This window comes from Janthinobacterium sp. 78, assembly GCF_003096775.1.
GTDB lineage: Bacteria > Pseudomonadota > Gammaproteobacteria > Burkholderiales > Burkholderiaceae_D > Janthinobacterium > Janthinobacterium tructae.
The window spans coordinates 3619334-3675363 of sequence record NZ_QENT01000001.1 but is presented as its reverse complement, the minus strand read 5'-3'; the positions used below and the strand labels follow the sequence as shown (position 1 = coordinate 3675363).

Genomic DNA, 56030 nt, shown 5'->3' with positions numbered 1-56030 from the left:
CGACGATATCGACGACCTGACGCGCGTGTTCGACAAGCTGCTGCAGATCGCGGCGGCCGAATCGGGCATGCGTCCCGAGAATTTCGACGACATCGACCTGCAGCGGATCGGCACCGACATCGTGGAAATGTACGAGGCCACGGCCGACGAGCAGGGCGTGCTGCTGGTGCAGATGGTTGGCGACAGCGTGCCGGCGCGCGGCGACCGTAACCTGCTGGGCAGCGCGCTGGCCAGCCTGGTCGACAACGCCATCAAATATGCGGGTCCGGGCGCCACGGTGGAAGTGTCGGCCGGCAGCGATGAGCAGGGCAGCTGGCTGGCCGTGCGCGACAACGGCCCGGGCGTGCCCAGGGACGAGCTGCCGAAGCTGACGCAGCGTTTTTACCGGCTCGACAAGAGCCGCCATTTGCCCGGCAATGGCCTGGGCCTGTCCATCGTGGCGGCCATCGCGGCCCTGCATGGCGGCAGCCTGGAGATCGAGGATGCGGCGCCGGGCTTGCGCTTGCGCCTGCGCCTGCTGCGCTAGCGCGGCTAAACTGTACATTACAAACTGGTAAGCCCCTTCGTTGCACCCGACGGCATTTTTTGACCTGCGCGGCTTTTTTGCCGCGCGGCCCGGCGCAAGCGGCGCGATCGGCGTATACTTATCGGCGTTCTCAACCTGAAGCCAGTCACCCCATGCCAGCACACTACCCAACTTCGCGCATGCGCCGCCTGCGCGCGACCCCGCAACTGCGCGAGCTGTTCCGCGAGACCGAGATCAATCCGCGCGACTTGGTCCTGCCGATCTTCGTCGATGAGGGTTCCAGCGATTTCATCGACATCAAGTCCATGCCTGGCGTGCGGCGCATTCCCGAAGCGAAGCTGGCGCAGGAAGTCGAACGCTATGCGCGCGCCGGCCTGCGCTCCGTCATGACCTTCGGCATTTCGCACCACAAGGACAGCCACGGCACGGACACCCTGAACCCGGACGGCCTGGTGGCGCGCATGTCGCGCATCATCAAGGACGCCGTGCCGGAAATGGTGGTCATGTCCGACACCTGCTTCTGCGAATACACGGACCACGGCCATTGCGGCATCCTGCATGGCGACACGGTCGACAACGACAGCACGGTGCTGAACCTGGGCAAGCAAGCCGTCATCGCGGCCCAGGCGGGCGCCGACATCATCGCCCCATCGGCCGCCATGGATGGCCAGGTGGCGGCGATCCGCAGCGCGTTAGATGCGGCCGGCTTTCACGACACGCCCGTGATGGCGTATTCGACCAAGTTCGCCTCCGGCCTGTACGGCCCGTTCCGCGACGCGGCCGGCAGTACCCTGAAGGGTGACCGCAAGACGTACCAGATGGACCCGATGAACCGCCGCGAAGCGATCCGCGAGTCGCTGATCGACGAAGCCGAAGGCGCCGACGCGCTGATGGTGAAACCGGCCGGTGCCTACCTGGACATCATCCGCGACCTGCGCGAAGTGACGCGCCTGCCGATCGGCGCCTACCAGGTCAGCGGCGAATACGCGATGATCAAGTTCGCCGCGCAGGCGGGCGCCATCGACGAGCGCCGCGTGGTGCAGGAAACCCTGGGCGCCATCAAGCGCGCGGGCGCGGACATGATTTTTACTTACTTCGCGATGGATGTGCTGAATAATCCGTATTGAGCCTTGTCTCTGGCGCACCGTTCGCGTTCTTTTTTACCCCAAAAGCAAAGTCTGGGGTCGGACCCTCAGGGTCCGACCCCGGGTTCTATGCGGTTGGGTTTATACAGCTTCCCCATGCCCCTGAAAATCTCCCGCATCCTGCACGCCGGCTATGTCTTCGAATGCGAAGGCACGGCCATTGCCTTCGACCCCATCGTCGAAAATCCGTTCAGCCGCAACTGCCACGCGTTTCCTCCCGTGCGCTTCGACCTCGATGCCGTGCGCCGGCTGCGCTGGGATGCCGTCTTCATCTCGCACTTCCACGACGACCACTGCTCGCTCGACAGCCTCGATGTGCTCGACCGCGCCACGCCCATCTACCTGTACTGCGTCTTCGACGAACTGTTCGCGATGATCCGTGCACTGGGTTTTACGTCCGTCGAGCGGCTGCACGTCGACGTGCCCGTGCGCGTGGGCGCCATCGAGGTGATCCCGCGCCGCGCGCTGGACGAGGATGTCGACTCGCTGTTCCAGGTGCGCGCCGCCGGCCTGAATGTGCTCAACGTCGTCGATTCCTGGATCGGCCCCGAGACCTTGGCGCAGCTGGCCGCTTTTGCGCCCTGGGACCTGGTGCTGTGGCCATTCCAGACCATGCGCGAGATCGCCGTCATCGCGCCGTCGCAGGCAGTGCGGGGGCCAGTCGAGCTTCCCGACGACTGGATTGCCCAGCTGCGCGCGCTGGCGCCCCGTTACCTCGTGCCCAGCTCTTGCCAGTTCGTGCAGGAAGACTGGTCCTGGTACAACCACGCGATGTTCCCGATTACCTACCGCCGCTTTGCCGCTGAAATCGGCGCTGCGCTACCTGAGACGCACATCTTCCGCCTCGATCCTTCCACGGCCGTGCTGCTCGACGCGCACGGCGTGAGCAGCGCCGAACCCTTGCCCTGGGTGATACCCGTGGGGCCGCAGGATGTGGATTTCGACTACCGCCCCGATGCGCCGCCGCCCGCCACGGCGGACATCGCGCGCCGTTTCGCGTCCTTGAGCGACGCCGATGCGGCGCTGGTGTTCGATTTTTGCCAGGACGGCTTGCTCGAACGCTACCGCGACATGGAGCTGCCCGAAGACAGTTACTTCCAAAGCCCGCGCCTGTGGCGCCTGTCGCTGTATGGCCATGACGGCGCGGCCACGGTCCTGCATTACCGCACGCATGGCGATTTGATCGACCTGGTGCCGGACACGGGCGAGGCGCCGGGCTGGACCACCGAGGTGCCGCTGGCGAAATGCCATGCCGCGCTGGCGCTCGGTGAATCGCTGACCTCGATGTACATGCGCATCAACGATGGACCTTTCGATGCGGCCACGCGGGCCGGACTGGAAGAGGCCGACATCGTCGATGACCCCTTGATCCGCTGCCTGTTCAACGACGCCATCGGCGCCTACCAGGCTGCGCAGCTCAAGCGCTTGCTGGCGCGCTGAAGAAAATGCCGTGACAGGGTAAGATAGGGTTCTCAGATCAAGGAATGAACAACATGACACAAGACAAGGAAACCGCGATCCTGGCCGGTGGCTGCTTCTGGGGCGTGCAAGACTTGCTGCGCCGCTATCCGGGCGTGCTCGCCACGCGCGTGGGCTACAGCGGCGGCGACGTGGCCAACGCCACCTACCGCAACCATGGCACGCATGCGGAAGCGATCGAGATCATCTTCGACCCGAACACCATCAGCTACCGCAAGATCCTGGAATTGTTCTTCCAGATCCACGACCCCAGCACACCGGACCGCCAGGGCAATGACCGCGGCACCAGCTACCGCTCGGCCATCTTTTACACCAGCGACGAGCAAAAAAAGGTGGCCGAAGACACCATCCGCGACGTCGACGCCTCCGGCCTGTGGCCAGGCAAGGTGGTGACCGAAGTGGCGCCGGCCGGCCCGTTCTGGGAAGCGGAAGCGGAGCACCAGGATTATCTGCAGCGCTTGCCGCACGGTTATACCTGCCACTACATCCGGCCGGAATGGGTCTTGCCGCAGCGCGGGCAGTAAGGAAGCAGATATGCGTTACTGGCGCGTTGAGCGGCGGCAGGCGGAAGGGCAGCTGGACTTCGGGCGTGCCCTGGAGCTGATGGCCGCCATCGGCCATGCCGACGTGAATGCCGTCGCCGGGGCCATCCTGAAAATGGTCAGCACGGTCGCGCCGATTGCCCAGTGCACGATCTTTGCCTATGAATTCGGCAACCGTCCGCGCACGGTGGCCGTGGCCGACCGGCGCGGCGGGCGTTTCTTGCAAGATATTGCCGACAGCTACGCGCGCCACTATTACGCGCTCGACGGCAACCAGCGCGTGATCGCGCCGGCGCCGGGGCGAAAAATCGATCCCGCCATCGTGCTGCACCAGCAGGCCAGCGATGAGATCGACCATCCCGGCTACCGCGCCGCCTGCTATCAAAAACCGAATGTCTCGGACCGGTTATCGCTGCTGTTGCAGCCGGCCGGCGATATCTGGCTGTCCGTCAATTTCTACCGCGACAGCAGCCAGGGCCAGTTCCAGCCCGGCGAAGTGGCGGGCATCGAAACCCTGTCGCCGCTGTTTGCCCATGCCGTCAAGCATCACTACAGCCTGAACGGCCAGAATACGCAAGGCGTCGCGCCGATGATGCTGGCTCGGTTGCGCCAGCATTGCCCCGCCTTGAGCAAGCGCGAACTGGACGTGCTGCGCTGCGTGCTGGAAGGCCTGACGGCCGTGGAAATTGCCGAGATCATGGGCGTGCAGCCGTCCAGCGTGATCACGTACCAGAAACGCGCCTATAAACGCCTGGGTATTTCCAGCCAGCGCCAGTTGTTCGCCCTGTGCATGGCGCCAGCACCCGTCTAGTCCCTTCGGCGTAGGGATGGCTCCGCCTTCTTGACTGTTTTAGCCGCAAAACGTCCCCAAAATGGGGACAGTCGATGGCATCGCCGTCTGCATACTGTGTTTCAAGCCGGGATCACCCGGCCGCTCTCACCCAATAAAATCAACAAGGGGAGGGCGACACCTTCTGGAGACAAGCATGACCATCGCCACCACTGCGCCCGTTCCCGACGTGGCCGCCCAGCAACTGGAACAGCAGGTGATGCGCAAGGTATCGCGCCATTTGCTGGGATTTCTGTTCCTGCTGTTCGTGTTTTCCTTTCTAGATCGCATCAACATCGGCTTCGCCGGCCTGACCATGATGCAAGACCTGGGCCTGTCCGGCACCCAGTTCGGCTTTGCCACCACGCTGTTTTACATCGCCTACATCGCCTGCAGCATCCCCAGCAACATCGTGCTGGCCCGCATCGGCGCGCGCAAGTGGATCGGCAGCATGATGATCGCCTGGGGACTGGCCTCGACGGCGACCCTGTTCGCCAGCGGCCCGGCCAGCCTGTATGCGCTGCGCTTCCTGGTCGGCGTGACAGAGGCGGGCTTTCTGCCCGGCATGCTGCTGTACCTGACGTACTGGTTTCCCAGCGCCTACCGGGCGCGCGCCAACGCCCTGTTCATGATCGCCATGCCCGTCACGGCCGCCATCGGTTCGGCCCTGTCGGGCCTGATCCTCGGGCTGGACGGCCACTGGGGTCTGAAGGGCTGGCAATGGTTGTTCTTGCTCGAAGGCATGCCATCCGTATTCCTGGGCCTGGCCGTGTACGGTTACCTCGACGACTCGCCCAACAAGGCGAACTGGCTGGGCAAGCTGGAACAGCAGGTGCTGGCGCGCATGCTGGCGGCCGAGCACAAGCCTGCCGTCGTACACCTCGCGCAGCAGCAGAAGACCTCCGTGCTGGCAGAAATGCTGTCGCCCACCGTGCTGAAATTCGGCCTCGCCTATTTTTGCCTGGTCAACACCCTGGCCATGGTGGCCGTGTGGACACCGCTGATCGTGAAAAGTTTTAATAGCAACGCCAGCAACACGCAAATCGGCTTGCTGGCCGCCATTCCGCAAGTATGCACCGTCATCGGCATGATTGCCTGGGGCCGCCGTTCGGACCGCTTGCAGGAGCGCCGCTGGCACATCGTCTGGCCCATGCTGCTGTCGGCCTTTGGTTGGCTGTTCACGGCGTATTCCGCCAATCCTGTGCTGCAACTGCTGGGCGTGTGCATGGCTTCGACGGGCGCCTATACCGCCATGTCCGTCTTCTGGACCACGCCGGACCGGGCCCTGAGCCTGGGGGCGCGCGCCATCGGCATCGCCGTCATCAATGCCACGGGCAATATCGGCTCGGCCCTGAACCCCGTCGTGGTGGGCTGGCTGAAGGATGTCACGCACAGCTTTGCCACGGGCTTGCTGTACGCCAGCGTGCTGCTGGTGGTGGGCGCGGCCATCGTGCTGACCCTGCCCATCGCCCGCGGCGGCAAAGCAATTATTAAAAAGGAAGCATCATGAGCGATACATTCCACCCTTATCCCCATGTGCCGAAGGTGTATCCACCCGGCAAACCTGCCAGTGCCGGCACGCAGCATGTCCCGGTGCTGATCGTCGGCGGCGGCCCCGTGGGCCTGGCCACGGCCCTGGGCCTGGCGCGCCACGGCGTGCGCTCGGTGCTGATCGAAGCGGACGATGGCGTCTGCACGGGCAGCCGCGCCATCTGCATTTCGCGGCGCAGCCTGGAAATCATCGCCCGTCTGGGCGCGCTCGACGGTTTTATCAGCAAAGGCTTGCCGTGGGCGGGCGGCCGCAGCTTTTACCGCGACGAGGAAGTGCTGCACTTCACGATGCCGCAAGACGCGAACCAGAAATTGCCGCCCATGGTCAACCTGGCGCAATACCATATCGAGCAATTCCTGCTCGATGCGGCCGAACGCCAGCCGGAATTGATCGATATCCGCTGGCAAACGCGGGTCACCTGCGTGGAGCAGCGCGCCGACGGCGCCAGCGTGACGGTGACGACGCCTCTTGATACATATCAAATCGATTCGGACTGGCTGGTGGCGGCCGATGGCGGGCGCAGCGCCGTGCGCGAAGCGCTGGGCCTCAAATTGCAAGGCACCAGCTATGAAGGGCGCTATGTGATCGTCGACATCCACCTGAAGAGCGAGCGCCCGACGGAGCGCCTCGCGTATTTCGACCCGCCGTCGAATCCCGGCTCGACCGTGCTGGTGCACAAGCAGCCGGACGATATCTGGCGCATCGATTACCAGTTGCGCGACGACGAGGATGCGCAGGCGGCCGTGCTGCTGGAAAATGTGGCGCCGCGCGTGGACAGCCTGCTGGCCATGATGGGCGAAACGGCGCCATGGCATCCCGTGTGGATCACCATTTACAAGGCCAACGCCTTGACGCTGGACAAGTACCGGCACGGCCCCGTGCTGTTCGCCGGCGATGCGGCCCACCTGGTGCCCATCTTCGGCGTGCGCGGCGCCAATTCCGGCATCGACGACGCGGACAATCTGGCCTGGAAGCTGGCCTACGTGGTCAAGGGCCAGGCGCCGCAGGCCTTGCTGGACAGCTATTCGGACGAGCGTGTGTTCGCCGCCCGTGAAAACCTACGCCACGGCACGAAAAGCACGGAATTCATGGCGCCACCCACCTTCGCCTTCGAGCTGATGCGCACGGCCGTGCTGGGTCTGGCGGGCAAGCATGCGCACGTGCGCTCGCTGATCAACCCGCGCCAGACCAGCGCCATCGCGTATGCGCAGTCGCCGTTGAACGCGCCTGAGGCGGACATGTTCACGGCGGGCCCCGCGCCGGGCACGGTCTTGCCCGAGTGTCCGCTGGCGCTGCCGCACAACGGCGGGCAAGAAGCGGGGTATATTACCGATCTGGTGCGGTGCGCCGCTGGCGCTTTCACGGGCCTGTATTTCAGCGAGGATGGGGCCGTGCCAGCCGCACTGCTGGCGCTGGGCGATACGTTGCCGTTGAGTACCGTGGCGATTGCCCGCAGTGGCGCGCAAGGGGGCGCCTGGGATCACACGGCGCAGGTATTCTCGCTGTTCGACGCGCAGCCCGGCACGTTTTACCTCGTGCGTCCGGACGGCCACGTGCTGGGGCGCTGGCGGCAAGTGCAGGCGGGGCAGGTGGCGGCTGCTTTGAAAGGGCTATTGAGTTGAGTCAAACCCACTGGCAAATTCCGGGGTCGGTCCCTTCGGGAGCGGTACGCGCCCCATTGGGGCGTGCACCCCCTCAGGGTCCGACCCCAGCTGTTCCGCCTTTCGGGTTGAAAGGGGCGAATGTAATACATCAAGATCAGGAGATAATATGACCGACATCGAACTCGATAATCTTTACACCGAGCTGTGCCACACCATGGGCGGCCTGGGCGAACAGCGTTCGCCGCTGTTCCTGGCCCGTTTCGCCTTGCTGGCCATGGGCGCCATCGGCAAGGCTGATGTGGTGCAGGGCTTGCTGCGCGACGCGGCCGACGGCCTGGCGGAGAGCGCATGACAGGCGCCGGCTACCAAAGCGGCTTCGGCAACGAATTTGCCACGGAAGCTGTTCTCGGCGCCTTGCCGCAGGGGCAAAATTCGCCGCAGCAAGCGCCCCTGGGCCTGTATGCGGAACAATTGTCGGGCACGGCCTTCACGGCGCCGCGCGCGCAGAACCGGCGTTCGTGGCTGTACCGCATCCGTCCCGCCAGCCAGCATCCGCCGTTTACCTTGCTGGAAAATGTCCGCATCGTCAGCGATTTCCATGCCATGCCCCCCACGCCGCCGAACCAGCTGCGCTGGGACCCGCTGCCGCTGCCCGACAGCAGCACGCCGGTCGACTTCATCGACGGCTGGCAAACGATGGCCGGCAATGGCAGCGCCGAAGCGATGAGCGGCTGCGCCATCCACGTGTATGCGGCCAACTGTTCCATGCAGCGCTTCTTTTACTCGGCCGACGGCGAATTGCTGGTCGTGCCGCAAGAGGGCAGGCTGGCGATTGCCACGGAACTGGGCTTGATCGAACTGGAACCGCAGGAAATCGCCGTGATTCCCCGTGGCGTGCGCTTCCGCGTGACCCTGCCGGACGGCCAGGCGCGCGGCTATGTGTGCGAAAACTTCGGCACGGCTTTCCGTTTGCCCGACATGGGACCCATCGGTTCGAACGGCCTGGCGAATGCCCGCGATTTCCTCACGCCGCACGCGGCGTATGAAGACATCGATGGCGAATGCGAATTGCTGGCCAAGTTCGGCGGCCATTTGTGGCGCACGACGCTCGACCATTCACCGCTGGACGTGGTGGCCTGGCATGGCAATTACGCACCCTATAAATACGATTTGCGCCGCTTCAACACCATCGGCTCGATCAGCTACGACCATCCGGACCCGTCGATCTTCCTCGTGCTGCAAGCGCCCAGCGAAAATCCGCTGTTGGGCGCCATCGACTTCGCCATCTTCCCGCCACGCTGGCTGGCCGCCGAACACACGTTCAGGCCGCCGTGGTTCCACCGCAACGTGGCCAGCGAATTCATGGGACTGATCCACGGCGTGTACGACGCCAAGGCGGCCGGTTTCGTGCCGGGCGGCGCCAGCTTGCACAACTGCATGTCCGGCCACGGCCCCGATGCGCAAACGTTCGAACGCGCCTCGCACAGCGATACTTCCGCGCCCGCGAAGGTGGGCGATACCATGGCCTTCATGTTCGAGACGCGCACCATCCTCAAACCCACGCCGTTCGCGCTGGACGGCGGCCTGCTGCAAAACGACTATTTCGCGTGCTGGCAAGGCTTGCGCAAGCATTTCGACCCGGACCCGCTGTAAGCGCTTGGCTGCCTGGCAATAATCGTACGGCCCATTTTGCCAGGCGTGCTCTACAATTACGGAACAAGAAACTGTCGGCGCACGTGCGCCGCCTTACTCCGTAGTTGAAGGGAAAAATAAGTCTGTGACTTCCAAGCCGATCAAGATCGCCGCCACCGTCGTCGTGGCACTCGCCGCTGGGGCCGGCATTTATACCTATACGCGGCCCGCCGCTACCGCCACGCCGGGCGCTCCCGCCTCGGGCAGCCCGGCCGCCGCGCCCCAATCCGCCGTCGATACGGCCGCCGTGGCCAGCCAGTTCCGCGACTTGCTGGGCAATTTCCGCAAGATTATCGTGCTGCTGGCCGACGAGCAAAGCTTGCCGGAAGGCGCGCGCGACGAAGCCCGTAAAGTGGGGCAGGCGCTGTTCCATGAAAACCAGGAACGCATCGCCAAGCTCGACCTTGCGCTGGATCAATTGACGGCGCCCACGAATCCGGGCCGCTTCGAAGCACTCGACAGTCTGCTCACGTATATCGAATCGGACCCCGGTCTGTACGACGCGGACCGCCTGGCTTTCCGCGAACTGCTGCAAAGCATGCTGGCCGACGTGGCCAAGGATTCGTCCTTGCCGGCGATCAAGCTGCACAAGCGCATTTCCGAAGACCTCGATGCGCTGGGCGAGATCGAGCGCAATTACGAAAAGGAAATCCGGCAAATCTTCGGCAACCTGGGCCAGCGTTCCATTGAACTCAAGCGCGAACGCTGGGACGATTACGTGGCGCAGCTGAAAAAGCTCTACAGCCGCGAGCAGATTCTGAAGGAAAACGGCATCGTCGTGCCGTATGCGCTACCGCCAGCAGGTTCCGTCCCGGAAGCCAAGCCGGTGCCAAAGAAGGACGAGGCGGAAATCTTCGGCCTGGGCTTGCCGAAGAAAACCATCGTGCTGACCTTCGACGACGGCCCGCACCGCCGCTACACGGAAGAGATCAGCGCCATCCTGAAGCAATATGGCGTGCCGGCCGTGTTTTTCAACGTGGGCCGCAACCTCGGTTCGCTCGACGCGGAAGGTCACGCCAAGCTGGGTGCGGGTGCGGAAGTGAGCCGCAAGCTGATGCAAGAGGGCTATGCCGTGGGCAACCACAGTTTCAGCCACGCACAGCTGTCCAAGCAGACGGGCGACAAGCTGAAAGGCGAAATCCTCGGCACCGACACTTTACTCAAAGCCATCAGCCCGGAGCGGGCCGCACTGTTCCGCTTTCCGTATGGCGCGCGCAACAGCGAAGGCATGGCCGCGCTGGCCGATGCCCATTTGAAATCCGTGATGTGGAATATCGACTCGCTGGACTGGGCCGACCCCGTACCCAGCTCGATCACGAACCGGGTGCTGGCGTCCGTCGACAAGGCGGGGCGCGGCATCGTCCTGTTCCACGACATCCACGAGCGCACGGTGAAAGCCTTGCCGGCCGTGCTCGACAAGCTGATCGCCGAAGGCTATCAATTCGCGGGCTGGGATGGCACCAGCTTCCAGGTGGCGAAAAGCACGGCGCCCGCGCCTGAGAAAGTGGCCGTGACCACCGGCTATGCGAACTCCTGGGCCGTCGTGATCGGCATCGACGATTATGCCAAGTGGCCAAAACTGCAATATGCGGTGCGCGATGCGCAAGGCATCCGCGAAACCCTGATCGAGAAATTCGCGTTTGCGCCCGAACGCGTCGTGACCCTGAAGAATGGCGAAGCGACGCGCAACAACATCCTGGCCGCCTTCCACGACAAGCTGGCGCATGGCGGCGTGCAAAAGAATGACCGCATCTTCGTCTTTTTCGCCGGCCACGGCGCCACGCGCAAGCTCAGTTCGGGACGCGACCTGGGCTATATCGTGCCATTTGACTCCGACCCGGCGCAATTCGCCACGGATGCGATTCCGATGACGGAAATCCAGAATATCGCGGAGTCCTTGACGGCCAAGCACGCGTTCTTCGTCATGGATGCCTGCTACAGCGGCCTGGGCCTGACCCGTGGCGCCGGTTCCAGCTCTTTCCTGCGCGATAACGCCAGGCGCATCGGCCGGCAAATGCTGACGGCCGGCGGCGGTGACCAGCTGGTGGCCGACGGCGGGCCGAACGGCCACTCCGTGTTCACGTGGACCCTGCTGCAAGGTCTGGCGGGCAAGGGCGACCTGAACGGCGACGGCCTGATCACGGCGACGGAACTGGCGGCGTATGTGGCGCCGGCCGTCTCCAGCGTGTCGAACCAGACGCCCGCGTTCGGCAGCTTGCCCGGCTCGGAAGGGGGCGATTTCGTCTTCGAATTGCCGGGCGAAACAGAATTCCTCAGCCCGAACACGACACAGCTGTCGACGGAAGCGATCGCCCTGAACAGCAAGCTCGACGCCAAGCCGCAAGCGGCCAGCGTGACGGTGAAAGATTTGCAGGGCGGGGAACAGAAGATCGTCACGCCGGGTGCCGTGCCCACTTCCGCGCGCCAGCTGGCACAACGGGCCAACGACCGTGGCTTGCAGCTGTACAAGGAGAAACAGTACGCGCAAGCCGAAGCGCAATTTACGGAAGCGCTGAAATTGCGTCCCGACTTCGCGCTGGCGGCCAACAACCTGGGCTTTGTCTTCTACAAGCAGGAAAAGTACCGCGAAGCGGCGCGCTGGTTTGAAAACACGGTCAGGATGGACCCGTCGCGCGCCATCGCCTATTTGAACCTGGGCGATGCGTATGCCAAGGCGGGCGATGCGGCCAAGGCGAAAGCCGCATACAAAACGTATCTGGAACTGGCGCCTGCGGCCTCGACGGCGCCGGCCGTGCGGCAAAAGATGGAGAAACTGTAGTTGGCCCATACTTTGCCCATGGTTCACGTCTTCACCTGCAGCGGCCGCTTCGCCAGCCGGGAAGCGTTGCAGGCCTTTCTGGCGCCCACGTACACGGAAGATGGCGATGAAGTAGCGTCGCCATTCTTCCTGGAAACGGGCCTGACGCAGTACGAGCCCGCCTGCATCGAGAGCGCCATGCTGGCGTCGCCCGCGCCGCTGGCGCAGTTGCTCGACGGCGTGTCATATGGCGACAGCTGGCTGGCGCAGGCCTGCGCCGACGCGCAGAGCGTGCTGGCCGATACGAGCGTGTGCGTGTTTGCGCCAAATCAACTGGCGCACCCGCAGCGCAGTTCGCTGCATTACGTGGGCAGCTATGCCTGCGCCGGTGGCTGAGCGCCATCCCCGCGCGCCTCGTGCAATAGCTTGTTGATTGCCGCCAGCAGGCTGGTGCCCGAGGTGGTGATGAAGCGGGCGCCGGCCGTTTCCGCTTCCGTGCCGTAGCTGGCGACCGTATCTTTGCTGCAATACACGATGATGGGCAGCTCCGGCTGCACCTGCCGCACCTCGCGTACCGTGCGCACGCCCGCATCCTTGATCCTGCGGCCGTTTTCCACCCTGGCCATGTCCGTGATGAACAGCGCATAGTGCTTCTGTTGCAGCATGGCCAGCGCCTGCCTGGTCGACACGGCCTGCTCCACCTTGATGTTTTCCCGCTCCAGTTGCTCCACCAGCAAGGTATTGTTGCGCGGATGGTCGTCCAGCCAGAGCACCAGGCTGGACGGCTTTTGCGCCGTCGGCACGCCGGCCAGGGCCGTGACGGCGGCGCCACCATCGGGCGGATGGGCCAGCAACAGCTGCGTGACGGCTTCCTGCATGTCGTCGAGCGACTTTTGCTGCAAACGGCTCAGTTCCGTCACTTCGATTTCCTTGCCGCTTTCCAGGCGCACGGATTCATTTTTGACGAGGCTGTCGGCACGCTTGATCATGATGGACAGGTAGATGCGCGTGAGCAGGTAGCCGATCAGGAAACCATGCACGGAAAAGAACAGCATGATGCCGCCCACCACCGCCATGGCCGTGGGCGCATCGACGGCCAGGCTGGGCGCGATGAAGGCGGCCATGCTGCGCGCGCTGCCGGGCAGGCTTTTGAGCTCGATCAAACCCACGCCGACGATGATTTTCGTCAGCCAGTCGGACACTTCCACCAGGTTGGAATTGATTTCCATGGGCGTGGGCGTGCCCAAAAACAGGGTATTGCTGGCCACCGCATCGGCCCCCGCAGCCGGTGGCTCGTCCGGAGGGCGGCCCTTGCCATTGGCCCGCTCGTCGGGCGGCGCGGCGTTGACGGTGCCCGATGGCAGGCTGCGCGGGATGCCGAACAAAAAGCCCAGCAGCATGCCGCTGACGCAAAAGCCCAGGCTCCACAGCAGCGCCGGCACGGCGTGGTAGTACGGCGGCAGCAGGGCGCCCGCCAGCACGGCCAGCAAGCCCGCCAGCAAGATGAACAGCAGGATATACGGCAGCACGTCGCGCTTGCGCACGGCCGCCGTGGCGGTTTTGCTCGCCTTGCCGCTGCTGTCGTTCAGGTCCACGCTCGCTCCTTCAAAAAACTGAATCCAGGCAGCCTGCCTGCCGCGTATATATTCCGCAGGAGCCTGTACTGACATCATAAAAAGGGGAGACGCCATGCCATTGATAAAACGCAAACAGCTGGCAGCTTGTGCGCTGGCGCTGCTGTCCGTGCCCACGCCGCAGGCCGCAGCATCAACTGATGAGTCGCACACCGTGCGCGTGACGGGTCACTACGACAATGCCGTCGGCACCTCGGACGCGGCCAGCCAGGGCGTCATCACCAACGAGCTGATCGTCAACCGGCCCGCCTTGCGCACGGGCGAGTTGCTGGAATTCGTGCCGGGGCTGATCGTCACCCAGCACAGCGGCGACGGCAAGGCCAACCAGTATTTCTTGCGCGGCTTTAACCTCGACCACGGCACGGATTTCGCCACTTACGTCGACGGCATGCCCGTCAACATGCGCACGCATGCGCACGGGCAAGGCTATTCCGACCTCAATTTCCTCATTCCCGAACTGGTGCAGCGCATCGACTACAAGAAGGGGCCGTATTTCGCCAGCGAAGGCGATTTCGCCTCGGCCGGTGCTGCGCGCATCCGCCTGGCTGACAGATTGCCGCAAGGGCAGGCCAGCGTGTCCGTTGGTCAGCATGGCTATGTGCGCGGCGTCGTGGCAGATTCGGTTGCTGCGGGGCAAGGTACCTTGCTGTATGGCCTGGAAGTGAACCGCAATAACGGTCCCTGGGACGTGCCGGAAAACGTGCGTAAATACAGCGGCGTGCTGCGCTACAGCCAGGGCACGGCAGACAATGGCTACAGCGTGACGGCCATGGCGTACAAAAATAGCTGGAACGCCACCGACCAGGTACCGCTGCGCGCCGTGGAATCCGGCCAGATCGGCCGTTTTGGTTCGCTGGCGCCCAGCGACGGCGGAGATACGTCGCGCACCAGCCTGTCCTACGCCATGCGCCAGCGTACGCAAAACCGCCTGTTCGAGCTCGATGCATACCTGATCCGCTCGCAGCTGGAACTCAACAGCGATTTCACGTATTTCCTGGCCAAGCCGGCAGCAGGCGACCAGTTCCAGCAAAGCGAGCGGCGCACGGTGGCGGGCGTGAACGCCAGCGAAAGCTGGAACACGCAGTTGTTCGGCCTGCCCCTGCGCAACAAGCTTGGCGTGCAGGCACGTGTCGACCGGCTGTCGCCCGTGGGCCTGTACAGCACGGTGGAGCGGGTGCGGCAAAGCACGGTGCGCGAAGACCGCGTACGCGAGGCCAGCATCGGCGTGTATGGCGAAAACACCGTGCAATGGCTGCCGTGGCTGCGTTCCGTGGCGGGCTTGCGCTATGACGCCTACCGTTTCAAGGTCGACAGCAGCGTGGAGGGCAACAGCGGCGTGGCCCAGGACCATGTGGTGTCGCCGAAGCTGTCATTGATACTCGGGCCGTGGCGCAGGACGGAGTTTTTCGTCAATTATGGCAAGGGATTCCATAGCAACGATGCGCGGGGTACGACGCAGACGCGCTTGCCCGATGGCACATCATCGGCTCCCGTCACGCCTCTGGTGCCGACCAAGGGCATGGAGCTGGGCGCGCGCACGGAATGGCTGCCGGGCCTGCAAAGCTCGCTGGCCCTGTGGCGCCTCGATCTTGCATCCGAACTGCTGTTCGTCGGCGACGCGGGCGAAACGCAGCCCAGCCGCGCCAGCCGCCGCCATGGCATCGAGTGGAACAACCATTACATTGCCGCACCCTGGCTGCAATTCGACCTGGACCTGGCCGCCTCGCGCTCGCGCTATACGCAAAATGATCCGGCTGGCAACTTCATTCCCGGCTCGATTGACAAGGTGGCTTCGTTTGGCGTGACGGTGACGGACCGGGGGCCGTGGTCGGGCGCCTTCCAGCTGCGCTATTTCGGTCCCCGTCCCTTGATCGAGGACAATAGCGTGCGTTCCGCCTCGACGACCCTGGCGTATGCGCGTCTCGCGTACCAGCTCAACCGCAGGACGCGGCTGTCGCTTGACGTGTTCAACTTGTTGAATAAACGCGCCAGCGACATCGATTACTACTATGCCTCGCGCCTGCCCGGCGAGGCGGCGGACGGGGTGAGCGACCGGCATTTCCATCCGGTGGAGCCACGTTCCGCGCGCTTGACCTTGTCATATGCGTTCTGATAACGGTAGACTGCGGCATGACAGATCAGCTAGTAAATACCAGTAAATTTCTTTCCCTCATACTGCGCCACGCGCCAGAAAAAATCGGCCTCGTACTCGATGCCCAGGGCTGGGCCGACATCGGCCAGCTGCTGGCACAGGCGACCCGGCATGGCCGCCGCCTTTCCCGTGAACAATTGGATGACGTGGTGGCGCGCGACAGCAAGACCCGCTACGCCATCAGCGACGACGGCTTGCGCATCCGCGCCAACCAGGGGCACTCGTTGGCCACTGTCGACATCGGCTTGCCGCCCGCCACGCCGCCCGCCATGCTGTACCACGGCACGGCTAGCCGCTTTGTCGAGGCGATCCGCGTTGCCGGCTTGCTGTCGGGATCGCGCAACCATGTGCACCTGTCTGCCAACCACGAAACGGCCGTGGCCGTCGGGGCGCGCCATGGCAAGCCCGTCGTGCTGACGGTGGATGCGGCTGCCATGCAGGCACAGGGCCACATCTTTTATGTGTCCGACAATGGCGTGTGGTTGACGCAGGCCGTGCCAGAAGGATTTATCGGCTTCCCTTGAATCGGCATGCGCTCATGCGCTGATGAGCTTGATATCGGCTAGCCGTTCGACCAGCCACACGCACGCCACCAGGGCAATCGCCAGCGACCCCACGGTCAGCACTTGCCTGTACAGCCAGGTCTTGCGCAGCAGCCAGGCGACGGGTAAAAAGGCGGCGACGATGGCCAGCTGGCCGATTTCAACGCCGACGTTGAAGCCCAGCAGGCTGGCCAGCAATGAACCCTGCGGCAAGCCCAGGTCGCGCAGCACGCTGGCAAAACCGAAACCGTGGATCAGGCCAAAGGCAAAGGCAGCCACGGGGCGCTTGCCGCGGAACAGGGGCAGCAGGTTGTTTAGCGCGGCCAGGATCACGGACGCGGCGATGGCGGACTCCACCCAGCGCGAGGGCAGGGACACCACGGACAGGCTGGCCAGGCTCAGGGTGATGGAATGGGCGAGTGTGAACGCCGTGACGACTTTCAGCACGTCGACAAACGCCGCCTTCAAGCCCTGCTGCTGCTCGCGCAAGCCGGGCAGCAGCACGGCCGGCAGCAGCAGGGACAGCAGAAATAAAATATGGTCGTAGCCGATCCAGATATGCCAGATGCCGTGCTTCACGTAGGCGCCGAACTGCGCCAGGCGGTCCGGCGCGGCCAGCGAAATCGTCTGGCGGGGGCTGTCCGGATCGAAGATGGCCGTTTGCGTGGTGCCGCCGCTATTGATTTTTACTAGGCCCTTGTGCTGCGGGTCGAGGTCGGCGAACAGGGTGTAGCCGATGCTCACACTGGCTGGCGCGCCGCCGCCGGGACAGTCGGCGCGAAAGCGCAGCACGTTGTAGGCGCCGTCCGTGTGGCTGTCGATCAGCTGTTCGACGGCCTTCAAGGGGCAGACGCCCTGGTCGCTGGCGACTTGCAGGCGCTGCAGCGCGTAGGCGGTGATGGCCGCGTGGCGCGCGCGGATTTCATCCCAGGTCAGCGCGCCGTCGCCATTGCCGTCGAGGCCGATGGCGAAATCGAGGTCGCGCAGGGCGATATCCCATTGTCCCTCGATCTGCCGGTCGTGCACCGCCAGGCTCAGATAACTGTCGCTGGGCTTGTGGGCTTGCGCGGGAGCCAGCCAGGCGCACAGCAACAGGATGAACAGGCAGCGCTTCACAGCACACCTGCTTTCTTTGCGGCACTCAGTTTCTGCCCAGCCTGCGGCCCCAGCTGCCTGACGAGCCGCTGCAGGACCACGTCCTCCACGCCGTTGGCCGCGATCCAGGCCAGCACTGGCTGGGCTGCGCCGTCATTGCGCGCGGCCAGGGCCGCTTCGAGCACGATGCGCATGTCGGGCACTTCCTTCTGGATGGCCCAGTTCTGCTGCGCCAGTCGCAGGGCCGCGGGCGCATCCTGTTGCAAGAACAGGGCGAAACGCGCTTGCTCGCGCTGGTGCACGGTGTCGCCACGCTGCATGGCGGCGTGGAAGCGGGCCGCCAGTTCCGCTTTTGCAGCCAGGAACGCTGCCTGCCGGCCGGGCAGCGCTTGCAGGGCCAGCGCGTAACGCAGCAGTAGGGCGTCGATGCGCTGCTGGTCTTTCAATAACTTGACGACGTCCTGCGGGCGCTGCTGGTCGAGCAGGAAGTCCGCGTAGGCGCCCAGCAGATAGCTGTCGCGCGGCTGCTGCGCCAGCGCTTGCTGGTAGCGCGCCTCGGCCAGCCCGAATTCTCCGCGCCGCGTGGCCATTTCCGCCAGCAGGGTCAGGGCCCAGCTATCGAGTTCGGGCGCCGTGCCGGCGCTGCGCCGCAGGGGCAGGTCCAGCAAACGTTCGCTGCTGGCGGCGCGGCCCGTGACGCTGGCAATATTGGCAAGGCAGGTGACGGTGACCAGCTGCGTTGTCAAGGCCGACAGGCGCGCGCAGGCCGCCGTGGCTTGTTTGTAGTCGCCCTGCACGGTCAGGACGGTGGCGCGCGTCAGCCAGGCCTGGGCGTTTTGCGGCTGCTGCGCGATGATGGCGTCGAGATCCTGCAGGGCGAAGCCGAACTGGTGGGTGCTTTGCAGTATGGTGGCGCGCAGCAAACGCACGGGCAAGGGCGGTGCCGTTTGCCGCCACCAGGGCGCCAGCGCCGCTTGCGCATAGCCCAGGTAGCGCGGGTCCGTTTCGCTGCGCGCCAGGGCGATGTAGCGCTGCGCCAGGCTTGCCGCCAGGGCCAGGTCTTGTGGCGTGGCATTCAATTGCTGGCGCAGGCCGCGCAGCTCACTCTGCGTGGCATCGGCGCGACGCGGCAGCTGTTCGATGACGGCGCTGCCATCTTTCGGCGTGTAGGGCGCGGCCAGGGCCAGCAGGGGCAGGCAGGCCCACAGCAGGGAAATCGGTGTTTTCATGGTGGACGCCGTGTACGGTGGAGTGGAACAGCGCGGGCGCCGGGGATAGACTGCCGGCGCCTGCGGAGGCTTACAGCGGCACCGGTTCCGTGTCTTCCGGAGACGTCGCCATGATGGCGTCGATGGCCACGCCATCCTTGTCATCGCTGCTGGTCACAATGACGTTGCTGACGGCCACAAAGAAGGCGTCGAGCAAGACCACGGGGGGCGGCGTGGTGCCGCCGTTGCCGTTATCGTCGCCGTGGCTGCTACCGCCGCCGCAGCCGGCCAGCAAGGCCATGAGCGCCAGGGCGCTGCATGCATAGAGCTTTTTCATCGCGTTCTCCTGGTTACAGCTGTGGCGAACCGGCCACGGGGGTTTTCAGGTAAGGGAAACCCGCCGTGAAGAAGGTTTCATCGAGGAAGGCGCCGTCCGTGAAATGCAGGGCGCCGGCGGGCGCGTCGACCGGGGCGCAGCCGATGTTCAAGGTGCACAGCTTGCCCATGGCCACGCGCAGCACCACGTCGACCACGTCGTCGCCGGGGCGGCGGCCGTTCGGGAAGCCCGCATTATCGCCATCGATCACGCCCAGACGCTTTTGCGACCCCACGGCGGTGGGGACGATCGAGGTATTCAGGCGCAGCATTTCAGAGGCGACGACCGTCACTGGCTGGTTCACGCCCTTGATGCCCGTCAAGAAGGTGGCCACCAGGTCGTTGCGGGGGAAGTTGGTGGGCGCCTTGGCGCCTGCCGAGCCGAACAGCACTTCCACCAGCGCTGGCGCCGTCGGGTTGGTGACGTAGTCGGCAAATTGCGCATCGCCCGACGGCTTGCTGGCGTTGAAGCGGTCCTTGTCCTTCAAGCCGATGACCAGTTCATTTACCAGCGGCATGCCCAGGCGCGACACTTGCACCCACGCGCCGCCTTCCTTCGATGCCGCGCTGGTGCCCGGCGCCGGATTCAGCAGGCGTCCCTGGCGCAGGCTGGCCGTGGTCCAGCCGCCGATGACGGGGTCGCTGCCCGCCGTCAGGCAGGCGGTCGGCACTTCCATCTCGATGGCCGTGACGTTTTTGCGCGCCAGGTCGTCCCTGGCAGCCGACTCCGCATTCGCGGCAAATTCCGTGGCGGGCGCCTTGATGTTGATCAAGTCGAACGTTTCGCCCAGGTTCACGACGAACGGGTCCTTGCGCTGGCCGACGAACAGGCGCGCCGGCGTGGCGCAGCCGGGGATGTTGACCGTGTAGACGTGCTGCGCGGCATACGCGGCATAGTTGGGGATGGACTTGGTGCCGATGTAGTCAACGGGCTTGTCGAACGTCGTGCCGCCGCCCGTGGCGTTGGTGACGCTGCTGCGCGTGCCGCTGCGGCGGTCGCCCCGCACCAGCGTCACGCTGTAGGTTTCGCGCACGTTCAGCCCAGCCGGGTTGACGCTATCGATGGCGCCGCCGTTGATGACCAGCGGAATCGAGACTTTCTTGCCGCCCACGGTGAACTGTCCATCCTTGATGGTGTTGGTAAAGCGGAACTGGAAGGTGAGGTCTTCCTTGCCGTCGCCATTGTTGTCGATATGAATTTCGTACAGGGCGTTGGGGTCCATGGCGAAGTAGTTGGGTCCGCCGTAGGCGTCTTGCAGGGGAATATAGTCGGCCACCAGGGTGGTATAGGCGCCGCGGCCCGCTTCATAGCTGCGGAACAGATAGAAGTCGGTGGCGTCGACTTTGGGGTTTTGCGTGATGAACGGCGCTTCGCGGTGACTGGAAGCGTAGGCCGCTGGCGCGATGGCCAAGGTGAAGAGCAGGTTGCCCAGGAGGGCCGCGCCCAGGGCGGTTTTCGAGTGTGACAAAGACATTTTGATTCTCCCGATTTTTGTTGGCGTTGACAGACAAGTCCAGGAAACTGCAGGCTGCCTGACTTATACGCACGGCGGGAGAAAACGGATTCAGTTCCTTGACAAGGACCGCCCGGGACTTACCAGGCCAGCACTTTGGGGCCAAGGGCCGCGCCGATGGCGGTCGGCACCAGCATGCCCAGCACGTACCAGAAACCGACGAAGCTGGCCGCCAGCTCGGGGCAATGCAGGCAATACACGAGCGCCGCCATGGCGCCGGCGGCAAAGCCGGCAGCGGCGCCCGCCAGGCGCAGGCGCGTGGGCGCTAGTTGGCGCATCAGGCGCAGCACGGCGGCCAGGAGGGGCAGCGAGAGCAGGGCGATCAGCAAGGGGCAGCTGCGCCAGGTGGCGCCCCAGAACAGTTCGGCGCGCTGTTCCGGCGGCGCTTCGTTCAGGATGATGGCGCCCAGCGCCCACATCAACAGCAGGGGCATGGCGATCAGCAGGGGCAGGGCGCGTGTGCTGGCGCCCGGCACGCACAGGCGGCGGCTGACGTGCCAGGCGGCCAGGCACAGGCAGACGACAAAGCCCACCTTGATCCAGAAGTCGGGCAGCAGGGCCAGCTGCTCCAGGTTGGGGCGCACGCCCAGCAGCATGGCCATCAGCGCCAGGCTGGCCAGCAGGCCGGCGCCCACAGTGCCTGCGGCGCGCCAGTGCGTGCCGGGTGGCGCTGCGGCGGCCACGTCGGGGCCGCTGGCCAGCATGGCGATCAAGTCATCGGTTTTCATGGTGCGTTTCCCTCTATCCTTAAATTGGCCGCCAGCGCCTTCAAGCCGCGATGCACGGCTACTTTGACGCTGGCTTCCGAAATGCTCATGGCGGTGGCCGTGTCGCGCACGGACCAGCCGTCGAGCTTGGTATGCACGATGGCGTCGCGCTGCTGCGCCGGCAAGGTGGCCAGCAGCTTGCCTAGGTCGCGGCTGGCTTCGGCCGCCTCGGCATCGGCGCTGGAAAACAGTTCCTGCGCGCTATCTTCTTCGTCATACGGCTGGTGCTGCGCCTCGCGCCGCCCATGCCGGCGCAGCCAGTCGATCAATTTGTAGCGCGCGATCGCATGAATCCACGACGTCAGCGGCACGCCCGTGTCATACGTCAAGCGCTGGTTGTGGATGGCCAGCAAACATTCCTGCACCAGGTCTTCCACCTCGTCCGGCCAGCGCTGCAGGCGGCGCCGGAAAAACGCGCGCAAATGGGCACTACTTGCCTGCAAGAAACTGCGATACGCCGTCGCATCGCCATCGAGTCCACGCAGCATCAAGCCGTGCAGCCGCAATTCCGTGCCATGCAGGTGTTCGCTTACAGGTATTCGTTGCATGCAGGCCTTTGGTGACAGGCGTTGAAAAAAATAAATCTCAAATTATTTGCAGGTGGCTGTAACCAATCCGCATGCTGCGGCGAATTGACAGGCAAGCACGCTTCTTCATTCAACGCTTCTTAATTTAATATACCGGTGAAAGACCATGGACATCAAGCACCGCCTCGCAATACTTCTACTTCCCGTCCTGAGCATGAGCGTGGCAGCGGGCCAGCGCTGCGCCGTGCAAAGCGGGCCGCAGACGGCGGCGCTGGTGGAACTGTATAGCAGCGAAGGCTGCTCCAGCTGCCCGCCCGCCGACCAGCGCCTGAGCGCCTTGCGCAAGGAGGCGGGCGCGGCCAGCCTGATCGTGCCGCTGGCCCTGCACGTCACGTACTGGGACCAGATCGGCTGGACGGACCCGCTGGCGCAGGCGCAATTCGACGCCCGCCAGGCCGAGCTGCTGCGCCACCAGCCGCGCCATGTGGCTTACACGCCCCAGTTTTTCGTCGGCGGCATGGAATTGCGCAGCTGGGATACGCAGCTGCCGGCCGCCATCCGCCGCATCAACGCGACCGCCGCGCCAGTCAACATCAGCCTGTCCGCCACGCCGCTGCAGGGCGGAAAACTAGTGATTGAAGCCGATGCCAGCGCGCCGGACGGGCACACGGGCGGGCAGCTGTATGTGGCCATCAGCGAAAGTGGCATCGTCTCGACCGTGCTGCGCGGCGAAAACCGCGGTGCCACCCTGCATCACGATGCAGCCGTGCGCCTGTGGCTGGGGCCGCTTGCGTTGGCGCAAGGCCGCGCCCGGCTGCGCCGCGAAGTCAAGTTGCCCGCCAGTTGGCGCCCCGAGCAGCTGCAAGTGGTGGCCTTCGTGCAGCGGGCCGACAGCAGCGCCATCCTGCAAGCCGTCAGCACGGCATCCTGCGCGAAGGGAGTGTTGTGATGAACGGACCCACGAGCGTGATCCACCCCGCCTGGCTGCGCCTGACGCACTGGCTCAATGCCGTGGCCGTGGTGCTGCTGGTCACCAGCGGCTGGCGCATCTACAACGCGGCGCCATTTTTCCCCTTCGAGCTGCCGCGCGCGCTGACTCTGGGCGGCTGGCTCGGCGGCGCCCTGCAATGGCATTTTGCCGCCATGTGGTTGCTGGTGGCGAATGGCTTGCTGTATCTCATCATCAATATCGTCTCGGGACGGCTGCGGCGCCAGTTCTTTCCCCTCTCGCCGCGCCTGCTGCTGGCCGATTTCCTTGCCGCGCTGAAGGGCAAGCTGGCCCATGCGGACCCGCGCCGCTACAACATGGTGCAGCGCGCAGCCTATTTGTTCGTCATGTTTGATTGCATCGTGCTGGTGCTGTCCGGCCTGGTGCTGTGGAAGTCCGTGCAGTTCCCCATCTTGCGCGAGCTGATGGGTGGTTACGAGAGCGCGCGCCGCGTGCATTTCATCGCAATGGCGCTGCTGACGGGCTTTGTCGGCGTGCACTTGCTGATGGTGGCGCTGGTGCCGCGCACCCTGGTCGCCATGCTGCGCGGACGTTAAAGGAGACCATCATGAAAAAAACCATCATCGTGCCGGCGCAGGGCCAGGCCATGCTGGCCGACGCCCTGCGCCAGATCCAACAGCCGTCACGCCGCCAGTTCCTGCAGCGCAGTCTGACCCTGGGCGGCTTGTCGCTGCTGACGGGCTGCAACGCCAGCGACCCGTCCAGCATTGAAACGGCGCTCACGGCCGTCTCGCGCATGAATGACCGGGTGCAGGGCTGGCTGTTTGACCCGAATAAACTGGCGCCGACTTATCCCGATTCCATGATCACGCGGCCGTTTCCCTTCAACGCGTATTACGGCGAGGACGAGGTGGAAGAGGTCGATGGTGACGCCTGGCGCCTGGAATTGAGTGGCTTGATCGCCGACAAGAAGCCGTGGACCTTGCCGCAGTTGCGCGCCCTGCCACAGGAAACGCAGGTGACGCGCCACATTTGCGTGGAAGGCTGGAGCGCCATCGGCAAGTGGGGCGGCGTGCCGTTTTCCCACTTCCTCAAGCGCGTGGGCGCCGACACGACGGCCAAATATATTGGTTTCCAGTGCGCCGACGATTATTTCACGAGCATCGACATGGCCACGGCCCTGCATCCGCAAACCATCATGGCCTTGACGTATGACGGCGAGGAATTGCCGCCCAAGTACGGCTATCCGATGAAATTGCGCATGCCGACCAAACTGGGCTACAAGAATCCCAAGCACATCCAGGCCATATTCGTGACGAATACGTATCCGGGAGGGTATTGGGAGAATCAGGGCTACAACTGGTTCGGCGGTTCTTGAACACTTTTAGCAGCACCCGTAGCAAACCCAAGTAGCAGTATTTTGCAGTGCCGGGCACTTGCCCATTTAACCCAGAGACAAGGACTTATCATGAAAACCACGATCACCACCTTCACCGCCATCCTCGCTTCCGCCATCCTCATGTCGGGCGCCGCGTTTGCCCAGGACGCCATGAAGAAAGACGCGATGGCCAAGCCTGCCACGGCCGACGCCATGCACAAGGATGCGATGGACAAGGACGGCATGCACAAGCCGATGGCCAAGAAACACATGAAAAAGGATCACATGGCCAAGGATGGCATGGCAAAAGATGCCATGGCGAAAGACGGCATGAAGAAGGATGAAATGAAAAAGGACGAGATGAAGAAGGATGCGATGGGCAAGTAAGGCGGGAACAGATAGGTGCGTGGTGACTGCCGGTCACCACGCTGCCGGATTGATCACGCCGATGGCCATCAGTGCCGGCTTGCAAAATAGATATCCCTGCATCAAGTCGATGCCCATCTCCCTCAGGCAATCGCGTTCGGCGGCCGTTTCGATGCCCTCGGCCAGGACTTGAATGTTGAGTTCCTTGCAAATGGCGACGATGCCCCTGACGATCGCCTGCCTTGGGACGCTGGCCTCGATGCCGCGCACCAGTCCCATGTCGATCTTGATGATGTGCGGCTGATACTCCGCCAGCAGCGTCAGTCCCGCGTAGCCGGCGCCGAAATCGTCGATGGCCGTCTGGAAACCGAAGCGGCGATACTCATGAAAAATGTTGACGAGGTGGGGCCGGTCGCGCACTTCTTCGCCCTCGGTCACCTCGAAGATAATGCGGCGGATGGGGAAATTGTATTCGCGCGCCGCCGCTAAAGTGGTCTGGATGCACGCTTCGGGGCGGTACACGGCATTCGGCAGGAAATTGATGGACAGATATTCCTCGATGCCCAGCCGGGCCGCGCCCTCGATGGCGCGCACGCGGCAAGCCTGGTCGAACACATAGCGGTTCTCGTCATTGACCTGCGACAAGACCGAGTAAGCCGATTCGCCGTTGGGACCGCGCACCAGCGCTTCATGGCCAAAGATCGAGCGCGTGGACAGGTCGACGATCGGTTGATAGGCAAAGGTGAAATCGAAGCCCAGTGGCCCGGCATCCCGGCACTGGCTGCAGCCTGCCTTTTTCCCGGCCTGGCCCGGGGTCTCGCTGGAGGACGTCATGGTCGCGCTGGCCTCTGATAAAAGGTACAAGGTGTACAGGCATTTATACCACGGCATGGCGCCCGTGGCGCTATATTTATGGCGCGCCAAAACCGGGGGAAGGTTGTGCCAGTAGGAAATGAGACAGAAAACAATACAAATTTCCTCATGGTAATAATTGACTGGCTAATCACCGATAGCCGCTGTACTATTTTGATTAAGCAATTTACCAGTTCCGATGCGTCACGTTGTCAGCGTGACCCGCCCATCGGAACAGCTGACCGCCCGCCGCCCATCCCCCCGCGGTACGTCCCCGCCTACCGGCCCTTGCGCGCAGTCGTACTGGCTTGCTGCACTCCACGATATCGTTTCAGGTGTTTCACCGCTGCTGCCTGCCGCTTGTCGCGAAACGACCGTGCCTTCTCAAGTTGGCCATGATGGCCCGGGATCTGCACGGATATGCACGTCACTCCATTCATGCGCAAGCTGCGCAAAAAGAAACCCATGAAATTGCCTCCATCGACACTGGCGCTGCTCGTCACGCTGGCCTGCACTGCCGCGCAAGTCCATGCGGAAGGCGTGCCCCTGTTTGGCCAGTCGCTAGCCGGTTCTTCCGTGTTTGCGCGCACCTATGCGACCACCGGCGCCAACTCGACCGTCACGGGCGATATCGTCTCGGGCGATGTCGCCACCATGGGTGCCGCGTCGCTGCTCAGCGGCAATTTGCTTTCCCTGGGCGCGTCCACCATCGGCGCCAATGCCAGCGTGAGCGGCAATATGCTCAGTGGCGGCGCCGCCACCGTCGGCGCCAATGCCAGCGTGGCCGGCAAGGTGGCGGCGCTGGGCGCGGTCACCTTGTCCGCCAGCAGCACCACCCATGGTGCAGGCACGCTTTCCGCGCTGCCGGCGAACGTGCAGAGCGATGCGCAGCAGATCGGCGCCGCGCAGGCCGCCTTGAAGAACATGGGACATGGGACCACCCTGGGCACGACCATGACGCTCGATACCACGCTGTATCCGGGCGTGTTTTCGGCGGCCAATCTGTCGACCACGGCCGGCATCACGCTGACCCTGGACGGACAGAACCGCTCGAATCAATCCTGGGTGTTCAATATCGACGACTACCTGGTCACGGGCGCGGCGATGAAAATTGTCTTGATCAATGCCGATGCCAGCAATAGCGTCATCTGGAACAGTGGCGGCTACACGAGCCTGGGCGCCAGCGGGGAGTTCATCGGCACCATCCTGGCAAAGGATTACGTCAGCGTGGGCGCGGGCACCAGCGTGACGGGCGTGGGTAGCGCTTGCGGCGGGCTCTTTTCCGCCACATCGTATGTGTCGACGGGCGACGGCGCGCGCATCGGCGGCAAGGGCTGCAGCGGCATAGGCAGCAGTTTCGATATCGTGGACGGTACCGCTGTTCGCAGCATCGACATACCGGCAGTGCCAGAACCGTCCAGCTACGCCATGCTGGTGGCCGGCCTTGCCCTGCTTGGCCTGATGCGGCAGCGCAAGCTGGCGCGCCTCTGAAGGGGAACATGCGTTGGCACAGATGCCAATGAAATGTGTAGTAAGCTGGCAGCCTCCTGATTTCTTGCATGCACAGTCATGACCGAACCGTCCGCCGCCGCGCGGTCCCACGAAGCACATCCCTCCGATAAATCGATCCGCCGCCGCTCGCTGTTCGCCGCCTGCAGCGCGCATGCCGTGCATGACGGCTTGACGGACGTGATCTATGTGCTGCTGCCCATCTGGCAGGCGCAGTTTGCCATCAGTTACGCCATGGTGGGCCTGCTGCGCGGTTCCTACTCGGGCATGATGGCCGGTTTCCAGCTGCTGGCCAGCCGCATGGCCAGGCGCTGGGGACGCGAACGCATGCTGGTGGGCGGCACGGCCCTGGCCGGCGTGGCTTACCTGATCGCCGGGCAGGCGGGCGGCCTGGCCGTGCTGCTGGTGGCCCTGCTGCTGGGCGGCCTGGGCGCCAGTACCCAGCATCCGCTGGCCTCGTCCATCGTCACCGACACGCACGAGGCAGGCGGCGGCGTGAAGGAAGCACTGTCGCACTACAACTTTGCCGGCGATATCGGCAAGACCCTGATACCCGCTCTGGTGGGCTTGCTATTGCTGGTGTGCAGCTGGCAAGCCAGCGTCTCGCTGCTGGGCTTGCTGGGGCTGGCGGCGGCCGGCTTGCTGTGGTGGCTGCTGCCCAAGCCGGATGACATCCAGGCCAGCCAGAAGGCAGCGGCCAAACCCATCACTGGCAGCGGCTCCAAAGCAAGCTTTCGTGCCTTGCTGGCCACGGGCACGCTGGACAGCGCCGTGCGCATGGGTTTTCTCACCTTCTTGCCATTCTTGCTGAAAAGTAAGGGGGCGGGCACGGCCGGCATCGGCGTGGCCCTGTCTCTGCTGTTCGTGGGCGGCGCCTTCGGCAAGCTGCTGTGCGGCTACCTGGGCGCGCGCATCGGCATGATGAAGACCGTGTGGCTGACGGAATCGATGACGTCCGTGCTGATTGTCGCGGCCCTGTGGCTGCCGCTGGCCGGGATCATGGCCATGTTGCCTCTGCTGGGGCTGGCGCTGAACGGCACTTCGTCCGTGCTGTACGGCGCGGTGCCGGAACTGGCCGAGCCCGGCAAGCGCGAGCATGCTTTCGCTCTGTTCTACACGGGCAGTATCGGCGGCGGTGCGCTGGCGCCCGTGCTGTTCGGCGCGCTGGGCGACCATACCAGCGTGCCCATAGCCTTGCTGGCGCTGGCGGCCGTATTGCTGCTGACCTTGCCGTTGGCGTGGAAGGTGCAGCGGGGCCTGGCGCAGGGCGGCGCCGATGCGGCGTGACTTGCCGGCCAGTACCCCCATCGTCTACACTCGCCGCATGAAAAATTTTGAAAAGCGGCGCGACCGCTATGACTTGTTCCGGGCGTTTGACAATCCTCTCGTCAACATCAATTTCCAGCTCGACGTGCCGGACTTCCGGCCCTGGTGCAAGGAACGGAACCTGCCCGTGTTCCACTTCTTCCTGTTTTGCCTGCTCAATACGGTCAGGGATATCGACAACTTCATGTACCGCATCTACCAGGGCGAAGTGATCCGGATCGACGATTTCCCCGCGTCCTATACCGTCATCAATGGCGACGAGAACCTCAATTACACGCGTTTTACGATGACGGACCAGCTTGACCTGTTCATCGAACGCAGCCTGGAAGCCAAGCGCTTCGCTGAAGCCAGTTCCGCGCTGATCAATACGGGCGAAGGAGAGAGCGAGCGCGAGCAGCGCAACAATATCTTCATCACCTGCCTGCCATGGCTGGAACTGGCGGCCATCGAGCACCCGATTTACCGCCACCGCGATGCCGATATCCCGACCTTTACCTGGGGCAAGTTCGGCCCCGTGCAGCCGGATGGCCGCATGCGGGTACCGTTTTCCGCGCAGGCGCACCATGGCTTTGTCGATGGCTACCATGTGCAGAAACTGGCGCAGGCGCTGTCGCAGCGCATTGCCGCCATCATTGCCTAGTTAGACAGATAGTCGCTGGGCGCCTGTCCCAGCACGCGGCGGAAGGCGGCCGTGAAGGCGCTGGGGCTGGCATAACCGAGGTCCAGCGCGACCCGTGTGACGGCTTGCCCTTCGGCCAGGCGCGTGATGGCCGCCAGCAGGCACGCTTGCTGGCGCCATTGGGCAAAGCCCAGGCCCGTCTGGGTGCGGAACTGGCGCGTAAAGGTGCGCCGGCTCATGCCTGCCTGTGCCGCCATCGCATCGAGGCTGCGGTCCAGGCTGGGTTGCTGCAGCAATTCCATGCACAGCCGCGCCAGCCTGGCGTCCTGGGGCAGGGGCGCGCTCAGGGGCAGTGGCCTGGCAGCGGCAATCTCATCTAGCAGCAAGGCCATCAATCGCCCGGCGCGCGATTCGTCCGCATACAAGGCTTCCACGCTCACGGCCTCGGCCAGCAGCTGGCGCAGCAGGGGCGAGGCGTCCAGCACCTGGCAATCGGATGGCAAGCCCATCCTGGCGATGGCGGCCTCGTCAATGAAGACATTGTGCATGCTCACGGCGCCATGCATGCGCATGCCGTGGGATAGCCGGGCCGGGACCCAGCAAGCGCGTTGCGGCGGCACCAGCCAGTTGCCTTGCGGCGTGTGCACGCTGATGACGCCGCGCGCCGCATAGGCGAATTGCCCGCGCGCATGGCTGTGGCTGGGGAAAATGGCGCCGGGGGCATAGTCGCGCGCAGTGGCGATCAAGGGGCGCGGCACTTCCGTATAAAAATCATCCATGGCCCATACTCTACAGTATTTGACCTGCTATCGAAGGCGGGCCGTTTGCTGGCCGCTTACCATGCACTTTTTGTCGGGAGTGTATATGCACAATAGCTATCATCGCGTGGGCCATGGTCCCCACGCCGTCATCGTCCTGCACGGCTGGTTTGGCGACGCGCACGCATTTGCACCGATGGAAGTGGCCCTCGATGGCGGCGCTTTCAGCTATGTCTTCATGGACAATCGCGGCTATGGCGGCATGCGCGGCGCGGCGGGCGAGTATTCGATGGAAGAGGTCGCCCGCGATGCGCTGGCGCTGGCCGATGCGCTCGGTTTCGCCACCTTCAGCGTGGTCGGTCACTCGATGGGCGGCATGGCGCTGGAACGGCTGGCCTTGCTGGCCCCCTTGCGCCTGCGCAAACTGGTGGCCGTGGCGCCCGTGCCCAGTTGCGGCGTAAGCATGGATGCGGCGGCGCGCGCGCTGTTTCTCGACGCCAGCGGCAGCAAGCAAGCGCGACGCGCCATCATCGGTCGCAGCACGGGCGGGCGCTTGCCTGCAAGCTGGCTGGACTGGAAGGCGCAATACTCGTGGGAAAGTGCGGATCCGGCCGCGTTCGCACGCTACTTCCTCGCGTGGAGCGACACGGATTTCAGCGGGGAGGTGATGCGGGCGGCGCCGAAACTGCCGTTGCTGGCGCTGGTGGGCGAGCACGACCCCCGCTTCGACGTTGCCCTGATGCGCCGCACCTATCTGGCGTGGTACCCGCAAGCCAGGCTGGAAGTGCTGGCCAATGCGGGACACTATCCGATGAATGAAACGCCGCTGGCCCTGGCGGCCAGCATCGAGGCGTTTTTGACGGAAACGGACTAGTTACGCAGTCTTGGCGCGCAAGCGCAGCAGGCTCAGGCCCAGCAGCACGAAGGCGCCGCCCGAGATACGGTTGAACAGCTTGGCGCGGCCCGGCGTGGCCAGCTGTGTTTTCAGCAGGCGTGCCAGGTTGGCGTAGAACAAGTGGGCCAGCATGGCGCAGGCGACAAACGAAGTCGTCAGCACGGTGAACTGGATGGCCACCGGTTCGCCCGGCGTGATGAATTGCGGGAACAGCGCCGAAAAGAACAGGATGGCCTTGGGATTGGTCAGCGCCACCGTCAAGCCCTGGCGGAAGAGTTTCCAGAACGAATTTGGATTCGCCGCGCCAAGCGCCACGGGCGCATCGGCCACGATGCTGGTCTTGCTGCGCCATTGCTTGATGCCCAGGTACACCAGATACAGGGCGCCAGCCAGTTTCAGCAGCATGAAAGCCGTGGCCGAGGTGGCCAGCACGACGCCCATGCCGGCCATGGCCACGCCGGAAATGATGAACAAACCAAAACCATTGCCCATGCTGCTGATCATCGCGCGGCGCGGGCCGACGGCGATGGCATTCGAGATGGCCAGCAAGACGGCCGGGCCGGGAGAAAATGTGACGAGCAGGGCGACGCTGCAGAAAAGCAGCCAGTTCGAGAGATGCATGGGTGTTCCTGGGTGGGGCTGAAGCCGGATTGAGAGTCAAAACACGCTTATTGTACGAAGTTTTTGGCTCCCGCGTCAGCGGCCCCCGCCTGCATCAGGTTCAGCGTCATTCAGGCAAACAGCTTGGCGACCACGTGGTTGATGGCGGCGCCACCGGCGATCAGCCAGCAGAACAGCAGGCCGGCCAGCAGCAGGGGCTTGATGCCGGCGCGGCGGATGGCCGACATATGCGTCGTCAAGCCCAGGGCCGCCATGGCCATGGCCAGCAAGACCGTGTCGAGCTCGGTTATGGTGGCGACGGTGCCCGCTGGCAGCAAGCCCAGCGAATTGAAGGCCACCACGGCAATAAAAATGAAGGCGAACCAGGGAATGGCCAGCTTGGTGGCCTTGTCGTGGCCACCGGCCTTGGCCTTGCCGCGCGCCAGCACCGCCGACAGGATCACGAGAAACGGCGCCAGCATCATCACGCGCACCATCTTGGCGATCACGGCCGCATTCGCCGCTTCCTGCCCGATCGACTTGCCGGCCGCCACCACTTGCGCTACTTCATGCACGGTCGAACCGATGTACACGCCAAACGCCGCGGGCGTGGCGCCCAGCAGCTGCCAGCCTTGATTCAGCTGGTACAGCACGGGGTACAAAAAGATGGCGATGGTGCCGAACACGACGACGGTGGAGACCGCCACGGTGACATCCTCGCTGCGGCCCTTGACGACGGGTTCCGTTGCCATCACGGCCGCCGCGCCACAGATCGAGCTGCCCGCGCCGATCAGAATGGCGCAGTTGCGTTCCAGCTTGAACACTGTGGTGCCGAGGAACATGGCCAGGCCAAACGTGGACGCCAGTACCAGCGCATCGATGGCGATGCCGGCCAGGCCCACTTGCCCGATATCCTGGAAAGTCAGGCGGAAGCCGTAGAGGATGATGCCAAGACGCAATAAGGTCTGCTTGGAAAAGGCCACGCCTGCGCCGCAGGCGGGCGCCAGGCGGCCATACACGCTATTGCCCAGCACAATGCCCAGCATGATGGCCAGGGTCAGGGCGCTCATGCCGTGGCTTTGCATCCATTCCAGCTTGCCCAGCGCAATGGCGCCCCAGGCGATCACGCCGCTCAGCAGCAGGCCCGGCAGAAGGCGGCCGTAGCGGTCGCTGAAACTTGTTGTATTGCTTGTTGAGAGAGAAGACATGCCGTACTCCATGGTTCCTGGTTCGTATGGCATGACTGTACAGTTCATTGATTAAATGGTAAAACGGATTGTTTTTGTATGTTTAACCTATTAAATGGGTAGATTAGATGGCTTTGACCTTGCGGCAACTGCAGATTTTCCTCGCCGTGGCTGACACGGGTAGCACCAGCGCGGCCGGCGAGTTGATTGCGCTGTCGCAATCGGCCACCAGCGCATCTCTGAATGAATTGGAAACCTTGCTCGGTGCGCAACTGTTCGACCGGGTGGGCAAGCGATTACTGCTCAACGACAATGGCCGCCTGCTGTTGCCGCAGGCGCGGCAGATGCGCGACGGGGCCGCCAGCATCGAGCGCCAGTTCGCGGGCGCCGACCCGTCCGTGCCCGTCAGCCTGCAGATCGGCGCCAGCACGACGATAGGCATCTATTTGCTGCCGCAGATCCTGGCCCAGGCGGCGCAGCAGTACGGGCGCAGCATCCCGCAAGTGACGATTGCCAACACGGCCGACATCGCCGCCGCCGTGGCGGAGTTCCGTGTCGATATCGGCCTGATCGAAGGGCCGTGCCATGAAGCGGGCTTGCTGGTGGAGCCGTGGCTGACGGACCAGATGCTGATCGTGGCCGCGCCCACGCATCCGCTGGCGCAGCTGCACCATTTGCTCAGCTTTGCGGAGCTGAACCAGGCGGGCTGGCTGCTGCGCGAAGCGGGCTCGGGCACGCGCGAAGCGGTGGAGCAGGCACTGGTGCCGTATCTGCACTATCTGCGCGCCGCAGGCGAATTCAGCAACTCGGAAGCCATCAAATATGGCGCGGCGGCCGGGCTCGGCATCGCCTGCCTGTCAAGGGTGGTGGTGGCCGATCTGCTGGCCAGCGGGCAACTGGTGGAACTGGAGACCATGCTGCCGCCCCTGGAGCGTAATTTTTACCTGATACGCCAGTCCAAGAAGATCCTCTCGCCCCGCTTGACGGGTTTCCTGGAACTGTGCCGCCACGCTTCTCGCATGGCTTGATTATTTTCCATATGTGGGATAACTTCCCATATATGGAAAACTTGCTAAGCGCAGAGAACGATACGGAACAGCGGCTGGCCGCGCGATTAAAACAGTTGCGCGTGGAGCGGGGCTGGTCGCTGGACCAGCTGGCCAGTGCCAGCCAGGTCAGCCGCGCGACATTATCTCGCCTGGAAAATGGCGAAGTCAGCCCGACGACGGTCGTGCTGGGCAAGCTGTGCGCCGCGTATGGCCTGGCCATGTCGCGCCTGCTGCGCATGGTGGAAGACGATTTTCCACCGCTGCTGCGGCGGGCCGAGCAAAGCGTGTGGACGGACCCGGACACGGGTTTTCGGCGCCGCTGCGTCTCGCCCCCGTCGCGCGCCCTGGCCGGCGAAGCGCTCGAATGCGAACTGGGCGCGGGCGTGACGATCACCTACGCGGCCTCGCCCCGGCCCGGCATGGAACACCATCTGTTGTTGCAGGAAGGCCAGCTGAACGTGATGGTCGACGGCCGCTCGCACGATTTAATGCCTGGCGATTGCCTGCGCTACCAGTTGCAGGGCGCCAGCGCGTTTATCACGCCGCCAGACAGCGGCGCCCGCTATTTTCTCTTTCTTGTCTGAGGCCACCATGTCTGCTTCGCTACGCCATTTTTCGCCCACCGATATTCTCGAAAGCTTGCCGGAACTGGGCACGCTGCTGCAGGCGTGCGTGCACGACGGCGCCAGCATCGGTTTTATTCTGCCCTTCGACGTGGCGGCCAGCCAGGCGTTCTGGACGGATAATGTGCTGCCCCCCGTGACGCGCGGCGTGCGCTTGCTGCTGGTGGCCGAAGTCGATGGTCGGGTGGCCGGCGCCGTGCAGCTGGACTGGGACACCCATCCCAACCAGGCACACCGGGCCGAAGTGCGCAAGCTGCTGGTCGCGCCCGCTTACCGCCGGCAAGGCATCGCCCGCTTGCTGATGCTGGCGCTGGAAGAACAGGCGCGCCTCTTGCCGCGCAGCCTGCTGACCCTGGACACGCGCAGCGGCGACCATGCCGAACCGCTGTACTTGTCGCTCGCTTACGTGGTGGCCGGCAGCATCCCCGCCTATGCGCTGGCGCCGGCCGGCGACCGGCTGGACGCCACCACCATCATGTACAAGCAGCTATAGCCGGGAACTCAGGCGGGGAACTCAGGCTTTCAGGCGCGCTCTAACGGCAGGGGCGCGTGAGCGTGCCAGGGCGGGGGCCGCCTTATCATGCGTTGCGTATTGCGCCGCGACAAGGCTGATGGCCGGCGCCGCGTGCGGGGGCGCCACCTCATTGCCCAAGGTGAAGATGCCCACCGTGCCCGATAGTTGCTCTGCGCGCTGCTGCATGCTGGCCGCCGCCGTTGACGCCTGTTCCACCAGCGCGGCGTTTTGTTGCGTCACATGCTCCATCTGCACGATGGCGGCATTGACTTGCTCGATGCCGGACAATTGTTCGCCGCTGGCCATGCTGATCTCGCCCATGATGTCCGTCACGCGGTGCACGCTGGCCACGATTTCGCGCATGGTGGCGCCCGCCGTATCGACCAGGCGCGCGCCCGCGTCGACCCGCTCGACGGAGTCGCCGATCAGCTGCTTGATTTCCCGCGCCGCGCCGGCCGAACGCTGGGCCAGGGTGCGCACTTCGGCGGCCACGACGGCAAAGCCGCGTCCCTGTTCGCCTGCGCGCGCCGCTTCCACGGCTGCATTCAGGGCCAGAATATTCGTCTGGAAGGCGATGGCGTCAATGACGCCGATGATATCGACGATCTTTTTCGACGAAGCATTGATCGAGCTCATGGTATCGACCACTTCTGCCACCACCTTGCCCCCTTTGCCGGCCACGTCGGCGGCCGATTGCGCCAGCTGGTTGGCTTGCCGTGCATTGTCCGCATTTTGCTTGACGGTGCCAGTCAGCTCTTCCATCGAGGCGGCCGTCTGCTCCAGCGAACTGGCTTGCGCCTGCGTGCGCTGCGACAAATCCAGGTTGCCAGCGGCAATCTCGCCCGAGGCACCCGCGATGTCCTGCGTGCCACCGCGCACGTCGCCCACAATCGTGATCAAGCTGGCATTCATGTCTTTCAGCGCCTGCAGCAACTGGCCCACCTCATCGCCGGATTCGACGCGGATATTGCCGCTCAGATCGCCGCCAGCCACCTTGCGCGCCACCTTGACGGCATGCCGCAGGGGCCGCACGATGCCGCTGCTGATGAACCAGGCCGTGACCAGGCTCAGCACGCCGCCGATCAGGCCCAGCGCGATGATCAGCACGCTGGTATCGTGCGCACGGGCCATGGCCGTCTCGGCCGCCGCGCGCATCTGCGCCGATTGCCTGGCGATCTGCTGGTCGATGTCGCGCAGGGCGGGCTGTTCCTGCGTGCGGTTGCGCGTGGCCTGCAATTGCTCGATGCGCGCATAGCGCTGGTTCACGCTGCTGTCGATTTCCCCGCTTACCGTGGCCAGCTGCCACGTGCTGATGCCGACGACCACGGCCAGCAACAGCGATGCCAGCAAGAAGCCCGTTGTCAGGCGTACACCGATGCGTATGTTTGAAATATTCATGTCCCCTCAGCTGTTGTCTCATGGTGGCCGCACCCCATGCGGGCGGCACGGAGCGGCGCTGTTTCCCCTGATGTTGCTGGGGTGAAATGAGTGTAGCAGTGCAATACTAAGTAATCTATAAATATTTCCATATTGGAATTGGTCACTGCTTGTTTAGCAACAGCGGGCAACTATTGTCGAAATGATTGCCAGATAAAATCACCTGCCTTATTACAGACTCGTCCTACCTCGAACCCCGGCATCGTCCGACTGGCATATACCGGTGTCGCGCCTACACTGGTCTTTGCACAGACCCGGCGGCGGGTCCTATCTTCTTACAGGAGGCTGAGATGGCGAATATCCAGGCAGGATCGGACGGTGCGGCAAACGAGGAAATGACGGTAAAGCGCCTGAACGTGGTCGACTGGATCTCCATGATCCTGCTGATCGTGGGCGGCTTGAACTGGGCGCTGGTGGGCTTGTTCGATATCGACATCGTGGCCCGCATCCTCGGCGCCATGACGACGGCGTCGCGCGGCGTGTATGTGCTGGTGGGGCTGGCGGCGCTGTATTCCATTTACCTGTGCGTGCGCAAGCTGCCAGCCAAGTCCTAGGGGAAGCCTCTGGCGCGTCAGCGCCAGACTTGTCCATCGCTGGCAATTGTCAGGGTTTTGATGGGGCGGTGCCTGCTTGCATGTACAGGCACGTGGGGGCGGGCAGGCATGTGCGTGGTCGCCTTGCCGGACGGCGCAAGCATCGGTGCATGCGTCGGTAGTGCATGCTTTGCTGCCTGTGTAAATTGCAGGTGCTTACTGCGTGCGCAGGTAGGCCAGCAGATCGGCCACTTGCTGCGCATTGCCGATGCCCCAGAAGCGCATGTTGTTTCCAGGAATGAAATCGCTGGGTGCCTTGAGGAAGCCGGCCAGGTTTTGCTCGGTCCAGACGATGTTCGCGCTTTTCATGGCTGCCGAGTATTTATAGTCGGTGGTGGCACCGGCTTTGCGGCCAATCACGCCCGTCAGCTTGGGGCCGAAGCCACCGCGCGCCGATGGCCCTACCTGGTGGCAGGAGGCGCACTTGCGAAACGCGGTCTTGCCCGCTTCGGCGTTGCCGGTGAGGGCGGCGGGAACGGCTGCCTTTGCGGCGGCGACTGGCACCAGCAGCAAGGCTGCAGCGACGAGAGGGGAGGACCAGCGAAAAAGAAATGGGTATGTCATCGGTGAGGCGGAAAGGCACGATATGGCAAGCAATGACGCATTTTACAGGCGGGCATCCAAACCTGCCCGTCTGTTGTGCAGCCATGCCAAGAAACCGTGCCGGATGCCTGACACCGCTAGCGCTTGCCTCCCTGGGCACCCAAGGCCGCCATCGCCGACGCGAACACGATGCAGCCGATGGCAAGCCACTGGGTCAGGCTCAGCAGTTCTCCCAGCACGGCCATGGCGGCCAGCGCGCTGACGGCGGGTGCCGCGCTGCTGAACATGCCGAACACGCCTTGTGGCAAACGGCGCAAGGCAAAGATTTCCAGCGAGTACGGCAGGGCGCTGGACAGCATGGCGATTGCCAGGCCCATCAGCGCAATCGATGGCGCCAGCAGGGCCGTGCCCGAGTACGCGACGCCGATGGGCACCGTCACCATGGCCGCCACCGTCATGCCCCAAGCCACGGCTTGCCCACCCTGCAAGGTCGAGGCGCGCTTGCCGAAGATGATATACAGCGCCCAGCACAGTGCCGCCCCCAGCGCATAGGCTACGCCGACCGGGTCCAGGCTGCCCGGGCTGCCTTGCAGGGGCAGCAGCAGATATAAACCGAAAACGGCGCAAGCGACGGCCAGCAAATCGCGCGGCCGGCGCGATGACAGCATGGCCACGGCCAGCGGCCCCGTCACCTCGATGGCGACGGCAATGCCGATCGGTATCAGCGCAAATGCGCGGTAAATCAGCAAGTTCATCAATCCCAGCACGGAACCGTAGACCAGCAAGTTCAGCACATCCTTGCGCGTCAGGCGGAAACGCCAGGGGCGGAAGATGGCCAGCAGGATCAGCGCCGAAAAACCCACGCGGTACGCCGTAATCCCTTCCACGCCAATGACAGGAAACAGATTTTTCGCAATCGCCGCCCCCAGATTGACGGAAATCTGCCCTCCCAATACGGCCAGGGAAGGGAGCAAAATGCTATCAGGGAGAGGGGAGGTCGAGGCAGGGGAGGTCATGGGGCGGTATTTTAATGGGTTGTAAGCAGGTCATGTCAAACATATGGCCAAATCAAGTCATTGCATATTTTTAACGACTATGTATGAGTCACACACGAACTGCGCATCTCAATAATTGTTCTTTTGGCATTGTATGCTTGCATAGTATTCGAATAGCAAGTAAGATTTATTTTTGGAAATTTTTTTCATGCGTGTACTGCAAGCTAGATAAATCTAACCTTTCGATATTTTAAATAACAATATGGCATCTTATGGCATCTATTGAATATAGTCTTTTTCGTGCTAAATTTATTAAGCCACGACAAAAATCGCTTTTGGATGAAAATTTGACTCCTGGGGAGCTATTTCTTCAAGCACTAGAAGAGCGTCCTTCTGCAGAACTTCGTAAAGGTTATACATGGCATATTGGGAATGTATCTTATTTTTCAAAGAATACTGGCTACTTTGCGGTTGGTAGAACTACAAACTCAACAGTTGAAAAGTTTGATGAAATTTCTGGTAATTTTATCGAGGAAGAGTTGGAGAAAAGTCCTTATACTCATTGTGTTTTTGATGCAAACATCGGGTTTGTTGGCATAGCTAAAAAAACGAGTCTTACTCAAACATCAAAAGGCGTTGCTGCGAGAATTGAAGAACTCTTAGGTACAGCAAATTCCATCAAGAGAAATGGTATAAATGTAGAGATAGTTCCAATTCCAGATCCAGAAGGGTTTTTGAAATTATTAATTAGTGCGTACAGGGTATTTCGTTTTTCTGCTACATTTAGAGGGCCTAATCCATTTGATGCTGATAAGTATTTTCAAAAGCCACTGGCAGTTTATTTATCTGCAGCAGGAGGTGAGAAGGGAAAGGCTGAAATTCAAGGGGATGACTTAAATCGGGAGGTTTTGGAAAGTGTGACAAGAAGTACTGCAGCTACTGGGAATGAGGCATCCGCTAGGATTGTAAGAATAAAAGCACAGAAACCTATTACCATTAATCTAAAAGGGGACCCAGTAAAAAGGCGATATGATGAAGAGAAGCATCATCCAGAGGCGGTTCTTGCAGACTTAACTGAACTTTATCACAAGGTGCGACATGATAGTTGAAATTGAGATAAATTCCATTTCGGATTTATTGGAAAAATTAAATGAACTGCCAAATGGATTTATATATCGAGGTCATGCAAATGCATCTTGGTCGTTGGAATCTTCATTGGAACGTATAGTCGGAGAAAAGTGGTCTTCTGAGGAGGCTAGGAAATTTGAAGAATATTCCATATCTCAGTTTCAGTCTAAGTTTCACCTATATGATAAGGAAAATTTGCAGCCTGAGTCGAAATTGGCATGGCTTTCTATCATGCAACACTATGGCGTCCCGACAAGACTTTTGGATTTTACTGAAAGCCCATATGTTGCCCTGTATTTTGCGTTGGAATTTTATAATCCGAGTATGAAGGATGATTTTTCAATTTTTGCAATAGATTATGGTGAGATAATGGATAAATCTATTTCTTCCATTGGATCTAGGGATAGTGGGTTTAAGGAAAGCCAAGATTCTATTTACGAAAAGAGGGATGTGGTTTTTGATAATGTGGTTGATAGATTTTCTTATGATATTGCTTGGATTGCGGAGCCGAGGCGATTAAATGTGCGATTGGATAGGCAGGCAGGATCGTTTTTGTTATCTGGGAATAGGGCTATGAAAATAGAGGATGTGTTGAATTCTGATCTCTATGGAAATGCTCAAATGTATAAATATGTAATTAAGGGAGGGTTGTATCAAAATGCATATGCCCTATTGCGGAAAATGAATATAACAAGCAAAAGTCTGTATGGTGATCTTGATGGTTTGGCCAGACACATTAAAATGCAAATGCAAGTATACTCAGTTTGATTTTCATGAAATGTATAAGTGCTAGCACAAGTAGTTGTCTATCTGCTTGCCGATGCGGCATGATGGCATAATACGAGCAAAAAATAGTCCAATAATCCATCCTGTTGCCTGCTTAGGCCAGTTGCGGCGCAAGCGAGTAAGAGCTCGAAGCCGCTGAAAAATTGGCGATGCAGCTATTTCTCGGCGTTTACGTACCGTCCAGTGGTGATGTGCAGCAGATCGAAATGGCAGCCGTGCGTATCAAACTGGTCGAGATGGCCAAAAGATGCGCAAACCTTCCTGAATGCGGTGCCTGGCAAGGCCTTGTCCACGAGGGAAACAGGTGGCCGCTTCACCGTCCTTGCCAGGCAGCCGCAAACCTGCACGGCTGTTGTGAAGCGAATTGATCCAGCCGACTTGAAGCGCGAGTTTGAACGGCGGCTTCCTCCCGCGAGCACCGGCTACAGCGTGAAGCAGGGTCCCGAGGGCCGGCAGGGAGGTGTGGCAACCTCGTCTTACGCCATCTTGCTCGAAGGCCGTTTATGGTATAGCTGGGTGCTGCGCATAGCCTCGGGCCAGTCTGGCCAGTCGGGCGCGAGGGGAACGCTTTCCGTGCGTGCCGCCGTGCCTTGATGTATTAATACGGAGCAGTGTTGATGAGTGTATTCAGTATCGGCGACACCAATTTTGAAGTGGATGTCGCGAAATCCCGGATCAGTCTGGCGGCACGCGCCGATGGCATGCGGGAAATCAATATCAGGATCGAAGCTGACGATGAGGTGTTCATGCGGCTGACGGAAGACGACGATGCGCCCTGGTCGTGGGCGTTGTATCCGCCGTCCTTCCTTTTGCAGGGCTTGCTCGTGGCGGGAACGGATGCGGCGCCCGTGCAGATGCTTGCCGTTGACGCCGGCAATACGGATTGTGAATCCGCGCTCTACATGATGGAATACCGCGACGTGGCGGATCTGTGCCTGGAGGAATTGTCGGCGCAGCGCCTGGCCGTGACAGGCAAGGTGGATTTCGATGGCAAAAGCCTGCCTTTTGCCATCGATATGCGGCGCGTGGCCTAGTCCCGGTCTTTAGTTCCGTTGTTGGGGCAGCCATTGCTGGCCGCCCCATGGTCATTACTCCAGCCCCAACGCCTTCGCCACATCCCCCCACGCCACATACTTGAAGTTCTGCGGGCCGTCGGGCAGGCGCTTGTAGCCGTCCTGGATCACCAGCATGCCTTGCGCATACGCGCCGCCCAGGTTGGCGGAGGTGACGTCGAGGCCATCCGTTTCCGAGGTGCCGTCTATGCCGGCGGGCAAATTGAATCCCACCTTGAAGCGGCCGCGTACTTTATACGGCGCTTGCGCGTCGAGCACCACGTAGCTGCTGTCGCCCTGGCTGGAGACGACCAGATAGCCAGAGTCAGCCTTGCCGTTCGGCTTGCGGTAGATGGCCATGCCTTCCACGTCGGCCGTCAGGTTCGCGCCGACGGGCAAGACCATGGTGAGGGCATCGGGCTTGGCGGCGTTGGCCGAGGTGGTCCAGATGCCGCGCGTTTCCTCGCCCAGGAAGAGGCGGGCGTTGGCGTCGTCGGCCACGCAGCCTTCCGGCTGGGTGGCGACCTTGAAGCTGCGCAACAGAGTCGCACTGAACTTGTTCCCGCTCATGCCGATGCTGTATTGCTGGAAAGTGCCGTCCTTGTCGTTGATGAACGCTTGCACGCCGCCGCTGGCCGGCTGATACAGGCACATGCCGTAGATGCTTTTCAGGCCGGTAGGGAAACGGCCCGCTTCCGCCACGTCGCCGCTGGCATTGATGGTGAACAGCATCATGCTGTTGTCGTCGCGCTGGGTGGCTACGGCCAGGTCGACCGTGCTGCCGCCAAAACTGATACCTTGGCGCACGTCGACGTTGTTCAGGCGTCCCACTTCCAGCAGCTGCGTCTGCTTGCCTTGCAGGTCGTAGACGAGCAGTCCCTGCTTCTTGTTGGTGCCGAGGATGCGCGCGTTGGCAGGATCGCTGGCCAGCCAGATGGCCGGATCGTCGGCCGCGTCGCCCTGGCGCGCCATCGGCGCCGTCTGCGCTTGCGGGGCGATGATGGCCACCGCAGGCTGCGTTTCCGCTTTGCCGTTCCATTTCAAGGGCCGCGCTTGCCACCCGTTCTTGCCACGCAGCATCAACGAATTCCCGTCGAGCGCCAGCTGGCTGTCGCCTTTGCGCACGTTCAATGCCACCGCTTGGGCTGGCTGCGCCGTCCATTTACTCCCCTGATGGGTGTACAGGTGCAGCTTTTCGGCCTTGCCGTCGAGCACGGCCACGCCACCGGGCAGCACGGCCAGCGCACCGGCGCCGCCGTCCAGCTGGCCATATGGCTTGCGCAGCGCCACCACTTCGCGCTTGCCCATGCCCTCCGAATCGGCGTCATACGCCCACACGCCCATGTTGGACTCGCTCACCAGCAGGCGCTGCGCGCCATCGTCGACGCGGCAATGTTTCGCATGGGGCGGCAAAGCCAGTTTGCGCACCAGGCTGCGCTGTTCGCCCTGCATCACCCACTGTTCTGCTTGCCCATCCTTGCCGATCAGGAACAGATGATCGAGTTGCTGCGCGTCGCGGTACAAACACGATGCTTCCACGGAAAACGTCGGCACGGGAAACGGCGCCAGTTTCACCAGCTTGCCGGCTTGCACATCGACCATCACGGGCAGCGGGCGCTGCGTGTCCGCTTCCAGGAACACGGCCAGCACGCGATTGCCGGCGGTGCGCGTGTCGAGCTGCTTGGCGCGCACGGCGATGCGGTCCTGTTCCTGGCCGGCCGCATTGAACAGATGCAAGCCGTGCTTGTCCAAGGTCAGCCAGCCGCCGCCGGGCAGGCGGGCCAGTTCTTCGGCCTCCTGCGTGAAGGAAGGCAAAGTGTTGGCGAGGGCGGCGAAGACGGCACCTGTGGCGCAGAAGGCGGCCAGCAAGGCGCCGCAGAGTACGGTTTTTTTCATGTTAGTAGAAATCATCATCAGAAGGCGCTGGCTTTCAGGCTCACTTTAAAGGTGCGGCCGTATTGTTCGTTCTGCACGTTGTATTGCTTCGTGCCCTGGTAGACATAGTATTTCTCGTTGTTCAGGTTCGCCGCTTCAAAGACCACCTGGAACTGCTTGTTGATCTGGTAGGACAGCGAGAAATCGAGCTGCTTCTGGCTGTCGACGATGTGGTCCTGGCTTTGGTCGAGGATGTCGTTGCCCATTTCCAGCAGATACGGCGACTTGTAGTTGAGCGCCAGGCGGGCGCTGACCGGCCCCGTTTCATAGCCCAGCATCAAGTTCATCACCTGGTTCGACTGGCCCGGCAGGCGGATGTCGCGGTTCATCTGCTGCTTGCTGGCCTTGTCGTAGCGGCCGATTTGTGCGCTCGAGGTGCTCAGGGTGCCATTCACGCCGACGAGGAACTTGTTGAATGGCGCCGGCAGCATGCGCAGCGGCTGCATGTAGGCCAGTTCGATGCCTTTCACTTTGGCCGCATCGCCGTTCGCATACGAGGTGGCCGAGGTGTAATTGGCCCACTGACCCGTGCCGGCCAGGTTCGTCGTGTAGGTGAAATTCTTGATGTCCTTGTAGAAGCCGTAGGCGGACACCACGCCGTCATTGCCCAGCACGCGCTCGATACCGAGGTCCAGGTTGTTGGCTTTCAGCGGTTTCAAGTCCGGGTTGCCGATCACGGCTTCCGTGTTGCTGGCCAGGCTGATGCCCGGTGCCAGTTGGCTGAAGTTGGCGCGCACCACGGCTTGCGTCCAGGCGGCGCGCACGCTGGTTTTTTGATCGACGTCATAACGGGTTTGCAGGTTCGGCAGCCAGTTGGTGTACGAGCGTTCGCGCGTCAAGGCGGTGGCCAAGGGGGTGGCCAACCCTGCGCTGTCCACCTGCGAGCCGGCCGCTTCAAAGCTGGTGCGTTCAAGACGCACGCCGCCGAGGATGTGCCAGGCGTCGAAGTCGTAGCTGTTCTGCACATACATGGCGTTGATGTCTTCATGCATGCGGTAATCGTTGATGATGGACTCGGTGGCCAGGCGCGCCTTGGTGCGGTCCAGGCCCGCCACGCGGGCGCGGATGAGAAGCGGATCCAGCGCCACGCCGATGTTGCCCAGGTCGTAGTCGAGGGTGTGGCCCTGCACGAAGTTGCTCATCGAGGTCGAGCCGGCGCCCCAGTAATTGCCGCTGCTGGCCTTGCTGCTGTTATACGCCCATTGATCCGTGTCATTGGTTTTTTCGCGGCGGCTGATTTTGGCGCCGAATTTCAGGGTGGCGATGTCGAATTTGCGCGCCAGGTCGATGCGCGCGTGGTGCTCATTGTCCTTCGAGTAGCGCTTTTGCAGGGTGATGGCGTTCAGCGCATAGTTGGCCGGATCGTACAGCGAGGCGGGGCCGCTCAATGTCGGCTCCTGCGTATCCGTGAAACTGATGCCGGCAAAATTGCTGGTGCCACGGAAACGGCCGTCGTTCAAGGACTCTGGCGTGTCTTCCGTGGCGCGGCTCAGGCCGCCTTTCACGTCCAGCGTCCAGTCGCCCGATTTCTGCTGCGTACCGAGCACCAGCGAGCGTACTTGCTGCGTGTACTTGCGCTGGCGGATGCGGCGCTCGGCGCGCGCGCCGGCTGTTGCTCCTTCGGCCAGGCTGCCGCCCGCGATATTGCTGATGGTCAGGCGGTCGCGCACTTCATCGTCGGAAAATTCGCTGACAAACGAGCGCAAAAACCAGCTGTTGCCCGCTTCCGGGCGGTAGTCGAGGTTGACGGCCAGCGCGCCGCGCTTGCGCACGGGCAGGTAGTCGCGCAACTCCAGGCTGGATAATTTACCCTTGCTCCAGGCGCCGCCCGTTTCCACGTCATCGGAGCCGAACGAGCGCTTTTCCGCGCTCAGGCCGGCAGCCACGCCCAGCTTGCCATCGAGGAAGCGCTGGGCCCACAGGGCGCCGCCGCTGGGGCTGGTCTTGCCCGTCTTTTCATCATGGCTGGCACCCACGTTGGCCGACAGCAGCTTGCCCGGCAAGTCGAAGGCGGACAGCGATTTGACTTCGATGGTGGCGCCCAGCGAGTTGGCGTCCATTTCCGGCAGCAGGGTCTTCGAGACTTCCAGCGTGCGGATCAGCCCGGCAGGCAGGATGTCGAGCGCCACGGCGCGGCGGCCCGCTTCCGGCGACGGCACCAGCGCGCCGTTGATGGTCACCGCGTTCAGGTCCGGGCCCAGGCCGCGCACCGTGATGTAGCGGCCTTCGCCCTGGTCGCGCTGCACCGACACGCCCGGCAAGCGGGCCAGCGCCTCGGCTGCGTTTTTATCGGGCAAGCCGCCGATATCATCGCTGCTGATGACGCTGATGATGTTGTCGGCTTTCTCTTGCGCCGCGATGGCGTTGCGCAGGCTGGCGCGCTGGCCGCTGACGACGACGGTGGCGGCCTGCTGGCCGTCGGCATCTTGCGCTTGTGCATGGCTTGGACTGCTGAAGACGGCCATGATGCCGAGGGACAGGGCGGTGAGGCGCAGCGGGGAGGGGAACGCAGTGTGCATGGTTTTCATGAAGAGCTCGGTTAGGGGTAGGGAACCGGGCGGATTCTAGGCAGCAAATATGACGGTTGCGTGACAGGCAAGGGCTTGTCACCCTGAAAACAACGGCCTGTGAACGCTTTCCGGCCGGAAATGAAGCGTAGTGAGCTGAAATGACCTGCCAGCGCAGGGCGCACGGGCAATGGCTTGCCGGATTTGCCTCAGTTGCGTTGCGCATGATGAGCCGTTTGCACCTGCCGCAGGGGCTTGGCGTATGTCATCGTGCCGTCATGGGCGGGCGCTATCGTGGCGACAGCACCACTTTTAAAGGTTCCCCACATGCTGCCGTTGCACCGTAACAGTCTGATTGCCGCCGCGCTGGCATTGCCCCTGTTCTTTTTCCTGTACGCCACACTAGGCTACGTTAAACCGTTTGCCATCTGGAAGTGGATGGATATCGTCTGCGAAGGCGGCACGGCCGTCATGGCGGGCGTCTGGTTTTTGTTTACCCTCAGCAGCCGTCCACGCGGACGTGTGACGAGCCTGATCGCCGGCGGCCTGTGCGCCATCATGCTGGGCTCCTGGGCCGATTGCCTGGATGAATTCTTTGCCGTCGAGAAGAGCGCCGTGTGGGACAACTGGCTGGAAGCGCTGATTCCGTTTGGCATGCTGGTGCTGACCATCGGCATGTATTACTGGCGCCAGGAACAGTTCCGCCTGAACGAACACTTGCAAAAGCGCGAGCGCCTGTTCCGCGACCACCGCGCCTTCGACCGCATCACGCAGCTGGCCGACGCCAGCTATCTGCGCACGCAGATGCGTCTGGAACAGGAACGCCGCCCCGGTCTCGATTGCGCGCTGGTCTTGCTCGACATCGACAGCTTTCACTTGATTAACCGCGAGTACGGCCACCGCGAAGGCGACCGCGTGCTGCAAGCCGTGGGCCACATGCTGCTGCTGAACTTGCGCAATGACGATTTGCTGTGCCGCTATGCGGGCGACCGCTTTGCCGTGCTGATGCCGGGCGTGTCGCGCGAGGATGCGGCCGTGAAGGCGCGCCACCTGTGCGCCATGGTGGGGCAGATGCGCCACCATGCCAACGACAACCGCGAAATCCGTTTGAGCCTGCGACATGCCTGCTCGCTCACCGATGGCGTGCCGGAAGTGGTGTTGGCCGAACTGAGCCGTGCCGTGGAAACGCCGCGCTCCGGTGCCGGGATCAGTTCCGCCGCGCCTGCCTGATGTCGCTGAACCAGCAAGGCGACCCCAGCATCGCGGCCCATCACCAGCCGGCGCTGGTGCTCGACTACGCGCGCAGCCGCGAACTGGCTGTGGCGCCGCTGCTCAAGGGCACGGGACTCAACGGCGGTGCGCTGCCGTGTGCGGAAAGCCAGGTCAGCGCCGCGCAATACCTGCAACTGCTGGCCAATGTGGCGCGCGGCCTGGACAGTGCCGACACCAGCTTCATGCTGGGCCAGCAAATGCTGCCCGGCCATTACGGCGCGGCCAGCCATGCCTTGCTGCAGGCGCAGAATCTGCGCCAGGCCTTGAGCATTCTGTGCGGCTTGCATACCTTGCTGTGTCCGCTGCTGCAACCGCGTTTGCGCGAGGCGGGCGAGCTGCACGTGCTGTACTGGGTCGATGCGTTCGGCGCGCCCAGCCAGCTGCCTTTTTTGGTGGAAATGCACATGACGGCGCTGGCGGCCATGTGCCGCTGGCTGGCCGGCGAGGCGTTGCCGTGGCGCTTCTGCTTCAACCGCGCGCGGCCCCGTCATGTGGAGCAGCATGAAGTGCACCTGGGCCAGGCGCTGCGTTTCGATTGCCAGGTCGATGCCATGCTTATCGATTCCAGCTGGCTGGATAAACCCTGGCCGCGCGGCAATGCCACGGCGGCCGCGCTGGCCTTGCGCGCGGCGGCCCTGGCGCCCGTGCCGGCGGCGAGCCTGCTCGGCGCGCTGTACGACTACCTGCTGGCCAATATCCGCTGCGCACCCACGCTGGAACGCACGGCACAGGAATTCGGCGTCAGTCCCGCCACGTTCAAGCGCCACCTGGCACGCCATGGCACGCATTTCCAGGCCGAGCTGGACCAGGTGCGCGCGCACAAGGCCATCTACCTGTTCCAGGCGCATGGCTACGACAACGACGCCGTGGCTGCCTACCTCGGCTTTCATGATGCCACCAACTTTCGCCGCTCGTTCAAGCGCTGGACGGGGCAAACGCCGCAGTTGTTGCGCCATGCGCTGGCATTGTTCGTGGCCGGTTGAATGGCGGCGTTGCGCGCCAGCGCCACGGACAGTCATTCCAGTGGGAACAATTGCCCGTTCTGCTACATCCATAGTACACTCGACCAGAGAGCGAACAGACGCGCTTTGAGGCGCTCCGGTGCGGCGGCGACGACCGCTGTGCCGTGCCTTAACCCAGCCTGGAAACTGGCGTGCCCAGCGTGGTGCGCCGGCAGCCGGGCAACTTGATAATGCCCAATCGTGTATTCACAATCGCAGATCGATCCAGTCGTCAGTTTCCGTAACACCCAGGGTGAGGCGGTGCGCGGCACGATTTTCAACTTGCAGCGCAATTCGCTGGTCATGGAAATCTACAATCCCTACTCGATTGTGCAGGTCAGCGAGGTGCTCAATGACCTGACGGTGCGCATGGGGGCAAAGAACGCCTATGTGGGCAAGGCCGTCGTCATCAGCAGCGTCAACACGGGCCTGACCGCCATCGTTTCCGTCACCCTGATCGACGAGTGGCGCGAGCTGAGCGATGTGGTGGTGGTCAAGGGCGCCGTGGCGAAAGAGTCCAGCGCGTTTGTCGCGGGCTGGGGCGAGCGCTTCCGCATCCGCCGCGATTACCAGATCGTCGTCAACGAAATGCGCGCCTTTTTGTCGGAAGTGGCGCGCTGGGTCGAGCAAGTCGACTTGTCGGACTCGCTGCCGAAGGAAAACGGCCGCCTGCGCGCCGACATCTTCGACGAGCTGGCCTTGCCGCTGATGGAGCAAACCCAGCTGTACTTGCGCCAGCTCGAGGTGGAAGCCTCGCTGGTCGAGGAAGAACGGGCGCCGGCCCACCGGGCCTTTGCCCAGACGGCGCTGCACCCGCTGATCCTGCGCGCGCCGTTCGTCTTCCGCACGTTTACCAAACCGCTCGGCTATGCGGGCGATTACCAGATGGTCAACCAGCTGCTCGACGATCCGCGCCAGGGTCCGAGCACGTATTTTCAGATCGTCAATGCAGCCTTCCTGCAGGCGGCCGTGGCGACGGCGCACCGCAACCGCATCGACATCCTGACGGAATTTTTGGCGCACAAGGCGGCCGAGGCGCGTGTTGCCGGGCGCGTGTATAAAGTGCTCAACGTGGGCTGCGGCCCCGCCATCGAAGTGCAGCGTTTCCTGGAAACGTGCCCCGATGCGCAGTGGCTGGCGTTCGAGCTGGTCGACTTCAGCAGCGAAACGCTGGACTGGACGCGCGCGCGCCTGACCACCATCATGCAGCGCACGGGAAGCGTGGTGGAAATCGATTATGTGCACGACTCCGTGCACAACCTGCTCAAGCGCCGCCACGGCTCGGGCATCACGGGCTTGCCTGGCAGTTTCGACGCCGTGTATTGCGCCGGCCTGTTCGATTACCTGTCCGACAAGGTGTGCGCGCGCCTGCTGCTGCATTTCGCCTCGCGTGTGGGGCCGGGCGGGCGCCTGCTGGTGACGAATGTGCACGCCGACAATCCGGGCAAGTTCGGCATGGAGCATTTGCTGGAGTGGCATTTGATCTATCGCAATGAGGCGGGCCTGTCGGCCTTGCTGCCCGAACATGCGACGGCGCCGAAAATCTATGTCGACGCCACGGGCGTGAATGTGTTTGCGGAAGTGAGCATTCCTTGATGGATACTCCAGGCCTGCACGCCGGCTACACGGCCGTTTTGCGCGACTTCCGCCTGGAATTCAGCCGCGGCGGCGCTTACACGGGCATCGTGCTGATCCTGCTGGGCATGGGCCTCGATTCGGCCCTGTATCCGGACAAGCAGTCGGCGTTTACCAGCGCGCGCATCGTCGTGTCCGTGCTGATCTTTTGCGTCGTGCTGGCCATGCGCACGCGCTGGGCGCAAGACCGCATCCAGGGACTGACGTTTGTGTGGCTGATCCTGCCGCAAATCATGATCGCCTGGATGATCGCCGTCACGGAAGGCGCCACCTCGATCTATTACGTGGGCATGACCCTGGCCATCTATTCCTCGGGCATCGTGCTGGCCTTCGGCCTGTGGCAAAACATGGTCTTCGGCGCCATCTCCTGCCTGCTGTACGTGGCCGCTTGCGCCTGGCATGCCGGCGGCTTCGACTTGCCGGCCACGTTTGTCGTCAATTGCCTGTTCCTCATCATGTCGGCCAGCATCAGCGCCGTGTTTACCTATTTCAATGAGCGCGCCCGCTTCATGCTGTTCCAGCTGAAGGCAGAAGTGGCGCAAAAGAATACGCAGCTGGAAGAAACCAACAAAAGCCTGGCCGATATCAAGGGGCAGATGCTGCAGCAGGAGAAAATGGCCGCTCTCGGCACCCTGGCCGCCGGCATGCTGCATGAAGTCAACAACCCCGTGAATTTCTGCATGATGGCCATCGAGGTGGCCATCGAAGACCCGGCCGCCAGGCAAAGCGCGCTGGTGAGCGAATGCCTTGCCGACGCCAAGCAGGGCATGCTGCGCGTGCAGCACATCGTGTCCGATTTAAAAACCTTTGCCTACCGCAAGAGCGGCAATCAGCTGGAAACGGGCCATTTCCAGTTCCGCAGCGCGCTCGACGCGGCCATCCGCCTGGTGGGGCATGAAACGAAGAATGTCAGCATCAGCCACGACTTGCCGGTCGACACCCTGGTGCGCGGCGACGAGGCCGCCATCGTGGGCGTGCTGATCAATTTGCTGGGCAATGCCGTGCTGTCCATGCGCAAGGGCAATGCGCCGCCGTTCGAGATCTGCATCACGGCCCGCTGGGACGAGAACCGTCTGCGCATCAGCGTGCGCGACAACGGCCCCGGCATCGCTCCGGAAAACCTGGCGCGCGTGTTCGAACCGTTCTTCACCACGCGCGAAGTGGGGCAGGGGCTGGGCCTGGGCCTGAGCATCAGCTATGGCGTGATCGAGCGCCACGGCGGCACCCTCTGCGCCGAAAGCGAGCTGGGTGTATGGGCCAGCATGAATTTCGACTTGCAGCGCTCCGACTGGGAGGGCCGTTAATGGACAACGATAGCCGCGCCAGCGTGCTGTACGTGGACGATGAAGCGCTCGCCTGCAAGTACTTCGCGCGCGCCATCGGTGCGCGCTACCGCGTGCTGACGGCGCACAGCGTCGATGCGGCGCTGGCCATGCTGAAAGATGAGGCCGCCAACATCGATGTGCTCGTCACCGATTACCGCATGCCGGACCGCCTGGGCAGCGAGCTGCTGCAGGAAGTGGCGCAGCGCTATCCGCACATCGTCTGCATGCTGGTGACGGCGTATGCGGACAAGGACGTGCTGCTCGAACTGATCAATGGCGGCTCGCTGTTTCGCCTGCTGGAAAAGCCGCTCGACCTGGCCGCCATGCAAACGGCGCTGCAGCTGGCCGTGCAGACGGGACGCGAGCGCGCCGCGCGCCGCCAGGGCCTGGTGGCGATGGAGGAATCGCTGGCCTTTCTGGCGCACGAATTGAACACGCCGCTGGCGGCCATCGCCAATTTTGCGCGCGGCATCGCGCGCCGCGCGCAGGCGGACTCTGCACCACAGGCCGAGATCGGCGAAGCGGCCGCCTTGATGCACGACAATGCGCGCTATTGTTTGTCCGTGCTGGCCAGTTTTGTCGACACGGTGCGCCTGGCCAGCGCCGGGCCGGGCATGCAGGGCGGACGCAGCGCCGGCAGCGCGCGCCAGTTGTTGGCCGCCTTGCTCGACAGCTATCCCTTGAGCACGGCCCAGCGCGCCGCCATCACGGTCGAGCAGGGCGAGGATTTCGCCATTGCCGAGTCGCCCAATTGCGTTGCGCTGATTTTATCGTCCGTGCTGGCGAATGCCCTGCGTTCGTCCGGCGAGCAAGCCCATCCTGCGATCGGCATCCGTATCGATGCGGGCCGCATCACGGTGCGCGACAATGGCGCCGGCATCGCCCCCGAGATTGTCGCGCAGCTGTTGCGCGACCCCGTCAGTGCCAGCGGCGACGAAGGCAAGGGCTGGGGCATGGTGTTTTGCCACCGCATGATGCAATCGTTCGGCGGCAACCTCGATATCGCCACCGAATTTGGCAGTGCCACCACGGTCACCCTGAATTTTCCAGTACATATAAGGAACGAGCATGATTGACGCCAATCTGCGTTTGCCGGCTCAGCTTGAGCCGGCGCAAGGCTTGCCGACGATACTCTATGTCGATGACGAGGCCAACGCCCTCAAATATTTCCAGCGCGCCATCGCGCCGCTGGCCAACGTGCTGACGGCCACCTCGGTCGAGGAGGGCAAGCGCATCCTCGACGCGCAAGCCGAGCGCATCGCCGTGCTGGTGTCGGACCAGCGCATGCCGGGCGCGTATGGCAACGAATTGCTGTCCTATGCCTGGGACCGCTATCCGCACATCGTGCGCATTTTGACCACTGCGTATTCCGAGCTGGAGCACACGGTGGAAGCCGTCAACCAGGGGCAGATCCACCGCTACATCCAGAAGCCGTGGGATATCGCGGCGCTGCGCATGGAACTCAAGCAGGCTTTGGAACTGGCGCGGCTGCGCAATGAACACGCCCAGCTGCTGCGCGAAAAGCTGATGGTGCGCCAGCGGCAAGCCGTCGCCAACCGCATCGGCACCCTGTACGCCCTGTGCGCCAGCCTGGCCGGTCCGGAACAGCAGCTGCCCGTGGAAGCGTATCTGTCGGCGGCCCTGACGGCCGGTGTCACGCCGCCCGAGCCGGACTGGCTGCTGATGGATTATGCCGACCTGGTCAGTTCGGAAGCCTTCCGCGGCACCGCCTTTGCCGCTGCCGTGCGCCAGCAGCTCGACACGCTCGAGCGCGAGCACCCGGGACGCGGCGTGGAGCAGGCCATCGACATGCTGTTGCCCGTGTTTGGCGCGGCGTTGCAAAACCAGGGCGGCACGGCCCTGTTCCTCGATGGCCGCCTGCTGACGGAATTCCTGGAAACGCCGACCACCACGCCCGTCTCGTCCATCCACGCATTCTGGCTGGCCAGCTTGCTGTGGCTGGCGCGGCGCGGCTGGTCCTTGCAGCTGAGTAAGACGGAACTGGGCTTGCAGGGCAAGGTAGTGCAGGCTGAACCGGCGCTCACGCCGGACCACCTGGCGGCCTGGATCGAGCAGTTCTGACGGCGCCGGCCCGCAAGGCCGGCACCAAAGAAAACAGGGCCGCGCGGGCCCTGTTTCGGCTTGCAGCGAGCAGAACTTAGCGCTCTGAAGCCGCTTTCAGGTTGTTCAAGCCTTTTTCAAAATCCTTGCCGATCATCCGGTCCATGCTGACAAACACCGTCATGACCTTGCTGACGTAAGGGCTGGGGCCCGTCATGGTCCAGTTTACTTTGGTGCCGTCGCCCTCGGGTGTCATGGTAAACGTGGTGGTGTTATGGCTTTCGAACGGTTTCAGGAAGTCCAGCTTGATGACGGTGCGTTCGGGCTGGGCCGCTTCCGTGATTTCCATGCGGCCGGCGCCCACCTTGTCATTGCCTTGCCACGCATATTGCGCGCCCAGGCCATTGGCCGGGCCCGTAAAGGTGCGGCGCATGGCCGGATCGAGTTTTTCCCACGGCGACCAGGCGGCCCAGTAATGGAAGTCCGTGATCAGGCCGGCGATTTTCTCGGGCGGGGCCTTGATGGTGATTTCGCGCTGGACACTGAAGGTGTCGGGCTTGGTGGTGGCATAGCCGAGGATGGCGGCGACGACGACGACGATCAGCAGCAGGGTTTTTTTGATCATATGCTCTCCAGATCTTGAATGGTCGATGCGAACGAATCAAGGCAATCTTAGCAGATATGAATGGCTGTGCGCAGCCGCTTGGCCTTTATTTGCGCCAGCTCTGCGCAGGGCCGCACGGCAGGATTGTGGCACGGGGCCGGTGTCCGCTAGAATGCTGGCCTGCAACGATTTCACTTAGGGAAATATGATTCAACGATCGATCGCCAGGCTGACCCTGGCGTGCGGCTTGCTGGCGTCCGCCTTTGCCGCGAACCTGGCGCATGCCGATGCCTGTCCCGCCCATTACGTCGATGGCCGCAAGCCGGAAATCACCAACCCCAAGCTGGATGTGGCGACCAAGGAGCTGTGCTACAACGTGTTTGGCGTGATGCACTCGGGGATTACCCGCACGCCCCTGTGGTCGGCCGAGCACTTGACGGCGAATAACCTGGAAGCGGCGCAGGACTTGTCGCGCGAAAACTCCTTCCACGCCGAACGCAAGCTGCCCGCCGCCCAGCGCGCGGAACTGGCCGATTATGCGCGCAGCGGCTTCGACCGTGGCCATATGGCGCCGAACGGTGACATGCCGGACCGCCAGAGCCAGCGCGACAGCTTTACCCTGGCCAATATGGTGCCGCAGGATGCGCGCAACAACCGCTATGTGTGGGCCGGCATCGAAGGCGCCGTGCGCAAGATGGCGAAGAAGGAGGGCGATTTGTACGTGATCACGGGGCCGGCGTTCATTGGCGGCAACTTGCGCAAGGTGGGAAGAGTCATTGTGCCCAGCCACCTGTACAAGGCCGTGTACAGCCCGCGCCAGCGCGCCGGTGCCGCCTACTTTATCGAAAACGTCGATACCAAGGCGTATGAAATGCTGAGCATTGCGCAACTGGAAGACAGGATAGGCATCGATCTGTTACCGTCGCTGACGCGCCAGCAAAAGCTGCGCATGCTGAGTTTGCCCAAGATCAATAGCAAGTCCAAAAAATAATCTCCTTGAGAGGAAATCCCATGTGCGCAAAGAAATTCGTCCCGTATGCCAATGAAAGCGATGTGCTGGAAATCGGCAATCTGAGCATCGAAAACCGCATCGACCGCATCAGCATCAGCGGCGACATCGACCTGACCCTGGACAAGCCGGGCCTGGCCCTGGCGAAACAGCTGCAAAAGCTGCTGGCCGACGTGGTGGCGCAACTGGAAAAGCAGGAACTGCCCGACCAGTTGCCACCGCCCGAGGTGACGTCGGTGGCCAATCCCTTCGAGTGACGTTGGGACCAGCACCTATTTTGCCGGGCTGGCGTCGCGATAGTAGCCGTTCCGGCTGATCTCTTCCGGCGCATTCGCAACTTCATACGCGGTCAGGGCGATGGCGATGGCAGAGTATTGCTGCGCCGCGCTGAAAGGCAGTACGTTGTCATAGGTGTCCAGTACCGTGTGATGCACGCGCGCATAGTCGAAATCACCGAGCACGGTAAATTTCGGCGTCGGCACGCCATGCAGGCTGAAGACGGCGTCATCGCTGCCGGCCCGCGCGTTCATGGCCTTGCTGGCATCGCGCGGCACATCGTTGATGGTTGTGGCGAAGCCGAACACGGGGTGGATGTCTTGCAGGGCTAGTTCGACGCGGCCAAACACGCTCTTCCAGGCCGAGGGGATCGCGATGCCGTCGATGGCGCCGGGCCGGCCATCGCGGTTGAGCATCATGACGATATTGTTCAATTCATCCGCATGCCGCTCGGCGAACGCGAACGAACCCTTGCGGCCGATTTCTTCCGCGCCGAAGGCCACCAGCATGATGCTGCGGCGCGGCCTGGCATTGGACTTGGCCAGCAGGCGCATCGCTTCCAGCATGGTGGCCACGCCGCCGCCATTGTCGGCCGCGCCCGCACCGCCATCGTAGCTGTCGAGGTGGGCGCCGATCAGCACGATTTCTTCCGGCTTTTCCGTGCCGGGAATGCGGGCGACGACGTTGTGATACGTCACCGGGCCCGGATAGAACCAGTTGCGGATGTCAAACTCCAGGGTGACCGCTTCACCGCGCGCCAGGCGCTGGCGGATGTCGGCGTAGTGTGGCGCGGCCAGCTTGATGTCGGGCAAGGTCGGCAGGGTCGCCCAGGTAGCGGGCGCCGCGCTGGTGGCATACAGCGGTTCTTCGCCGGCCTGGATGGTGCCGAGGGCGCCGGCCTGCATCAGCAGCCGGGTGATGGCCCCGGGCTTGTGGATGGTCTTGCCATCGCGCCCGCCACCGCCGCTTTCACCACTCGTCAGCACCCATTTGTCCTTGAATTGCGCGAGACGCTGTTGCGCCTCTTCCAGGGTGGCCGGCCCCATAATTGCCCGGCCCTGCTGCACGCCGCGCGTGCCGGCCGTGTAGGCGGGCGTCGCCATGCGCAGGGGCAGCTCCTGGGGCGCCAGCATCTTGCCCGACCAGGGGCCGCGGTTGAAGCCGACGGGCATGTCACCGGCTTCTTCCAATTCGGCCTGCACTCCCCATTGCCGCAGTTGCATGCGCGCCCATTGCGCCGCATGCGTGTAGGCGTCGCTGCCTGCCATGCGGCCACCGAAGCGGTTGCTCAGGATGTCGAGCCAG

General features: G+C 62.8%; 54 protein-coding genes (2 of these 54 running past the window's edge). 36 read left to right on the top strand and 18 right to left on the bottom strand.

The window, feature by feature from the left end; translation table 11 throughout:
• The 11 genes from C8C92_RS16195 to C8C92_RS16145 form a co-directional block, all read left to right on the top strand.
• Positions 1–526 carry the end of a HAMP domain-containing sensor histidine kinase gene (locus tag C8C92_RS16195; RefSeq protein ID WP_099763595.1) on the top strand. The gene continues 830 nt to the left of window position 1, outside the view, so 526 of the gene's 1356 nt are visible here — the last part of the coding sequence; its start codon lies off the left edge, out of view; its stop codon occupies positions 524–526.
• Between the two features lie 152 nt (positions 527–678).
• A complete protein-coding gene (gene hemB / locus C8C92_RS16190; protein WP_099763596.1) occupies positions 679–1653 on the top strand; it encodes a porphobilinogen synthase in 975 nt (324 codons plus the stop codon).
• A gap of 114 nt (positions 1654–1767) precedes the next feature.
• Entirely contained in the window at positions 1768–3111 is a 1344-nt protein-coding gene (locus C8C92_RS16185) for an MBL fold metallo-hydrolase (protein WP_116744578.1), read from the top strand.
• A gap of 53 nt (positions 3112–3164) precedes the next feature.
• Positions 3165–3674 (top strand): peptide-methionine (S)-S-oxide reductase MsrA, encoded by a 510-nt coding sequence (gene msrA, locus C8C92_RS16180; RefSeq protein WP_116744577.1) that lies wholly within the window; start codon positions 3165–3167, stop codon positions 3672–3674.
• A gap of 10 nt (positions 3675–3684) precedes the next feature.
• Entirely contained in the window at positions 3685–4503 is an 819-nt protein-coding gene (locus C8C92_RS16175; RefSeq protein ID WP_116744576.1) for a helix-turn-helix transcriptional regulator, read from the top strand.
• Between the two features lie 175 nt (positions 4504–4678).
• On the top strand, positions 4679–6031 hold the full coding sequence (locus C8C92_RS16170) for an MFS transporter (protein WP_207781013.1): 1353 nt from the start codon (positions 4679–4681) through the stop codon (positions 6029–6031).
• Positions 6028–7695 carry an FAD-dependent oxidoreductase gene (locus C8C92_RS16165; protein ID WP_116744575.1) on the top strand — a complete coding sequence of 556 codons (1668 nt, stop codon included), beginning with the start codon at positions 6028–6030 and terminating at the stop codon, positions 7693–7695. Before C8C92_RS16170 ends, C8C92_RS16165 begins: the two co-directional genes overlap by 4 nt.
• 148 nt (positions 7696–7843) lie before the next feature.
• Positions 7844–8029 carry a DUF2783 domain-containing protein gene (locus tag C8C92_RS16160; protein ID WP_096235651.1) on the top strand — a complete coding sequence of 62 codons (186 nt, stop codon included), beginning with the start codon at positions 7844–7846 and terminating at the stop codon, positions 8027–8029.
• Entirely contained in the window at positions 8026–9330 is a 1305-nt protein-coding gene (gene hmgA, locus C8C92_RS16155; RefSeq protein WP_099763601.1) for a homogentisate 1,2-dioxygenase, read from the top strand. Before C8C92_RS16160 ends, hmgA begins: the two co-directional genes overlap by 4 nt.
• Positions 9331–9454: 124 nt before the next feature.
• Positions 9455–12148, top strand: a complete 2694-nt coding sequence (locus C8C92_RS16150) for a polysaccharide deacetylase family protein (RefSeq protein WP_099763602.1) — start codon at positions 9455–9457, stop codon at positions 12146–12148.
• 18 nt (positions 12149–12166) lie between these two features.
• Positions 12167–12523 (top strand): immunity 22 family protein, encoded by a 357-nt coding sequence (locus tag C8C92_RS16145; RefSeq protein ID WP_116744574.1) that lies wholly within the window; start codon positions 12167–12169, stop codon positions 12521–12523.
• Here C8C92_RS16145 and C8C92_RS16140 read toward each other — a convergent pair.
• The gene (locus C8C92_RS16140) at positions 12502–13722 is read right to left on the bottom strand and encodes a response regulator (RefSeq protein WP_165829461.1); all 1221 of its coding nucleotides are present in this window, start codon (positions 13720–13722) and stop codon (positions 12502–12504) included. The genes C8C92_RS16145 and C8C92_RS16140 overlap by 22 nt on opposite strands.
• A gap of 94 nt (positions 13723–13816) precedes the next feature.
• Here C8C92_RS16140 and C8C92_RS16135 point away from each other — a divergent pair, with 94 nt between their 5' ends.
• On the top strand, positions 13817–15874 hold the full coding sequence (locus C8C92_RS16135) for a TonB-dependent receptor (protein WP_116744572.1): 2058 nt from the start codon (positions 13817–13819) through the stop codon (positions 15872–15874).
• Positions 15875–15891: 17 nt separating this feature from the next.
• Positions 15892–16437, top strand: a complete 546-nt coding sequence (locus C8C92_RS16130) for an RNA 2'-phosphotransferase (protein WP_116744571.1) — start codon at positions 15892–15894, stop codon at positions 16435–16437.
• Positions 16438–16449: 12 nt separating this feature from the next.
• On the opposite strand, the gene C8C92_RS16125 is transcribed toward C8C92_RS16130, so the two are convergent.
• From C8C92_RS16125 to C8C92_RS16100, 6 genes are all read right to left on the bottom strand, one after another.
• Positions 16450–17571 (bottom strand): HupE/UreJ family protein, encoded by a 1122-nt coding sequence (locus C8C92_RS16125; protein WP_099763607.1) that lies wholly within the window; start codon positions 17569–17571, stop codon positions 16450–16452.
• Positions 17568–18779, bottom strand: coding sequence for a hypothetical protein (locus C8C92_RS16120; protein WP_116744570.1), 1212 nt, complete (start codon positions 18777–18779; stop codon positions 17568–17570). Before C8C92_RS16120 ends, C8C92_RS16125 begins: the two co-directional genes overlap by 4 nt.
• Positions 18780–18849: 70 nt before the next feature.
• Positions 18850–19095 carry a hypothetical protein gene (locus tag C8C92_RS16115; RefSeq protein WP_099763609.1) on the bottom strand — a complete coding sequence of 82 codons (246 nt, stop codon included), beginning with the start codon at positions 19093–19095 and terminating at the stop codon, positions 18850–18852.
• Between the two features lie 13 nt (positions 19096–19108).
• On the bottom strand, positions 19109–20608 hold the full coding sequence (locus C8C92_RS16110; RefSeq protein WP_116744569.1) for a DUF4331 domain-containing protein: 1500 nt from the start codon (positions 20606–20608) through the stop codon (positions 19109–19111).
• A 119-nt stretch (positions 20609–20727) separates the two neighbouring features.
• Positions 20728–21375, bottom strand: coding sequence for a DUF1109 domain-containing protein (locus C8C92_RS16105; protein ID WP_116744568.1), 648 nt, complete (start codon positions 21373–21375; stop codon positions 20728–20730).
• Positions 21372–21962, bottom strand: a complete 591-nt coding sequence (locus tag C8C92_RS16100) for a sigma-70 family RNA polymerase sigma factor (protein WP_116744567.1) — start codon at positions 21960–21962, stop codon at positions 21372–21374. Before C8C92_RS16100 ends, C8C92_RS16105 begins: the two co-directional genes overlap by 4 nt.
• Positions 21963–22107: 145 nt before the next feature.
• Here C8C92_RS16100 and C8C92_RS16095 point away from each other — a divergent pair, with 145 nt between their 5' ends.
• The 4 genes from C8C92_RS16095 to C8C92_RS16080 all read left to right on the top strand — a co-directional run bounded on the left by C8C92_RS16095 (position 22108) and on the right by C8C92_RS16080 (position 24655).
• Entirely contained in the window at positions 22108–22890 is a 783-nt protein-coding gene (locus tag C8C92_RS16095; protein ID WP_116744566.1) for a DUF1223 domain-containing protein, read from the top strand.
• Complete coding sequence (locus C8C92_RS16090) at positions 22890–23486, top strand: cytochrome b/b6 domain-containing protein (protein ID WP_116744565.1); 597 nt, start codon at positions 22890–22892, stop codon at positions 23484–23486. The genes C8C92_RS16095 and C8C92_RS16090 overlap by 1 nt, the downstream gene beginning before the upstream one ends.
• Positions 23487–23497: 11 nt before the next feature.
• Positions 23498–24268, top strand: a complete 771-nt coding sequence (locus tag C8C92_RS16085) for a molybdopterin-dependent oxidoreductase (protein ID WP_116744564.1) — start codon at positions 23498–23500, stop codon at positions 24266–24268.
• Between the two features lie 90 nt (positions 24269–24358).
• A complete protein-coding gene (locus C8C92_RS16080) occupies positions 24359–24655 on the top strand; it encodes a pentapeptide MXKDX repeat protein (protein WP_180287925.1) in 297 nt (98 codons plus the stop codon).
• A 33-nt stretch (positions 24656–24688) separates the two neighbouring features.
• On the opposite strand, the gene C8C92_RS16075 is transcribed toward C8C92_RS16080, so the two are convergent.
• Positions 24689–25468 (bottom strand): EAL domain-containing protein, encoded by a 780-nt coding sequence (locus C8C92_RS16075; protein ID WP_116745985.1) that lies wholly within the window; start codon positions 25466–25468, stop codon positions 24689–24691.
• A 483-nt stretch (positions 25469–25951) separates the two neighbouring features.
• Here C8C92_RS16075 and C8C92_RS16070 point away from each other — a divergent pair, with 483 nt between their 5' ends.
• From C8C92_RS16070 to C8C92_RS16060, 3 genes are all read left to right on the top strand, one after another.
• Positions 25952–26977 (top strand): ice-binding family protein, encoded by a 1026-nt coding sequence (locus C8C92_RS16070; protein WP_165829460.1) that lies wholly within the window; start codon positions 25952–25954, stop codon positions 26975–26977.
• A 78-nt stretch (positions 26978–27055) separates the two neighbouring features.
• Positions 27056–28282, top strand: a complete 1227-nt coding sequence (locus tag C8C92_RS16065) for an MFS transporter (protein WP_116744563.1) — start codon at positions 27056–27058, stop codon at positions 28280–28282.
• Between the two features lie 37 nt (positions 28283–28319).
• Positions 28320–28961, top strand: coding sequence for a CatA-like O-acetyltransferase (locus C8C92_RS16060; protein WP_116745983.1), 642 nt, complete (start codon positions 28320–28322; stop codon positions 28959–28961).
• Here C8C92_RS16060 and C8C92_RS16055 read toward each other — a convergent pair.
• On the bottom strand, positions 28958–29719 hold the full coding sequence (locus tag C8C92_RS16055; protein ID WP_116744562.1) for a helix-turn-helix transcriptional regulator: 762 nt from the start codon (positions 29717–29719) through the stop codon (positions 28958–28960). The genes C8C92_RS16060 and C8C92_RS16055 overlap by 4 nt on opposite strands.
• Before the next feature lie 85 nt (positions 29720–29804).
• On the opposite strand from C8C92_RS16055, the gene C8C92_RS16050 reads away from it, so the two are divergent.
• On the top strand, positions 29805–30572 hold the full coding sequence (locus C8C92_RS16050; RefSeq protein ID WP_116744561.1) for an alpha/beta hydrolase: 768 nt from the start codon (positions 29805–29807) through the stop codon (positions 30570–30572).
• On the opposite strand, the gene C8C92_RS16045 is transcribed toward C8C92_RS16050, so the two are convergent.
• Together C8C92_RS16045 and C8C92_RS16040 are read right to left on the bottom strand one after the other, a co-directional pair.
• Entirely contained in the window at positions 30573–31214 is a 642-nt protein-coding gene (locus C8C92_RS16045) for a LysE family transporter (protein WP_096235620.1), read from the bottom strand.
• A 110-nt stretch (positions 31215–31324) separates the two neighbouring features.
• The gene (locus C8C92_RS16040) at positions 31325–32401 is read right to left on the bottom strand and encodes a YeiH family protein (protein WP_243420240.1); all 1077 of its coding nucleotides are present in this window, start codon (positions 32399–32401) and stop codon (positions 31325–31327) included.
• A gap of 107 nt (positions 32402–32508) precedes the next feature.
• On the opposite strand from C8C92_RS16040, the gene C8C92_RS16035 reads away from it, so the two are divergent.
• Genes C8C92_RS16035 through C8C92_RS16025 form a run of 3 tightly spaced genes read left to right on the top strand, consistent with a single transcriptional unit; the run spans position 32509 to position 34545 of the window.
• Positions 32509–33408, top strand: coding sequence for a LysR family transcriptional regulator (locus C8C92_RS16035; protein ID WP_116744559.1), 900 nt, complete (start codon positions 32509–32511; stop codon positions 33406–33408).
• 32 nt (positions 33409–33440) lie between these two features.
• Positions 33441–34013: a helix-turn-helix transcriptional regulator gene (locus C8C92_RS16030; RefSeq protein WP_116744558.1), complete on the top strand. Its 573-nt coding sequence runs from the start codon at positions 33441–33443 to the stop codon at positions 34011–34013.
• Between the two features lie 7 nt (positions 34014–34020).
• Positions 34021–34545 (top strand): GNAT family N-acetyltransferase, encoded by a 525-nt coding sequence (locus tag C8C92_RS16025; protein ID WP_116744557.1) that lies wholly within the window; start codon positions 34021–34023, stop codon positions 34543–34545.
• 21 nt (positions 34546–34566) lie between these two features.
• Here the strand turns inward: C8C92_RS16025 and C8C92_RS16020 are convergent, their stop codons facing one another.
• Positions 34567–35964, bottom strand: coding sequence for a methyl-accepting chemotaxis protein (locus C8C92_RS16020; protein ID WP_116744556.1), 1398 nt, complete (start codon positions 35962–35964; stop codon positions 34567–34569).
• A 329-nt stretch (positions 35965–36293) separates the two neighbouring features.
• On the opposite strand from C8C92_RS16020, the gene C8C92_RS16015 reads away from it, so the two are divergent.
• Entirely contained in the window at positions 36294–36557 is a 264-nt protein-coding gene (locus C8C92_RS16015; RefSeq protein ID WP_207781012.1) for a DUF378 domain-containing protein, read from the top strand.
• Between the two features lie 195 nt (positions 36558–36752).
• Here the strand turns inward: C8C92_RS16015 and C8C92_RS16010 are convergent, their stop codons facing one another.
• On the bottom strand, positions 36753–37160 hold the full coding sequence (locus C8C92_RS16010) for a cytochrome c family protein (RefSeq protein WP_116744555.1): 408 nt from the start codon (positions 37158–37160) through the stop codon (positions 36753–36755).
• Positions 37161–37276: 116 nt separating this feature from the next.
• On the bottom strand, positions 37277–38155 hold the full coding sequence (locus C8C92_RS16005; protein WP_165829459.1) for an EamA family transporter: 879 nt from the start codon (positions 38153–38155) through the stop codon (positions 37277–37279).
• Positions 38156–38406: 251 nt separating this feature from the next.
• Between C8C92_RS16005 and C8C92_RS27260 the strand changes: the two genes are divergently transcribed.
• From C8C92_RS27260 to C8C92_RS15990, 3 genes are all read left to right on the top strand, one after another.
• Positions 38407–39243, top strand: coding sequence for a hypothetical protein (locus tag C8C92_RS27260; protein ID WP_133250771.1), 837 nt, complete (start codon positions 38407–38409; stop codon positions 39241–39243).
• Positions 39233–40030: an FRG domain-containing protein gene (locus tag C8C92_RS16000; protein ID WP_116744554.1), complete on the top strand. Its 798-nt coding sequence runs from the start codon at positions 39233–39235 to the stop codon at positions 40028–40030. The genes C8C92_RS27260 and C8C92_RS16000 overlap by 11 nt, the downstream gene beginning before the upstream one ends.
• Positions 40031–40662: 632 nt before the next feature.
• Positions 40663–41082, top strand: coding sequence for a hypothetical protein (locus C8C92_RS15990; protein ID WP_133250770.1), 420 nt, complete (start codon positions 40663–40665; stop codon positions 41080–41082).
• A 54-nt stretch (positions 41083–41136) separates the two neighbouring features.
• On the opposite strand, the gene C8C92_RS15985 is transcribed toward C8C92_RS15990, so the two are convergent.
• On the bottom strand, positions 41137–42996 hold the full coding sequence (locus tag C8C92_RS15985; protein WP_116744551.1) for a phytase: 1860 nt from the start codon (positions 42994–42996) through the stop codon (positions 41137–41139).
• 17 nt (positions 42997–43013) lie between these two features.
• A complete protein-coding gene (locus C8C92_RS15980) occupies positions 43014–45563 on the bottom strand; it encodes a TonB-dependent receptor (protein WP_116744550.1) in 2550 nt (849 codons plus the stop codon).
• Between the two features lie 306 nt (positions 45564–45869).
• Here C8C92_RS15980 and C8C92_RS15975 point away from each other — a divergent pair, with 306 nt between their 5' ends.
• From C8C92_RS15975 to C8C92_RS15950, 6 genes are all read left to right on the top strand, one after another.
• Complete coding sequence (locus tag C8C92_RS15975; protein ID WP_099763634.1) at positions 45870–46772, top strand: GGDEF domain-containing protein; 903 nt, start codon at positions 45870–45872, stop codon at positions 46770–46772.
• Positions 46772–47797 carry an AraC family transcriptional regulator gene (locus C8C92_RS15970; protein WP_116744549.1) on the top strand — a complete coding sequence of 342 codons (1026 nt, stop codon included), beginning with the start codon at positions 46772–46774 and terminating at the stop codon, positions 47795–47797. The genes C8C92_RS15975 and C8C92_RS15970 overlap by 1 nt, the downstream gene beginning before the upstream one ends.
• Before the next feature lie 219 nt (positions 47798–48016).
• Entirely contained in the window at positions 48017–49411 is a 1395-nt protein-coding gene (locus C8C92_RS15965; protein ID WP_099763635.1) for a class I SAM-dependent methyltransferase, read from the top strand.
• Positions 49411–50754, top strand: a complete 1344-nt coding sequence (locus C8C92_RS15960; protein ID WP_116744548.1) for a HAMP domain-containing sensor histidine kinase — start codon at positions 49411–49413, stop codon at positions 50752–50754. Before C8C92_RS15965 ends, C8C92_RS15960 begins: the two co-directional genes overlap by 1 nt.
• Positions 50754–51851 (top strand): hybrid sensor histidine kinase/response regulator, encoded by a 1098-nt coding sequence (locus tag C8C92_RS15955; protein WP_116744547.1) that lies wholly within the window; start codon positions 50754–50756, stop codon positions 51849–51851. Before C8C92_RS15960 ends, C8C92_RS15955 begins: the two co-directional genes overlap by 1 nt.
• Positions 51844–52857, top strand: a complete 1014-nt coding sequence (locus C8C92_RS15950) for a response regulator (RefSeq protein WP_116744546.1) — start codon at positions 51844–51846, stop codon at positions 52855–52857. Before C8C92_RS15955 ends, C8C92_RS15950 begins: the two co-directional genes overlap by 8 nt.
• A 76-nt stretch (positions 52858–52933) precedes the next feature.
• Here C8C92_RS15950 and C8C92_RS15945 read toward each other — a convergent pair whose 3' ends face one another.
• Positions 52934–53461 carry an SRPBCC family protein gene (locus C8C92_RS15945; RefSeq protein WP_116744545.1) on the bottom strand — a complete coding sequence of 176 codons (528 nt, stop codon included), beginning with the start codon at positions 53459–53461 and terminating at the stop codon, positions 52934–52936.
• A 184-nt stretch (positions 53462–53645) separates the two neighbouring features.
• Here C8C92_RS15945 and C8C92_RS15940 point away from each other — a divergent pair, with 184 nt between their 5' ends.
• On the top strand, positions 53646–54431 hold the full coding sequence (locus C8C92_RS15940) for a DNA/RNA non-specific endonuclease (protein ID WP_116744544.1): 786 nt from the start codon (positions 53646–53648) through the stop codon (positions 54429–54431).
• 20 nt (positions 54432–54451) lie between these two features.
• Positions 54452–54706 carry a hypothetical protein gene (locus C8C92_RS15935; RefSeq protein WP_035819202.1) on the top strand — a complete coding sequence of 85 codons (255 nt, stop codon included), beginning with the start codon at positions 54452–54454 and terminating at the stop codon, positions 54704–54706.
• A gap of 15 nt (positions 54707–54721) precedes the next feature.
• On the opposite strand, the gene C8C92_RS15930 is transcribed toward C8C92_RS15935, so the two are convergent.
• Positions 54722–56030, bottom strand: the 3' portion of a protein-coding gene (locus tag C8C92_RS15930; RefSeq protein WP_165829458.1) for a M20/M25/M40 family metallo-hydrolase. It continues 1034 nt past the right edge of the window; only the last 1309 of its 2343 coding nucleotides appear in the window; the start codon falls outside the window, past its right edge; the stop codon is at positions 54722–54724.

What these genes read in the sequence shown, in the direction of transcription:
- hemB (WP_099763596.1), top strand. Translation starts at nt 679, where the DNA reads ATGCCAGCACACTACCCAACTTCGCGCATGCGCCGCCTGCGCGCGACC.
- C8C92_RS16185 (WP_116744578.1), top strand. Translation starts at nt 1,768, where the DNA reads ATGCCCCTGAAAATCTCCCGCATCCTGCACGCCGGCTATGTCTTCGAA.
- msrA (WP_116744577.1), top strand. Translation starts at nt 3,165, where the DNA reads ATGACACAAGACAAGGAAACCGCGATCCTGGCCGGTGGCTGCTTCTGG.
- C8C92_RS16175 (WP_116744576.1), top strand. Translation starts at nt 3,685, where the DNA reads ATGCGTTACTGGCGCGTTGAGCGGCGGCAGGCGGAAGGGCAGCTGGAC.
- C8C92_RS16170 (WP_207781013.1), top strand. Translation starts at nt 4,679, where the DNA reads ATGACCATCGCCACCACTGCGCCCGTTCCCGACGTGGCCGCCCAGCAA.
- C8C92_RS16165 (WP_116744575.1), top strand. Translation starts at nt 6,028, where the DNA reads ATGAGCGATACATTCCACCCTTATCCCCATGTGCCGAAGGTGTATCCA.
- C8C92_RS16160 (WP_096235651.1), top strand. Translation starts at nt 7,844, where the DNA reads ATGACCGACATCGAACTCGATAATCTTTACACCGAGCTGTGCCACACC.
- hmgA (WP_099763601.1), top strand. Translation starts at nt 8,026, where the DNA reads ATGACAGGCGCCGGCTACCAAAGCGGCTTCGGCAACGAATTTGCCACG.
- C8C92_RS16145 (WP_116744574.1), top strand. Translation starts at nt 12,167, where the DNA reads ATGGTTCACGTCTTCACCTGCAGCGGCCGCTTCGCCAGCCGGGAAGCG.
- C8C92_RS16135 (WP_116744572.1), top strand. Translation starts at nt 13,817, where the DNA reads ATGCCATTGATAAAACGCAAACAGCTGGCAGCTTGTGCGCTGGCGCTG.
- C8C92_RS16130 (WP_116744571.1), top strand. Translation starts at nt 15,892, where the DNA reads ATGACAGATCAGCTAGTAAATACCAGTAAATTTCTTTCCCTCATACTG.
- C8C92_RS16120 (WP_116744570.1), bottom strand. Translation starts at nt 18,779, where the DNA reads ATGAAAACACCGATTTCCCTGCTGTGGGCCTGCCTGCCCCTGCTGGCC.
- C8C92_RS16115 (WP_099763609.1), bottom strand. Translation starts at nt 19,095, where the DNA reads ATGAAAAAGCTCTATGCATGCAGCGCCCTGGCGCTCATGGCCTTGCTG.
- C8C92_RS16110 (WP_116744569.1), bottom strand. Translation starts at nt 20,608, where the DNA reads ATGTCTTTGTCACACTCGAAAACCGCCCTGGGCGCGGCCCTCCTGGGC.
- C8C92_RS16105 (WP_116744568.1), bottom strand. Translation starts at nt 21,375, where the DNA reads ATGAAAACCGATGACTTGATCGCCATGCTGGCCAGCGGCCCCGACGTG.
- C8C92_RS16100 (WP_116744567.1), bottom strand. Translation starts at nt 21,962, where the DNA reads ATGCAACGAATACCTGTAAGCGAACACCTGCATGGCACGGAATTGCGG.
- C8C92_RS16095 (WP_116744566.1), top strand. Translation starts at nt 22,108, where the DNA reads ATGGACATCAAGCACCGCCTCGCAATACTTCTACTTCCCGTCCTGAGC.
- C8C92_RS16090 (WP_116744565.1), top strand. Translation starts at nt 22,890, where the DNA reads ATGAACGGACCCACGAGCGTGATCCACCCCGCCTGGCTGCGCCTGACG.
- C8C92_RS16085 (WP_116744564.1), top strand. Translation starts at nt 23,498, where the DNA reads ATGAAAAAAACCATCATCGTGCCGGCGCAGGGCCAGGCCATGCTGGCC.
- C8C92_RS16080 (WP_180287925.1), top strand. Translation starts at nt 24,359, where the DNA reads ATGAAAACCACGATCACCACCTTCACCGCCATCCTCGCTTCCGCCATC.
- C8C92_RS16075 (WP_116745985.1), bottom strand. Translation starts at nt 25,468, where the DNA reads ATGACGTCCTCCAGCGAGACCCCGGGCCAGGCCGGGAAAAAGGCAGGC.
- C8C92_RS16070 (WP_165829460.1), top strand. Translation starts at nt 25,952, where the DNA reads ATGAAATTGCCTCCATCGACACTGGCGCTGCTCGTCACGCTGGCCTGC.
- C8C92_RS16065 (WP_116744563.1), top strand. Translation starts at nt 27,056, where the DNA reads ATGACCGAACCGTCCGCCGCCGCGCGGTCCCACGAAGCACATCCCTCC.
- C8C92_RS16060 (WP_116745983.1), top strand. Translation starts at nt 28,320, where the DNA reads ATGAAAAATTTTGAAAAGCGGCGCGACCGCTATGACTTGTTCCGGGCG.
- C8C92_RS16055 (WP_116744562.1), bottom strand. Translation starts at nt 29,719, where the DNA reads ATGGATGATTTTTATACGGAAGTGCCGCGCCCCTTGATCGCCACTGCG.
- C8C92_RS16050 (WP_116744561.1), top strand. Translation starts at nt 29,805, where the DNA reads ATGCACAATAGCTATCATCGCGTGGGCCATGGTCCCCACGCCGTCATC.
- C8C92_RS16045 (WP_096235620.1), bottom strand. Translation starts at nt 31,214, where the DNA reads ATGCATCTCTCGAACTGGCTGCTTTTCTGCAGCGTCGCCCTGCTCGTC.
- C8C92_RS16040 (WP_243420240.1), bottom strand. Translation starts at nt 32,401, where the DNA reads ATGTCTTCTCTCTCAACAAGCAATACAACAAGTTTCAGCGACCGCTAC.
- C8C92_RS16035 (WP_116744559.1), top strand. Translation starts at nt 32,509, where the DNA reads ATGGCTTTGACCTTGCGGCAACTGCAGATTTTCCTCGCCGTGGCTGAC.
- C8C92_RS16030 (WP_116744558.1), top strand. Translation starts at nt 33,441, where the DNA reads ATGGAAAACTTGCTAAGCGCAGAGAACGATACGGAACAGCGGCTGGCC.
- C8C92_RS16025 (WP_116744557.1), top strand. Translation starts at nt 34,021, where the DNA reads ATGTCTGCTTCGCTACGCCATTTTTCGCCCACCGATATTCTCGAAAGC.
- C8C92_RS16020 (WP_116744556.1), bottom strand. Translation starts at nt 35,964, where the DNA reads ATGAATATTTCAAACATACGCATCGGTGTACGCCTGACAACGGGCTTC.
- C8C92_RS16015 (WP_207781012.1), top strand. Translation starts at nt 36,294, where the DNA reads ATGGCGAATATCCAGGCAGGATCGGACGGTGCGGCAAACGAGGAAATG.
- C8C92_RS16010 (WP_116744555.1), bottom strand. Translation starts at nt 37,160, where the DNA reads ATGACATACCCATTTCTTTTTCGCTGGTCCTCCCCTCTCGTCGCTGCA.
- C8C92_RS16005 (WP_165829459.1), bottom strand. Translation starts at nt 38,155, where the DNA reads ATGACCTCCCCTGCCTCGACCTCCCCTCTCCCTGATAGCATTTTGCTC.
- C8C92_RS27260 (WP_133250771.1), top strand. Translation starts at nt 38,407, where the DNA reads ATGGCATCTATTGAATATAGTCTTTTTCGTGCTAAATTTATTAAGCCA.
- C8C92_RS16000 (WP_116744554.1), top strand. Translation starts at nt 39,233, where the DNA reads ATGATAGTTGAAATTGAGATAAATTCCATTTCGGATTTATTGGAAAAA.
- C8C92_RS15985 (WP_116744551.1), bottom strand. Translation starts at nt 42,996, where the DNA reads ATGAAAAAAACCGTACTCTGCGGCGCCTTGCTGGCCGCCTTCTGCGCC.
- C8C92_RS15980 (WP_116744550.1), bottom strand. Translation starts at nt 45,563, where the DNA reads ATGAAAACCATGCACACTGCGTTCCCCTCCCCGCTGCGCCTCACCGCC.
- C8C92_RS15975 (WP_099763634.1), top strand. Translation starts at nt 45,870, where the DNA reads ATGCTGCCGTTGCACCGTAACAGTCTGATTGCCGCCGCGCTGGCATTG.
- C8C92_RS15970 (WP_116744549.1), top strand. Translation starts at nt 46,772, where the DNA reads ATGTCGCTGAACCAGCAAGGCGACCCCAGCATCGCGGCCCATCACCAG.
- C8C92_RS15960 (WP_116744548.1), top strand. Translation starts at nt 49,411, where the DNA reads ATGGATACTCCAGGCCTGCACGCCGGCTACACGGCCGTTTTGCGCGAC.
- C8C92_RS15955 (WP_116744547.1), top strand. Translation starts at nt 50,754, where the DNA reads ATGGACAACGATAGCCGCGCCAGCGTGCTGTACGTGGACGATGAAGCG.
- C8C92_RS15950 (WP_116744546.1), top strand. Translation starts at nt 51,844, where the DNA reads ATGATTGACGCCAATCTGCGTTTGCCGGCTCAGCTTGAGCCGGCGCAA.
- C8C92_RS15945 (WP_116744545.1), bottom strand. Translation starts at nt 53,461, where the DNA reads ATGATCAAAAAAACCCTGCTGCTGATCGTCGTCGTCGTCGCCGCCATC.
- C8C92_RS15940 (WP_116744544.1), top strand. Translation starts at nt 53,646, where the DNA reads ATGATTCAACGATCGATCGCCAGGCTGACCCTGGCGTGCGGCTTGCTG.
- C8C92_RS15935 (WP_035819202.1), top strand. Translation starts at nt 54,452, where the DNA reads ATGTGCGCAAAGAAATTCGTCCCGTATGCCAATGAAAGCGATGTGCTG.